Below are 46797 nucleotides of genomic sequence, written 5' to 3'. Positions count from 1 at the left end.
CATAGGCGAGGCTCCTTTCTTGTCCTTTTCAAACCAAGAAATCCTCGCCTTCTTTTTATCTCTAAGCAAAATTAAACTTTCCTTACTTTTTGCTCTTTTTTACCCCCAGTAATTAAATGCATCCAAACACAAAATTTCACACAACCTTTTCCGCAAACTGCCGATAAGCCTCTCGCATGGGAAATAACGTACGCACAAACATCACGAATTCACAGGGTTGGGGGGCAGGAGATAGACCCTACAACCGCACCATCCCGCATGTGCCCGAGGTGCCTGAAGTGGGTGACGCGGCGGATTTGCAGCGCCTGTTGCAGGAGCGCCCCCAGGATGCCTTGCGCCTGGCCCAGCGTCTGTTGCGGGAAGAAGGGCAGGGGAAGCAGCTCTCCTTTCGCTATCTGCAGCAGATGTTTGGGGAGTCTTTTGAATCTTACCGAAACGATCAGTTTGCCCTCAACCAGGAAAACCGCTTCGAACAAAGCCAATCGCGCATGGCCTTGCTGGGTGAGCTGTTGAATCGCCTTAAAGATCATCCGGTCTACGGACGGGAAGCCAGCGCTTTACTGGCGGAATATGAAAGGATTTCGGGATTCAATGAACTGGAGAGTACCTTCAGAAGTGGAACCGGAATTCTAGGTCGCAACTCCTTCGAACGCATGGGGGCCTTTATCAGCTTGGGCTCCAGCGTTGCCGGAAGCCTGGGTGGTTTGGCCTCCGCCTATTTTGGAATGCGGGGAAATTTGGGGATGAGCATTGCCTCGGGTGTGGCCAATGCCCTGTTTCAAAGCGGGCTGCAACTGCTGCATCAGTATGGCGAAGGAAGCGATTTAGGCAATAGGCAGATAGCCGGAGAATTGGGCGAAGCCGCTGCGGCCGCAGTGGCCTGCAGTTTTGTGGCCTATGGGGCCGGAAGATTAGAAGGCATGGGTCTAGTGACGAGAGAGTCTTCGCTGCTGATCCGAGGCGCCTGGGGCCTCAGCAAGTTTTGGCTGGATGTGGGGGCCGAATATCTGTGCAACGGGTGGAGTCCAGTGAAAAGGCTGCTAGGTCTTGAACCTCAAGGCTTTGCCAGCACCAGCCAAGGACTAGCCTATGGACTGGTCGCCAATGCCCTGGGAGAAATTTTAGGCGATGCCGCCGGACATTTGGCGCATCCCGTGACGCATCACATTGAACACAGAACTGAGGCCTTGGTGAATCGGGCCCTCGCGAGTGATCCACTTCTGAGGGAGTATTTGCGAAGTCAAAATCCGGCAAATGAGGATGAAAACCCCATTTGTCATCCCGGACTCGATCCGGGATCCTGTGGAGCACAGCGGGATTCCAGCCTGCGCTGGAATAACACACGCTCATATACATTTGGATCCATCGCTGCAGGGATGGCGACACTTCTTGGTGGAGAGTTGCTGGCAGGTTCCGATGTGTGGGCCAATACAGTTTCTACGCTGCATTCCAGCTCTTCGTCTGCTTCGTGGGGGCAGTGGATTCTGTCTGCCATTGTGACCTCTCTGGCGGTGGCTGGAAATTGGGTATTTGACTTCCAACTGACTGAAGAGACTGGAGATGATCCTCTTGTAGGATCTACAACTCCTTCTACTGAAAGCACATCAAGTGTTTTGGATCCCTTTGAAAAAGAGAATGAAGGCCTAAGAAATTTTGCCACTCGAATAAGAGATATCCAGGTTCGTCGAGGGGTTTTTAGGGGAGCAATGCATGGAGACAAACTCTGGGAGGCCTTTCATACGGCGGAATTAAGTGCCCGATGGAAAAATAATATACGTTACCTGATTCAATCCTATCACAGTACAGAATCTGAGGAAATTGCCAATGCGGACATTTTTTTTGACGTGATGAGGGCACTTCCTACGTTTTGTGAAGTTTTATATAGGTCTGGTCTTACGGGGGAACAAATAGAAGCAAACTTCCACACCCTTGTTTCGGTAGAGCGTTCACAGTTGGCAGAAGTGCTCTCGAATTTTGCATCCGCTTATGAAGCTTTGGGGGAAGTAGCCTGGACATCCAATGAAAAAAATGATTTTCTAACTCGTTTGGCTGTAGCTGCCCGTTCCCAGGCAGGTCTTGTTTTTTCTAATTTTTGTGTTGTTTTTAAGGAATATCGAGTTGCTGCTCCAAACAGCGAAATAGAAACGAGTGAAATACTAGAATATCTTGCCTTAAAAGAAATTTTCACTGTTATTATTATTGCTCAAAATCGAGAAGGTTCTCGAAGAGATATAGAAAGTACCCTCCCTGCACAAATTAAAAAAATAAAAACTGCACTTGGTTGTCACACTCCTTCATTGGCTCAATTATGCGAATTGACTCAGTCTCTTCCCAGTGCAGATTTGCCCAGTATTAATCGTTTGAGGTGGCTTGCCATTCAAATTCAAAACAAGATGAATAGTCCAGAAGGAGATTATTTTAGACAACAAATTCATAATTTCCCCAGCCCAAAAAATATCGAATTAATTAGAGGTGTTCTGTTTCTTGAAAGAGAAAAAAGTACAGCCAATTTACAGGGGATTGCCCATCTTGAAGAAGCTTTAACTCTTGCTCAACAAATTTATTTGGGAAATTTTAATTTGGCCTTATTTCGCCGAACCCTTGGGGGAAGTCTTCGGGAGGGAATTCAATTTCCAACGGCAGAGGAGGTGTCTCCAGAAAGATTGGCGCAGCTGGCCATTGCTACACGGAGATTTTGGGAAGATCAGCGCAAATTACTCACGCCCCAAGAATGCCTTTATTTAGCTCAATTGTCCGTAGCTCTCCAACGTTTTGCCTTTGCCCATGCCGCTTATCAAGAAGGAGAAGTTCCTTCTGCCTCTCAGGCTCAAAGAATGGCGCTGTTGATTGCAACACTTTATGGTAGTGGTTATGGCAATGAGGGGTGGCTGGCAGTGGCAAGAGAGTTGAATGCCTTGCAGGCTCAATGGAATGAGCTGAGCGCGTTTAAAAGAGAAGAAAGGCTGCGACGACAGGCCGTGCTCGCCCGAGAAATGGCTAGAAAAGTACGTTCTTCTTATCAAGATAATTTAGGTCCTTTGGTAGTGCGCTATGGAGAATCTTTAGGCCTCGCTGAACAGGATCAAGCCGATTATGTGGCTGCCCAATATCGTGCGATGGCGGTGTTTCAATTGGGACGGCACAGCGATGCTTTGGCAGGAATTGCAGCGGCGGGTGATCCCAAGGTCGCCCAACAAGTGTTGGAACTTTTGAGTAGCCCCTGGCCGGAAGTAGAGTATCGACCTTATTTTCCGGGGGATGAAGATTTCCCCAAAGACCGGCGAATCACGGGAGGCAAAGCCGCAGGCCTGGCTTGGTTAAGAAAACATCGTCCTCAAAATACTGCACCTTTTTTTGTGTTGCCTGCACAAAATAGAACGGCAGTCCCTCAGACAGAAGCCGCCTTGGCGCAAGCTCAGTCAAGGCTTAGCCAGGAAGCTGCCCGTGAATTAAAAATCCACCCGGGTGAACTTCGTTTTGCGGTACGTTCCGGGGCCTGCATCAGTATGCCCGGCATACTTTCTACGGAGTTAGATGTTTCTTCGGCAGAAATTGCTGAAGCCAGTGCCAAGGTGCATCAATCGTGGAGAACGGCAAACGCGCTTGAATATCGCCGTATGCAGGGAATCCCAGATTCGTGGGGGTCTGCGGTGGTGGTGGTTCCCATGTTGGATTATGCGCGAGATAGAAACAGCGGTTCGGGAGTGGTGGTCAGTTCGGGAGTAAATGAAATCGATGTCACTTATGGATGTCAGAAACCGGGTGAAGCGATTGTCGCTGCTTCTCTCAATCAAAAGAGCGATCCTTTACCGGGTGAGACGGAAAGACAACTTCGAGAAGATATTGCTTCTTTTGAACAAAAACGCGGTGAACCGGTAGAAGTAGAGTTTGTCGTTGTTTCGGGGCATATCTGGTACCTCCAAATTCGCCGAGCCAACCTCAACCATGAAGAGGCCATTCGATGGTATGCCCGAAAGCTACGCGAAAAAAGAATCTCGCAAGAGTTTGCCCTGGAACGCCTGGGCGGGAGACCTGCACTCGAAGAGGCACGCGTCATCCATGAGGTAGTTATCCCCACAGACCCTCGGGCACTTATTTATGAAGGACGACCGGGCATTGGAGCCCCTTACACAGGACGAATTGCCCAAAGCGCAAAAGAGATTGCTGAAATTCAGGCTTCGGGTGCAAGAGCGGTTTACTTAGCCTCTACTGGGGATTCTCACGATGAAGTCGTGAATGCCCTTCAAGCCGGCGCCGTTCTTTTAGCGGTCAATGCCGATCAGTCTCATTTAATGGCGCATGTGCATCGACAAAATCTTCCTTCTCTTCAGGGGACAAAATTTGAAATAAAAGGAAGACAAATAAATTTGGCTGCTCGTTCGCTTCAAACAGGAGCGACAGTGACTATAGATCCCGCGCACGGCCGACTTTATGAGGGGGCTCTTTCTACCCGTGAAGGGCCCAGCGCTGTTTTAAATGACATCGAATTTCTGCTGAATCCAGAAAGAGAAGCTTTATTGAGAGATTCCTCAGCCCCCGAGCTCCAAGCAATTCTCAAACGCTATCCCGAACGAGAGGCTCTTTTAAGACAAGCCGCAGAACAAGCACTAGCCCTGTATCGAGAGGCCTTTGTGCATTTTGTGTATTATCAAATCTTAAGCGAGGGAAGCCGCGCCACAGACATACATGCCCTTTATAAGGCTTTTGAAATGGAGAGAGAGTATTGGATAAAGTTGCATGAAGTTATGGGAAATATTGCCGACTATCTGACACAGACTCGTCCTGTCACCGAGCAAAGGTCTACCTTTTTTGCCTTTCAAAGTCGGTCTCAACTTTTGTTGTATTTAAATTATTATCTGGCAGCCATTGCTGCGTCTTCAGCGGAGGGAAAAGTACATGAATTGGCTCTTACCCGCTTGGCGAATGAAATGGGAGTGCAGGGAGATCAGCGCGACTGGAGCCGGATGAGGCAACAAAGAGAGTATGAATTGGAGTTTCTTTTTGATTTTGTTTGCAGGCAGTTGGCAAGTTCCCCTCAATTTTTTGAAAGGCATCCGTTGCGGATAGAAAGAGATTTTTCTGAAGCAAAATCTTATTTAAGAAATGATCACGTCGATCGGTCTTCTTTAGAAGAACTCAGGCGAAAAATTCTTCCTGTTTCTCCGGCGGGATCAAGACCCCGCCTGCTTTTGGTGGGCCTAGGGCGTGAATGGGCCCAGGTGGAACATGCCGTGGCTCAAGGTTATGATGTGGTGGTGGTAGAGCCCAGAGAAGAGTTGGCAGATTATTATGAAGGTTATCGTGAGAGAATAGAGGCCCTCGCAAGCCAAGGAGTTCAGGTAGAAACTATTTGCGCAGACATTTGTGATCCAACCTTATTTTCTCAACTGGGACGAGAAAGCTTTGAGAGCATTGAATATCAGTATGCCTCAGACACGCAAGAAATGGACACCCAGGTAATTAGTGGCTTGCTCAAACCCGGAGGAGTTTTTCTTCAATACCATCCTTTTAAAATTTGCCGGGAAGATTTAGTTCATCACTGCCGTTTTAGAAAAATTTTTGCTGCAGAAAATGTCAAAGCTCCTTTGGATACCCACTCCACGCGCTTGGCTTATCCCCTTGGAAACCATGTGTTGATGCTTCAAAAACCTTTAGCAAATAGGAGAGCAAGCCGAACTACAGAAACTGGTTTGAGCTTGGAGCAACTGGCAGAATTTTCGACTTCTCCGCTAGAAGATTTGCATTATCTTCCGACGCAATATGATGTTGCGACGCTGATTGAAGACGGCCTGCAACATCCGCTAGACCTGGTGCGCCAGGCTTATGAGACTTTAAAGAGGCAATTGTTCGCTGTTCTTCCGGGCTTAGGTAAAGTTACTGCAGTGCTCTTAAGCCTGGGTCTGGCGAGTTTTTTAAATTTGCCTTCGGCGCATGCTGCTGTTCTTTCCGGATCTCACATGAGTGCCTCTTCTTTTTCAGGCTGGCAGTGGGTTTTTTCTGCGGTGATGACGGTAGCTGCTGCTGCAATGCGTGTTGATAGCGCTGATATCCTCTCTGGTCATGTGCAAAACCAATTAGAGGACTTGGTTCTTGCCCAGGAAGCTGGGTTTGAAAAAGAGAGGTTAGTGTTAGGGAGGGATAGCTTACTTGATTTAACAAGAAAAAATCGGGCTGAAGCTTTAGAGCTCTTACTCGAAGTCGAAGAAAAAAGACATTTTGGAGTGCAACTCAAAGAGGTCGTCTACGCGATGGGAGATTTAGTTCATCAAGGAACTCCTCCGGAAAATGCATTTACTCAATTGTCTGTTCGCATTCGAGCTTCGCAAAAACCCTATTTTGTTTATCGCGGCTTAAGAGAGACTGAACTAAAGGTTTGGCAACTTGCTCATGCACTTTTGCAAAGAGTTCCCAATATTCAAAAACAAGGTGCCGTTCAGGAATTTATAGATTTTCATGTAAGACAAAGCTCTTCCCAAATAGCAGAAATGGGGAAGGCTATTTCACTGTCTTTGCAGCAAGAAGAAGCTTCTTCTATCCGCATTGGTCTTAAAACAAGAGTCTTGCTCTATGATTTATTTCGTAATTTATCGATGGTGGACATGTTTTTTAGTAGCACACCCGAAGCGGTAGGCGAAGGTTCTGCTCATACTTTTGCAAGAATGGGTGGCTACATGATACGCCTGGCATTGACTGTGGATGGTGTCTTAAGAATGAATCCAAATTTGGCCTGGCATGTGGCCATTCGAAAAAGTGATGGAAATTTGGAACAATTACTCAATGGGTTTGATCCGGCTCAGATTTATCAAAAACCCCATTTCCCGTCTGCACCAATTGCAGAGGCTGTTACTAATTTGACCTCAAGCAAAAGAAGCGATGCCAAGGTGCTTCCCATTTATTTACCCCCACAGCTCGCGGAGTTGCTACAAGCAGTTTTTAGATATTCCCCCAGTAAACATTTACTTCATTATCCGAATATTCGAAGAGGCGTTGATAGAATTATAGAATGTTGGAAATGCGGAGAACGTTCAGAGATTCAGGCTCGCTGTGAAGAAATAGGGACTAATATGGCGGCCGCTTTTTCGTGGATTAGTTCGCTGGGAATCAGAGGATGAGTCCCGAGGATAGCATTCTTTGGATAGGTATTTTAATCAGAGGGTCGGGGTGAGGTATGATCCCTCAAGCTCGTTTTTTCGCTGTATCCATTCCTCCCAAATATCTTTTCAAATATTGCCCCGTATACGAATGCTTCAGGGCCGCAAGCTCTTCTGGGGTCCCCTGACCAATAATTTCGCCACCACCACTACCACCTTCGGGGCCCAGGTCGATGATCCAATCGGCGGTTTTGATGACATCCAGATTGTGTTCGATCACCAGCACGCTGTTTCCGCCTTCTACAAAGCGATGCAACACTTCCAGCAATTTTTGGATGTCGGCAAAATGGAGCCCAGTCGTCGGTTCATCCAGAATATACAGGGTTTTGCCGGTGCTGCGTTTGGAGAGTTCCTTGGCCAGTTTGATGCGCTGGGCCTCTCCGCCCGATAGGGTGGTCGCTGCCTGTCCCAACTCGATGTAGGAAAGCCCTACCTCCACCAGTGTCTTTAATTTTGAGGCAACGCTGGGGATGGCGGCGAGTAGCTCCAAGGCCTTTTCCACACTCATTTTGAGAAGGTCGGCAATGGAATGCCCTTTGAATTTAATCTCCAGGGTTTCGCGATTGTAGCGCAGGCCTTTGCATTCTTCGCACTGCACATAAATATCGGGCAAAAAATGCATTTCAATTTTAATGAGGCCATCGCCCTCACAGGCCTCGCAGCGTCCCCCTTTTACGTTGAACGAAAAACGTCCCGCCTTGTAGCCTCTCACTTTTGCCTCGGGCAGGGCGGCAAACAAATCGCGAATAGGAGTAAAAAGCCCGGTGTAGGTAGCGGGGTTCGATCGGGGCGTGCGACCGATGGGAGATTGATCAATATTGATAATCTTATCCACCTGATCCAGCCCGATCATTTCATCGTGCTTTCCCGCCGTCTCGCGCGTGCCATGCAGTTGCTGGGCGAGCGCCTTGTAGAAGGTGTCGTTGATTAAAGTGGATTTTCCGGATCCTGAAACACCGGTGATGCAGGTGAAAACACCCAAAGGGAGATCCACAGTGATATTTTTCAGGTTATTCTCGCGACAGCCTTTCAGGGTAATTTTTCCTTTGGCCTTGCGGCGCACAGCAGGCAGCGCAATTTTTTCTTTTCCCGAAATAAAAAGCCCGGTGAGAGAATTTGGATTTTTACAAATATCTTCGGGCCTGCCTTGCGCGATAATCTCACCGCCATGCACCCCAGCACCCGGGCCCATGTCAATCACATGATCGGATTCCAAAATGGTTTCTTCATCATGTTCGACGACAAGCACCGTATTGCCGAGATCGCGTAGTCTCTTGAGGGTGGCCAGAAGTTTGGAATTGTCGCGCTGGTGAAGCCCAATCGAAGGTTCATCCAGGATATAAAGCACGCCCACCAGACTGGAGCCAATCTGCGTGGCCAGTCGAATGCGCTGGGCCTCGCCGCCGGAGAGTGTGCCACTGGTGCGATCCAGCGAGAGGTAGTCCAGTCCCACATTGGATAAAAAAGACAGGCGCTCGCGGATTTCCTTGAGGATGCGGGAGGCGATTTCAAACTCCTGAGTGCTTAGCAAATATTCAGACCTCACCCTAACCCTCTCCTTCCTAAGGAGAGGGGACGAAGATTTTTCCCCCTCCTTTGTAAGGAGGGGGTCAGGGGGCGGTAGAGAATTTGGAGAGTTATTCTGAAGCCCCTCAAAAAACTCCAAACACTCCTTCACTGACATCTGCGTCACTTCATAGATATTTTTTCCAGCCACCTTTACCGCCAGGGCCTCTTTTTTCAGACGACTTCCGGCGCAGAGGGGGCAGGCCTGAAAATTCATGTAGCGTTCCAATTCCTCGCGCATCCAATCGCTTTCGGTTTCTTTGTAACGACGCGAAAGGTTGTTGCAGACCCCTTCAAAGCTGGCCCTGTAATAACCCATCGAGATTTTTTCCTCAGATCCATTCAGCAAGATCTCCTGAATTTTTTTGGGCAGTTTATTCCAGGGGCTGTTGAGAGAAAATTTGTAATGTTTGGAGAGTGCCACCAGATAATTCTCATAATAATTGCCTTTGCCGGTTTTGGAATACCAAGGCGCAATCGCTCCTTCATTGATGGAAAGCTGAGGATTGGGAACCACGAGCTCCGGGTCAAAATACATCTTGTGCCCCAGGCCGGCACATTCCGAACAAGCCCCGTGCGGGCTGTTGAAAGAAAAAAGACGGGGTTCAATTTCAGAGTAACTGACGCCACATGCAATGCAGGCGAAGTTGGAGGAGAAAAGGAGTTCCAAGTTTCCACCCTCACCCTTACCCTCTCCCCTCGAGGGAGAGGGGATTCGATTTCCCCTCGCCCCTTGGGGGAGAGGGCTAGGGTGAGGGGACGAATCACCCACCACCTCCACCTTCACCAATCCCTCCCCATACTTCAAGGCCGTCTCCAACGAATCCGCCAGCCGCGTTTGAATGCCTTCTTTCATCACCAGGCGGTCAATGAATAAATCGATGCTGTGTTTTTTCTTTTTGTCCAGCTTGGGGAGTTCTTCAAAGCTATAAGTCTTGCCATCAATTTTCATGCGCACAAAACCTTCAGTCTTAAACTTTTGAAGTTCTTTGCTGTACTCGCCTTTGCGGTCGCGAATTACGGGGGCCAGGAGATGCAGTTTAGTGCCAGCGGGCTGTCTTAAGATTTGATCCACCATCTGCGAAACGGTTTGAGCCGCAATCAATTTTCCGCATTGGTAGCAGTGGGGATGCCCGACGCGAGCAAAGAGCAGGCGCAGATAGTCGTAAATTTCGGTCACCGTCCCCACGGTGGAGCGGGGATTACGGCTGGTGGATTTTTGTTCGATGGAAATCGCGGGCGATAAACCTTCGATGGTGTCGACATCCGGTTTGCCCATCTGCTCCAAAAATTGACGCGCATAAGACGAAAGCGATTCGACATAACGACGCTGGCCCTCGGCATAAATGGTGTCAAAGGCCAGAGAAGATTTTCCCGAGCCTGACAAGCCGGTAATCACCACGAGTTTATTGCGTGGGATGTGGACATCAATATTTTTTAGATTATGCTGGCGCGCACCTTTGACGATGATTTCCTGGGGTTCCATTTTTTTGAGATAAACATTCGATGGGAAAAAAACAAGAGGGTGTTTATATTGAGGAGTAATTAAGATAAAACGGCTGTCATCTCGAGTAAAGCGAGAGATCTAGTTGGTTTTCCAATTGCATCCACGGGATCTCTCACTGTGTTCGAGATGACAGCGTAGTGCAAACGTCACATTTCAATCATCCTCTTCGCCTCTTCAATCATCTTCTGTGCCTTTTCCAGAGTAGGGGCCTCGGCGTAGACCCTCAGCAAGGGCTCGGTTCCCGAGGGGCGGATCAGCAGCCAGGAATCATCCGCTAAAATAAATTTAAAACCATCTTTGAAATTATTTTTTACAATCTTTTCTCCGCATAAATTTTGGGGAGGGCCTTGATTCATCTTCTGCTTAATTGCCGTAATTTGTTCTTGGGGGACATGCAGGTCCTCCCGCACAAAGTGCAGCGGGCCTACTTCTTTTTGCAGGTCTTCAATAATCTGAGAGATGGGTTTTTGATGCCGGGCCAGTATGTCCAGCAAAAGCAGGCCAGATAAGATTCCATCCCGCTCGTACACGTGATGCGCCATGCCCAGGCCGCCGGATTCCTCTCCGCCCATGAGAGGCGTTTTCGACTCCAAAAATTTCTGACAGATGTATTTGAATCCAATGGGAGTTTCGTGAAGGGGAAGATTAAATTTTTTGCAAAGTCGGGCCACCATTTGGGTGGTAGAAACGGTGGTCACTACATCCCCGCGACGATTTTGTTCGAACACCAGATGGCGTAGGAGGAGCGAAAAAATCTTGTGCGAATCAATAAAATTTCCTTTTTCATCCACTGCGCCAATGCGGTCTGCATCGCCATCCGTCGCCAGGCCAATGTCACATTTTTGGGTGACGATGGTTTTGAGGAGGGCCTTTAAATTCTTTTCAATGGGTTCCGGATTCACGCCGCCAAAACCCGGATTGGCGTCACAACGGATTTCGGTGATTTCTTCTCCCAAGACTTCCGCGACAAAGCCAGAGCCTGCGCCATACAGAGAATCCACCGCAATTTTAAGTTTTGATTTTTTGATGCGAGGGATATCCACTAAAGTTCGTAGATGCTCGATGTAGCGCTGAGGGCTGAAGGTCTTCACCCAGACTTTTTTTTCCGCTTCTTCAAAAGACATAAAAAGAGCGCTGCGTTTTGCGGCGTCGTTTTTCACAATCTGCTCTTCAATTTTTTGACAATATTCCGGCGAGGCCGAACCGCCGTAGCTTTCTTTAAACTTTACGCCATTCCATTGGTAAGGATTATGCGAAGCGGTGATGACAATGCCCGCCAAGGCTTTTTCTTCTTTGGTCATCCAGGATACGCAAGGGGTAGGGCAGTAGGTTTCGGAGATCAAAGTGTGAAAACCATTGGCGGCTAAAACGCCTGCCACTTCTTGGGCAAAGAGGTCGGAGGAAAAACGGCGGTCGTAGCCCAGTACCACTTCCCACTTCCCTCTTCCCTCTTTCCTGCTCTGAATATCACACCAGGCCTGAATCACCTTGCGTACATTTTCATAGGTATAATCACGTCCAATGACAGCTCTCCAGCCGTCGGTGCCGAATTTAATGGGGGTCATGTTTGAGGTCCTTTTTTGATTTTCATGCCACACTTATTCTTGGTCGAAATACAAATCAATTATCTTATCGAACAAAAAAATGCCTCAAAAAAATATTTCCCTGGATGTCTTCGCTAAGGATGACGTGCAAGATGGTCTTTGCCTGTTTCTAAAGCAACAATCCCATCAAGCGATCTACTCCTATTATAAAAACACCAGGTTTCTTATGTTGAAAAACTTCCTTTTGGTTGACTACCTGGATAGCAGTCTCCACTTTTAATTTTTCTTGAAGATAAAGCAGGTTGGTATCGAGGGCAGTATCCGAATTTTTTGCTTCAATTAATAAATGAATTTTTTTTCGGTCGGCAATCGCGAAGTCAACCTCATGGCCATCTTTGGTTCGAACATAGTAGAGAAAGTAGGGTCCTAAACCCTGTTCATTCCACGCAGATATCGTTCGCATGAGAGAAACCGCAATAAAATTTTCAAATTTAGAACCCACGTTTTCATTAAAGCTCCAATCCCAAAAATACACTTTTTTTTCTTTCAAAATACTGCGGCTCAGTCGCTCGGACCAAGGGGGAATGGAGAAAGTAAGGTATACTTTTTCCAAGGCAAGCAACCAGTGGTTCAGCGTATCATGAGCGCATTCGAGTAATTGCCGGATGGAGTTTAAACTCAGAGGTGAACTCACCCTTTCTTCTAACAAATAAAGAAGCTGTTCCACTTTTTGAATGGAAGTAATTTTACTCAAGTCTCTCAGGTCTTCTTGAAGAATCATTGAGAGATGATTCTCTTTCCACAAATTGTAGAATTTGGATTGGCCCTTGAAAAAAGGTTCAGGAAATCCGGAACAAGCCAGGAGCTGCTGTACTGCTTCGTAAATACCCCCATGATTTTCGAAACGAGGGAGTAAATCTTTTTCCAAAGGTTGCCATTCGTTTTCAATGGTTAGGGTTTGTCCCAAAACCTCGCGAGGGCCCAAAGGAAAGAGTCGAAATAAAAAATATCTTCCCACCAGGCTGTCACCCGACTTTCGGAAAAGATCTAAACGCGCCGATCCAGTGATGACAAATTGAACTTGGTTTTTCCATTCATCGTAATAACCCTTTAAAATATTTTTCCATTTGGGATATTTGTGAATTTCATCCAAGGCTACCCATTCCCGTTCTTTCAAAGAGAGATCTTCTGTAAAAAAGCTGGGGTCTTTGGCATAGCGTTTTTTGACAAGAGGAGAATCCCAATTGTAGTAATGGCCTTGGATGCTTTTCTGCCTGAGGAAATTTTCAATCAGAGTTGTTTTTCCCGCCTGGCGTGGTCCTGCAATAAAAGACATGCGTCCATTAAGATGTCCGGGAGAGAGAGCCCAATTGCACACAAAACGATTTTTATTCATTCGACCATTTTAGGTGCACCTGGAAAATGGTCAAGACTATTTTCCAGGTGGGTGGAAATTGGTCGGGTTCGGATTGTTTATTTGTTCAGTGAAGCTTGGTTGTTTTTGAAAATTTTCTTAAAAAATCTCCAGGCTTCAAAATTTGTAAATGATGAAGTTTGTTTTCAAGTTTTTCGCCACTAATAGAAAGTAAATCTTTATCACTGCTTACTAAAAAATGTGCTCTCACTTCCAGGCAGCATTCCAGAAGCATATCATCGGCAGGATCACGACAAATTTTAAGAGTTTTTTTCGGGATAACGAAAATTGAGTTTTTGACAAAACTGGCTATGCCACGGACCAAGCTAGAAAGCTGTTCAAAATTTATTTTGTTTTTCTTGTACAACTCCAGAGGAACTTTTTTATATTCGTTCAAAAGTTTCGGGGAAACAATAATTTGAAAGTCGGAGAAAGCCAACTCAACTGCTTTGGCAGGGATTCCACCGTAGGCAAATCCAGAAATTAAAACACAAGTATCAACGACTACTTTTTGCATGCGAACTTCCACGAACTTTTTTAACAGCTTTCTCAATATCTTGAATGCTTAGTTTAGTTTTCTTGAATGTTTCTTGGGCAACTTTGAAGGCAGACTTTAGTCTTTCCTCATCATCTAAGGCAGAAAGGATAAATTCCTCTGGGCTTATTTTTTTTTGATTATAGCGCATAGGAGCCAATCTAAAGCATATTTGGGGTGAATTGAAAATAAAAAAGCCAGGCGTTTTAGGTGCAACTGGAAAATGGTCAAGACTATTTTCCAGGTGGGTGGAAATTGGTCAGCCTTTGTTTTCTACGTACCATTGAGATTTTATACCTTTAATTCTGCCAACCAATCCGCTGCTGAGTAAATCGATATCCCGTCTACTGTTTTATTTCTTCGAATCTGTCCTACCAATTGAAGCGTTTGTTTGGGTTTTAATTTATTTTGATAGTACTTTAATGAAGCACTCAGTTGATCATCCGCATATTTTGCCTCAATCAGATATTCGATTTGTTTTCCGGAACCAATCACAAAATCCACTTCGCGTTTTTCTTTATCCCTCAAAAAATAAAGTTTAAAACTTTTGCCTTCTACATCTTCCAAATAATCCACCCATTTTTTTAGATGTCCTGCTACCAAATTTTCAAAGCGAGCACCTACTTCATTTACAACCGCTCCGGTGTCATAGAAAAAAATCTTCGGTTCTTTAATAATCGCGCGCGCTAGATTTTGATGATAGGCGGGAAGCAAAAAAATCACATACATATTTTCTAGGGTTTGAATCCAGTGTTTGAGGGTGTGGGGAGAGATTTCCAAATCACGGGCAATATTTCCTATTGAAATGGAAGACCCTACTCTTTCTTTTAAGACATCTACCAATAACAATAATTTTTGAATATCGCGAACGGGTTCCAGATCTTGCACGTCTTCCCGAATAATCCTTTCTAAATGTTGCTTTTTCCAACGTGCGGCTTCTACTTCGGAGGCTTCTAAAAAAGGCTCGGGAAATCCCCCCAATTTCATGAGTTTTTCCAACAGATTTTGATTGCTGTCTTGCCCCCGAAGTTCGCCAATAGAAAAAGGATGCAGCCTGTGTAAAAAATAACGCCCTGCCAAAGAGTCGCCACCCCGGCGATAAACGTCCAGGCGTGCAGAGCCTGTCACTAAAATTCTGGGAGGAATTCCTTCACTGTCGTAAATCCCCTTGAGATGCGATTTCCATTTGGGTCGTTTATGGATTTCATCCAAGATAATGAGGGGAGCTTTTCGATCCCATTCTCTCTTAACAATGATTTTTCTTTCGTCTTCATTGTCGTAATTGAGATATTGAGTCGAAGGCCAGAGTTTGAAGAAAGATTTTGCTAAAGTGGTTTTTCCGACCTGCCGGGGGCCGGTGAGAAAAACCATTTTTTTTTCGAGGTCTTTTTGAATGAGTTTTTTATAAGGTCTTTCCATCAGACCATTTTGTAGCGAATTGCATTTTAGTCAAGACTATTTTGCAATGGAGTGCAATATGGTCATGCTTCTTTTGATGCTCTTTTCTCCACCATCTCCACCGCCAAGCGAATGGCTGCCTTCATGCTACTCGCATCGGCAATACCTTTGCCGGCAATATCAAAAGCCGTGCCGTGATCGGGGGAGGTGCGGATAATCGGTAAGCCTAACGTTACATTTACGCCTTCCTGAAAATAGAGCATCTTGAAAGGGATAAGACCTTGGTCGTGATACATGCAGACTACAGCGTCATATTTTCCCAGATAGGCATCGTGAAAAACGGCATCGGGCACGCAGGGACCCTCCACTTCGTAGCCTTCTTTTCTTAATCTTTCTAAGGTGGGGGCAATAATTTCAATTTCTTCTTTTCCCAGCAGGCCTTGCTCACCCGCGTGGGGATTGAGTCCGCAAACAGCGACTCGGGGATGGTCTAAGCCCCAATAGGTTTTGAGGGAATCAAAGGTGATGCGAACGGTGTCGCTGATTTTTTCTTGGGTGATTTTTAAGGGGACTTCTTTCAAGGGCGTGTGAATCGTCACCAAAGTGACTTTGAGTTTCGGTGCCGCCATCATCATGACGACTTTGTGGCCTCCCGATTTTTCCGCCAAAAACTCGGTGTGTCCGGGCCAAGGATAACCTGCGGCCTCCAGACTTTTTTTGGTGATGGGGGCGGTGACGATGGCGTCAATTTTTCCGCTCATCGCGTCTGCGACGGCGTGGTCGAGGTAAGAAATGACGGTGTGTCCTGCTTGAACGTCTGACTCCCTCGCCCCTTGCGGGAGAGGGTTGGGGAGAGGGGGATTTGAATACACCACAAACTCCGCCAGCGAGCGAATACTTTCATCTGCCAAGGCCTTCTCGATAATTTCTGCGCCGATGCCGCGGGGGTCACCGGGGGTGATTCCGATTTTCATGATTTTATCTGAATAAAAGCGTCTTTTTTCAGCTTTTCGATGTATTTTTTAATTTCTTCCTGCATCTTGAATTCATAAATCTTGTCTCTCAAGCTGGCCTTGAGTTCCTCCGAGCCTTGAAGCTGGGTGTCGGGTTTGTCTAACAGTTTCACAATCAAAAAGGCAGAGCTGGTTTTGATGGGTTCACTCACTTGGCCCTTGGCTAATTTTGAAACCGCATTCGAAAGTTCGCTGGAAAGACCGGAGTAAGGCAATTCTCCTAAATCTCCGCTGCCTGCGGCGCTATGTTCCTTCATGGCCTGATCAAAATTCTTTCCCGACTTCACTTTTTCGTAGAGAGACACGGCTTCTTTCTCGACCTTTTTCAGGTCTTCTTCCGAAGAAAAAGGCAGCACAATCTGAGCGAGCTTCACCTTTTGATCGCCCCCCATTTTTGCGGCACTTTGGCTATAATAGGCATTTACTTCTTCGTCGCTCACCTTGATTTTGCTGCCTATGGTTTGGCTAAAGAAACGCATGCGTTTCATCTGTTTTCGAATGTCTTCTTTGTATTGGTCGAGAGTAATCCCCTTGCTACTTAAATCTTTTTTCAAGGCCTCGTCGCTCATCTTGTTTCTTTTCATGATCGAGTCGATGGCCTGCTTCAATTCCGACTCGCTCACAAGAATTTGGGATTTTTCAATTTGTTGATTGAGTAAGGTTTCGTCAATCAAACGACTAAGGGCAAAATTTTTCAGCTCTTCCTCACTGGCAGGGCCTGATTTTTTATCCTCTTTCATTTGTTTGTTCAGATTGTCTTTGGCGCGTTGCAAATCCAGCTGGGTGATGGGCTCCTGGTTTACGGTGGCAATGATTTTGTCGATGATTTCGGCGTGAAGGGAGGGGAGGAGAGGTGTAAGGTGTAAGGTGTAAGGTGTAAGGAAGAAGAGAACGATGTATAAGACGTGATGTTTTATACGGAACAGGGAGCGCCTTACTTCTAACGCCTTACTCCTCACTTCTAAAAAACTTTTATTCTTTTGAGAGTCCATGAGTGCACCTTTATGACGTAATTCGGTTTTACTTGTTGATAGTAACTTTGCAGCCGCTGTTCAAGGGCTTCTTTTTTAAGCCAAGCCTCTATTTGATCTTTCACCTGCTCCAGTTTGAACGTTTCTTCCGGCCTTTTGGCAAGAAGTTTAAAGAGATGAAAGCCATAAAGGGAGGGAATGACCTCAGAAACCTGTCCTTCTTTTAAATCGAAACAGATCTCAAACTCCCTGGGGAAACTTCCTTTGCTCATCCAGGGTAATTCGCCCCCGTTCTCACGTTCTGGAGCCAGAGAAAGTTCTTTGGCAAGTTTGGCAAAGTTTTCGCCCTTCTGAATACGGGCCTGTATTTCTTTGGCGCTGCTTTCGTTGTCGCTCAGGATCTGTCGGACTTTCACCGCAGCCCCCTGGGTAAATTCCTTTAAATGGGTCTCGTAATAAGACTGGATTTGTTCTTCAGAAATTTTGATTTGGGGAGCCAGAAACGTTTCTACCCATTTGTTAATGAGTAAATTGCTGCGTTTCAATTCTTTCCAATCTTCATAATTGATATTGCGTTGCTCTAAAACTTTCAGAAATGCCTTTTCGGAATAGCGGGACTTGTACTGCTTGATTTCTTCTTCCAATTCAGCTTCGGAAATACTTATTCTTTTAAGCTCCGCTTCATTTTCCAAAATTTTTTTTTGGATGAGATCTTCCAGGATTTTTTTCTTCAGTTCGCCAAACTGTTTTTCTTGATGAACGATTTCAGGGTCTTGATTTTCTTTTTCGCGGCTCAGCGCGGCCTTGAACTCCCCTACGCTAATTTTTTTGTTGGCCACCTCCGCAAGGCTGCTCTGGTTTTGCGGTTCGCCACAATGACAGAAAGAAAAAAAAATAAAAATGAAAAATGTTTTCCAAAAATGGCGCTGCCACATGCGCGGCGTTTAGCAAATCAACTTAAAAGTGCAAGGTTAAAGGTAAGGGCCCTAAACAACTTGACAAAGTGAGGGAGGATTCAATAGCAATACAGCCCCTATGAGCAATCCCTATGTGCCCATTCTCCTGTTGTTTGCCATTGCCTTTATTTTTTCGGGTGCCTTTGTCGGACTTTCTGCCTTGTTCGGCCCCAAAAAACCCACGGTGTCTAAAAACGAGACCTACGAATGTGGTATGCCTATCGTAGGAAGCCCCCGCGAGCGCTTCTCCGTGAAATTCTATCTGGTGGCCATTATCTTTATCCTTTTTGATGTAGAAGCTGTTTTTCTTTTCCCCTGGGCGGTGCTCCTGAACACTTTTAAGGCTGCCGGAGCGGGCTTGTTTATTTTTTGGGAAATGCTAGCTTTTCTCGTTGTTCTCTTCCTGGGTCTTGTTTATGTCTGGAAGAGAGGGGCCCTGGATTGGGAAAGGTAGGGTTCTAATGGCGTAAATAAAATTTCTGTCATTAGACTTAAAGTGGAGTCTAAAAAAATGTCATCCGTTGTCGAAAACAATTTTTTAACTACCAAGCTCTCCGAGCTTGTTGCCTGGGGGCGCAAAAACTCCTTGTGGCCCTTGCCTTTTGGTACGGCTTGTTGTGCGATTGAATTTATGGGGGCGGTGGATTCGGTGTTTGATATCTCGCGTTTTGGGGCCGAACTCGTGAGGTTTTCTCCTCGTCAGGCCGATCTCTTGCTGGTCTTGGGGACCATTAATTATAAACAAGCCCCTGTCTTGAAAAAAGTTTATGAACAAATGACGGAACCCAAATGGGTGGTTGCGGTGGGTTCTTGTGCTACCTGTGGAGGTTTTTACGACAATTATAGTGTGTTGCAGGGAATTGACGAGGTGATTCCCGTGGATGTGTATGTTCCGGGTTGCCCTCCACGACCTGAATCCATCCTGCTTGCTATTGTCAGGTTACAGGAAAAAATCTGTAAAGAAGCAGTGGGTGAAAAACCCGAATTGTACATCTATAAACCTCATTCGGTTCGGAAATAAATGGTAAAACTCATCGACATTTTTAAGAAAAATTTCCAGGCTGACATTTTGGATTCTCATGAGCAGCAGGGAAACGAAACAATCGTGGTGAGCCCCGAGCGGCTTCATGACGTCCTCGGCTTTGCCAAAAACGATCCTGAAACTCTGCTGAATGCGTTGATGGATCTCTGCGCGGTCGACTATTTAGGGCAAGGCCCCCGTTTTGAAGTGGTGTATCATCTGTATTCCACCTCAAAAAATCATCGATTAAGAATAAAAACCCGTGTACCTGAAGAAAATCCAAAAGTGAAGACTTGCGTCGATTTATGGAAATCTGCCGATTGGTTTGAGCGAGAGGCCTGGGATATGTTGGGGATTGTTTTTGAAGGACATCCTAACCTGAAGCGCTTGCTGCTGTTCGATGGATTTGAAGGGCACCCTTTGAGAAAAGATTATAAAATCAATAGACGACAAAAAATTCCGGAACCCTTAGAAAGGCCCTGATTTATGTCAGAAGGCGATTTCAAAACTAAAAATATGTATCTCAACATAGGCCCTTCGCATCCAACCATGCATGGTACTTTGCGCATCTTTGCCGAGATGGATGGCGAGCGCATTGTCAGTTCCGTTGCCGAGATGGGCTATTTGCATCGGGGTTTTGAGAAACACAGTGAAGCGGGGACTTACACGCAGGTGATCCCTTATACCGACCGGCTCAACTATGTGAGCCCCCTCATGAACAATGTGGGCTATTGCATGGCGGTAGAAAAACTTATTGGTTGTGAAATCCCCGAACGCGCGCAAACGATTCGCGTCATCATCTGTGAACTTTCCCGCATTACTGACCATCTGGTGTGCATTGGAACCAATGTGGTGGATTTGGGAGCCCTCACCAATTTTTGGTATTACTTCAATGTGCGCGAAAAAATTTATGATTTTATCGAAAAAATCTGCGGTGCGCGTCTGACGACCAATTATACCCGTATCGGTGGAGTGAGCCGCGATTTGTATCCGGAGGCCGTTGCGGAATTGGCAGCCATTATTAAAGACGTACAGCTTGCTACCAAAGAAGTAAGGGGTTTGCTGGAACGAAACAAGATCTTCGTGGATAGAACGCTGGGTATTGCGCCCATCAGTCAGGAAGAGGCCATTAATTATGGTTTTACCGGGCCTTGTTTGAGGGCCACAGGTTGCGATTATGATGTGAGAAAAAGCGAGCCTTATTGCGGTTACGAGAATTACGATTTTGATATTCCTGTGGGCGAGGATGGAGACACCTACGATCGATTTCTGGTGCGTTTTGAAGAAATCAATCAATCCATTCGCATTATCGAACAAGCTATTTCCAAATTAAGACCTGGTCCTGTGATGACCTCAGACCGGCGCGTCGCTTTGCCTCCCAAGGCCGAGGTTTATACCAATATTGAAGCGCTCATGAATCATTTCAAACTGATCTACGAAGGGGTGCGTCCCCCGCCAGGTGAGGTCTATTCGGCCACGGAAGCGGCGAATGGGGAATTGGGTTTTTATATCGTGAGCGATGGATCCACTAACCCTTATCGGGTGAAATGTCGTCCTCCCTGCTTTCCTCTCTACGCGGCTTATCCACGTCTGGTGAATGGGGTGATGTTGGCAGATGCCATTGCGGTGATGGGTTCTATCAATATTATTGCGGGGGAATTAGATAGGTAGGGGATTTTTATGGGTAAAAAAATATTGTTTTTCATTTTGCTTGCTGTGTTCTCCCTGGATTTTGCGAAGACTGTTTTTGCAGATCCTCCCTACTGGGCACCCGCTTATGGATATCGTTACCGCCACTATCGTGATCATGATGACGGGGACAGAAGATATGAAGAGAGAAGACACCGAAGAGTGAGGACGTATCGGTATATTTATTATCCCGAGCAGGAAGTTTATTACTATCCGGTGACCCGACGTTATTATTGGAGAGAGCCCAGTGGCTGGAGGGTTGGACTTAGACTTCCAGGGGGTATCAGCATCGGGGCCTCTTCCTCATTTCCAATAGAATTGGATAGCGACAGGCCTTACATTTATCACGAAGAGACACGCATAAAATTTAGATAGGAATGAACGTGGAATTCAGTGCAGAAAATAAAAAAGAATTTGAAAAGATTGTGGCCAAGTATCCTTCCGAGCGCAGGCGCGCCGCGCTTCTCCCTACGCTTTGGTTGGCGCAAAGGCAGTGGGGATGGATTTCGAATGAAGTGATGGAGTATGTGGCCGGGCTTTTAGAGCTGTCTCCCATCAAGGTGCTGGAAGTGGTCACCTTCTACACGATGTTTAATCAAAAACCCGTGGGGAAATATCATCTCCAGGTCTGCCGAACTTTGTCCTGCGAAGTGTGTGGAAAAGAAAATATTGTTTCCCATCTAAAAAATAAATTGGGAATAAAACTCGGCGAAACCACGGCCGATGGGAAATTTACTCTGACTGAAGTGGAGTGTCTGGGCTCTTGCGGTACCGGCCCCATGATGCAGCTCAACGACGATTTTTACGAAAGTTTGACGCCTGAGAAGGTGGATGAGATTTTGGGACAATTGAAATAGAGGTAGGGATGTATGCCAAGTAAAATAGAGAAGATCGAAAATGAGGCCTTTAAATTACCCAGAAAAGACCGTGCAGACCTGGCCTCCCGACTTTTGAGTAGTTTAGAAGAGGGTTCCAAAAAAGAAATTGAAATGGCTTGGATGGAAGAAGCAGAAAGACGACTTCATCTCTATAAAGCTGGAAAGATGAAGGCTATTCCTGCTGAGAAAGTGTTTAAAGAAATTAGATCAAAATTAAAAAAGAAATTTGGATCTAAATGAGAACGATTAGATTTCTTGAAGCTGCGAAAATGGAAATGTTTCAAGTGGCCCATTATTATGCAGAACAAAAGTTACATCTGGGCGAGCAGTTTTTAGATGCTATTGATTCGGTTTTGGAATTTCTTGTTCGAAATCCAAAAATAGGTTCAAAAGAAAAATTAAATACGAGAAAATGGTCACTGAAACGTTTTCCCTATAAAGTGATTTATGCTTTTGATGATAAGGAACTCGTAGTGGCTGCGATTATGCACCAAAGCCGTAATCCAGATTATTGGCTAGGTCGATTAAAGTTTTAAATCATGGAAAAAATTCTCACACAAAATTGGAGCCTGAAAGATTCTCACACACTTGCTGTGTACGAATCGACAGGCGGCTATCAATCTCTCTCCAAACTTTTTACAATGAAGCCCGAAGAAGTGACCGAAGAAGTCAAAAAGTCTGGTCTTCGTGGCCGCGGAGGCGCTGGTTTTCCGACCGGGATGAAATGGAGTTTTATTCCCAAAGACGATTCCAAGCCCAAATATTTGTGCATCAATGCCGATGAATCGGAACCGGGTACTTTTAAAGATCGTTATATTTTGGAACTCAATCCCCATCAGCTGATTGAGGGGGCCATTGGCTGTGCTTATGCCATCGGCGCAAAAACGGTCTATTGCTATATCCGCGGGGAATTCATGTTTCCTTACGATAGACTGCAACAGGCAGTGGATGAGGCCTATGCGGGGGGATATCTAGGAAAAAATATCAAGGGCTCTGGGGTGGATGTGGATTTTTATCTGCACAAGGGTGCCGGGGCTTACATCTGTGGAGAGGAGACTGCCTTACTCGAATCTTTGGAAGGCAAACGCGGTTATCCTCGTATCAAGCCTCCCTTTCCCGCTGTCATGGGTTTGTTTGGCTGTCCTACGGTTATCAACAATGTGGAAACGATCGCGGCCGTGCCCTACATCGTGAACAAGGGTTCGGCGGCATATCGACAATATGGCACCGAAAAAAGTCCTGGTACCAAACTTTTCTGTGTATCGGGTCACGTGAAGAAACCAGGGAACTACGAAGTGCCCTTGGGCTATCCCTTAAAAAAGCTCATTGAGGAAGATTGCGGTGGAATGCGCAATGGAAAGGCCTTGAAGGCCGTGATTCCCGGAGGATCTTCCGTGCCTGTCTTGACGGCAGCGGAAGCGATGGAGGTGAACCTCGATTATGAGGCCCTTGCCGCAAAAGGAACCATGCTGGGTTCGGGCGGGGTGATCGTGATGGATGAATCGGTGTGCATGGTGAAGAGTCTGCTGAATCTCGCTCATTTTTATGCCCATGAATCTTGTGGACAATGTTCGCCTTGTCGGGAAGGAACCGGCTGGTCTTATAAAATCTTAAAACGTTTTCACGACGGAGAAGGCAGTGTGAAGGATTTGGATCTCCTCCTGGAAATTGCCGACAACATGGCGGGTAAGACAGTCTGTGTGCTCTCGGATGCTCTGGCGATGCCGATTGTGAGTCATATTAATAAATTCAGAGCGGAGTTTGAAGAGCATGTGAAACTGGGGAAGTGTCCTTTAGAGTAACTTATGCCTACACTTAAAATAGACGGAAAAGAGATTACAGTAGAACCTGGCACCCTGGTGATTGAAGCCGCATGTAGACTGGGCGTGAGTATTCCTCATTTTTGCTATCACCGCAAGCTCTCCATTGCCGGCAATTGTCGCATGTGTCTGGTAGAAGTCGAGAAGATGCCGAAGCCGCAGATTTCCTGCAATCTCCCTTGCACCGAAGGCATGGTGGTTCATACTCAGTCCGAAAATGCAAAAAAGTGGCGCAAGAATGTGCTGGAATTCATCCTCGTCAATCATCCCATTGATTGTCCGGTTTGCGATCAGGCGGGGGAATGCAAATTACACGATTATTACTTGTCCGAATCGGTCAAAGGATCTCGTTTTGAAGAGGAGAAGGTCCATAAATTAAAAAAATATGAATTAGGTCCCGAGGTGATGTTGGATGATGAGCGCTGCATCATGTGTTCGCGCTGTATTCGTTTTTGTAACGAGATCAGCAAAACCAATGAACTGGGTTTTATCCAGCGTGGAAATCATGTGGAATTGAGGCCCTTTCCCGGGAGAAAATTGGACAATGCCTATTCCGTGAATACGGTAGATATTTGTCCAGTGGGTGCCCTGACCAGCAGGGATTTTCGTTTTAAGCAGCGGGTCTGGTTTTTACAATCGGCTGATTCTATTTGTACGGGCTGTTCAACGGGCTGCAATATCAAGCTGCAACACAACAAGGGCATCGTGTATCGTTATCTTCCTCGCCAGAATGAAGCCGTCAACCAGGTGTGGCTGTGCGACAAGGGCCGCTTGAGCTATAAAGAAATCAACGACGAAAATCGTCTGCTCCTTCCTGAAAAAAAATCGGAAGGGACCTGGCAGATCATGGGTCCTGAAGGCACTCTTCTTGAACTTTCTCAAGTCTTGAAAGAAAAAGCGGCGGATTCTCTTTTGGCCATCGCCTCTGCACAGTCTTCTAACGAAAATATTTTTGCTTTTAAAAAGTTTGCACGGGCCCTCAATGCCAAGGCCGTTCTTGCGAGTTCCAGGCGTGAAGTAAAAGATCCGGACTCCGATGATTTTCTAATCAAGGCCGATAAAAATCCAAACAGTTTTGGCGTGGAAAAACTGGGTTTTAAAAAGAAGGCCAGCTTCTCGAAGGCAAAAGTCGTGTTGGTGTTGGGAGAGATGAATGAGGCAGATCAAAAGAAACTTACCGATTTGAATGCCGAATTAATTATTGTGTTTTCATCCCATAAAAATTCCTGTAGTGAACTGGCCCATTGGAAAATTCCTGTGACGCTATTTGCTGAAGAAGAAGGCAGTTTTTGCAACTTTGAAGGTCGGGTGCAAAAGTTTAACGCCGCTTTGAAGGCCAAAGGACAAATGAAACCGGCCTGGGTGTGGTTAAAAGATCTTGCCAAAAAAGTGGGAGTAGAGATGAAGTTTTCCTCGGCAGAAGAACTTTTGAAAGAAGGTTTTAAGCTGGATTATAAAGATTTGGGAGTTGAGGGAAAGGTAGTGTAACTTATGCCTGTAATCTCTATGTTTTATGGGATAGTGATTATGATGTACCCTTTCGATAATGATAAACATCATTTGCCACATGTTCATATTCGTTATCAAGAACAAGAGGCTGTGTTTTCAATTGAAACGGGTGATTTATTAGAAGGAAATCTTAGGTCTAATAAAAAAAAATTGGTTGAGGCGTGGATAGAGTTGCGCCGAGAAGATTTACTTACGGATTGGCAGCTAGCAGTGCAAGGGCATCCAATATTTAATATTGAGCCTTTGAAATAGAATTATGAAAAATCCCAGAATAAAAACCGTAAAAGCAGAATTAGGCTATGAATTGGAATTGGAATTTGATTCAGGTGAGAGAAAAAAATTTGATGTGAAGCCTTATTTGGAATTTGGTTTTTTTAAAGAGCTGAAAGACATTAATTATTTTTGTAAGGTTCGTCCTTTTATGGGAACAATACAATGGCCCCATGGGCAGGATTTTTGTCCAGATACGCTTTACGAGAAGAGTCACTAGAAATAAGAGATGGGGGAAATGCTCTTGTTACTCATTTTAGCTAAAATTATTATCCCTTTTTTCATCCTCCTCAACATGCTTCCCTTGTTGATCTGGTTGGAGAGAAAAGGCGCGGCCTATATTCAGGATCGCCGTGGACCTAACCGGGCTTCGCTGTTCGGGGTCATCCGCCTGGGTGGGCTCATTCATGCAATCACGGACGTCATCAAGTTGGTCAATAAAGAAGATATCACCCCCAGCAACGCGAATAAGTTTTTTTATTACCTGGCCCCATTTATCGCCATGAGTGTTGCCTGCGTCACCTTTGCTGTGCTTCCTTTTGCAGACTCCATTCGCTGGAATGGCGCCTGGATCACCTTTCAGGCGGCCGATTTAAATGCCGGCATTCTTTATGTGCTGTCTATTTCCTCCATCGGAATCTTTGGCATTATGCTGGGGGCCTGGAGTTCCAACAGTAAATATACCCTTCTGGGCGGCCTGCGCTCTTCCGCTCAAATGATCAGTTATGAAATTGTAATGTCGATGGCGATCATCAGTGTGTTGATGATGGCAGGTTCTCTGGAGTTGTCCAAGGTCGTTGAAAATCAGGGATCGATTCCCCTGCAGGTCTCTTTATTGGATCATTTCCCCTACCTCCATTTACAAGGTTGGAATTTTATTCGCCAACCCATTGCCTGTTTATTTTTTATTGTGGCGATGTTTGCAGAGGCCAACCGCTTACCCTTCGATTTGCCCGAGGGTGAATCCGAACTCGTGGCGGGTTATCATACCGAATACAGTTCCTTAAAATTTGCCCTCTTTTTTATGGCAGAATACGTCAATATGACCATTGCCTCGGGGGTGCTGGCGACGCTGTTTTTCGGTGGCTGGCAGATCCCTTTCATGAGCTCTGCCTACATTCGTGAAAATGCCTCAATGATACTAACCCTTGTCTTGGCGGTTTTGGCCATCACTCATGTGCTGGGAGGGGCCGTCTTGTTGAAGAAGGGAATAAAGAATATCCGAATCCGCAAATGGGGGAACGGTTGGGATTATGAACCTGCTGTGATTGGAACGGCGGCCTTGGGCTTGGGTCTGCTTTTGTCTGCGCTGCTTTATTTTTTATATCCTATTTCATTGACTGAGAATGGCGGATTGATTTTACAAGTAGTCCTTCAGGCCCTTACTTTTTTGGCAAAAATTTTATTCTTCTGCTGGGTCTTTATCTGGGTGCGCTGGACTTTACCCCGTTTTCGTTATGATCAACTGATGAACCTGGGCTGGAAGAAGATGTTGCCGATTTCTCTGCTTAATATTTTAGTGACGGGGGTTTGTCTTTTAGCGATCTAATTTATGGAACTTATACTTTTCTACATCTTTGGCGGTTTGGCCCTGGCCGGGGCTTTGGGGGTGATTCTTTTTAAGAATCCTATCAGCTCTGCTTTTTCATTGATTGCCTGTTTTTTTGGAATGGCTGCCTTGTATGCCATGATGCAGGCCCATTTCATGGCGGTGATCCAGATTCTGGTTTATACCGGCGCCATCATGGTGCTTTTTGTGTTCGTCATTATGTTGCTCAATTTGAATGTAGAGGAACTCAAGGAAAAGGTCCCTTCCCGATTTTTTTGGCTGTGCTCGATCTTTTCTTCGGTTGGAATTTTAGGGGCCCTGGCTTGTGTCTTTAAAGGTCATGAGTTGTCCATGCCTGAGGTCGATAACTTATATGGCACCATTGAGACAGCCGGTTCTTTAATGTTTCGGGAATATTGGTTCCCCTTTGAAATATTATCCGTGCTTCTCCTCGTCGCCATCATTGGCGGTGTGGTTTTAGCTAAGCGAGAGCTCTAAAATGGTAAGCTTGGAAAATTATTTATTCTTAAGTGCGGCGCTATTCTCCATAGGTCTTTTGGGCCTTATGGTTCGAAGGAACATCCTTGTGCTGTTTATGTCGGTAGAACTCCTTTTGAACGCCGCCAATTTGGCCTTCATCGCCTTTTCAAGATTCAGGGGAACTTTGGATGGCCACGTGGCCGGTTTTTTTGTCATCGCCGTCGCGGCAGCAGAAGCGGCTGTCGGATTAGCCATCGTGATTGCAATTTTTAGAAACAAAGGGACGGTACAAACCACTCATTTGAAAATGATGAAGGGATAGAATGAATTTCTCGTTTCCTCTCTATTTAATTCCATTGTTTCCATTACTGGGAGCCTTAGTGAACGGCCTTATAGCTGCTCATGTGGCCTATCGTCGTCAGAAGCCCTCCGAAAAGCTCATCAGCTTTATTGCGGTGCTTTTTCCTCTGGCTGCATTTTTTATCGCCTTGAGTGTCGCGTATCCCATACTTTCTGGTGCAGAGCATGAAACCCGAGAAACACTCTTTCAATGGATGGGTTCAGGTACCTTTCAACTCGATTTTGCCCTTCGTGTCGACAGGCTTTCTTCGATTATGGTGCTGATCGTCACCGGCATTGGAACCTTGATTCATCTCTATTCCACCTCTTATATGCACGGTGAACAAGGGTTTGCCCGTTATTTTTCCTATCTCAATCTTTTCTTGTTTGCCATGCTCATGCTCATTCTGGGTGACAATCTTCTCGTCCTCTTCCTGGGTTGGGAAGGCGTGGGGCTTTGCAGTTATCTGTTGATTGGATTCTGGTTTGACGATCCCGCCAAGGCCTCGGCCGGCAAAAAGGCCTTCGTGGTCAATCGTATCGGTGATTTTGGATTTATACTCGCGCTCTTTTTGATTTCCTCTGTGTTGCTGAAAAATCCAGAGGCGGCTTCTCAAGGGATTTTCAGTTTTCAGACCCTAGAAACCTATAAAGAATTATTGGCCCCTCTTGCGACGCTCATTTGTCTCTTTCTTTTTGTCGGCGCCTGCGGAAAATCGGCACAGATTCCCCTCTATGTCTGGTTGCCCGATGCCATGGCCGGCCCCACCCCCGTTTCAGCCCTTATCCATGCCGCAACCATGGTCACCGCCGGGGTCTACATGGTGGCGCGTCTGCACTTTTTGTTTGATCTGGCCCCTGTGGCCCGTGAAGTGATTGCCTATACCGGCGCGGCCACGGCCCTTTTTGCCGCCAGTATTGGGCTGGTGCAGCGCGATATCAAAAAGGTGCTTGCCTATTCCACGGTCTCTCAACTGGGTTATATGTTTATCGGGGTGGGCTTAGGGGCTTCTTCGGCAGGGATCTTCCATTTAGCCACTCACGCCTTCTTCAAAGCCTGTTTGTTTTTAGGATCCGGTTCAGTCATTCATGCCATGCACGGCGAACAAGATATCTTCAAAATGGGGGGTCTTAGAAAATGGATGCCGGTGACCTCGATTACCTTTTTAATTTCAACCATTGCCATTGCAGGGATTCCTCCCTTCTCGGGATTTTTCAGTAAAGATGAAATCTTGTGGCAGGCCTATTCAAGAGGCTATCCCATTATTTGGGCCATGGGGTTTGTGGCCGCTGGATTTACCGCCTTTTACATGTTTCGTCTTACCATTCTTACTTTCTTTGGAAACTGTCGGGCCGATCATCATACCCAGGAACATCTGCACGAATCCCCCTGGCAGATGACCTTTCCTTTAGTCATTCTTGCCCTGTTGGCGGCAGGAGGAGGTTTGATGGGGGTTCCCCATGTTATTTGGGGCGGCCACAATTGGATCCATCATTATTTGGAAATAGAAGGGGGATTGAACCGTGCTTTGCCTGTTTCAGAAGAAGAATTAGAGCATAGTGAAATGCTGTTTGCGATTGGCTCAGCCGTTTGGGCCCTGTTCTGGTCTTTTGTCGCAATTGCCCTTTATCGTCGTGGCCCTCAGGTCTTGGAATCCCTCGCCAACAGATTAAAGTGCCTCTACAACACCTTGATGAACAAGTACTACATCGATGAAATTTACGAGGCGCTCATTGTGACCCCCATTCATAAAATTTCTGAAACAGTACTCTGGAAGGGTTTCGATGCAGGCATTATCGACACTATTTTTGTCAATGGGACCGCAAGGGCCGCGCAATTATTGGGGCAATGTGCGGGATTATTACAAAATGGTTTGGTGAATGCCTATAGTTTGTATTTTGGTTTAGCAGTGCTGGGCTTGTTGTGGTGGGTGTTGGGGTAGAACTGATTATGAAAACAAAGAAATTTCATTTTTCAATCGATGTGATTCCTGAAGAAGATGGAAAGGGATATTACGTGGTTGTCCCTGCATTGCCAGGTTGCTTTAGCCAAGGAAATACGGTTGAAAATGCCCTAAAAAATGTTCAAGAAACAATTTCTTTACATCTTCAAGCGATGAAGAAAAATCGATTTTGAATCAAGCAGGGCTTGATTGGAAAGATATATTTTAGTGATGGAACACATACTCTCATACATTATTTTTACACCCCTCCTCTTTGCCCTGATCTTGCTGGTCGTTCCCAAAAACGCCACCAAGGTTTTAGTAGGTCTCAGCTTCTTTGCTTCACTGGTCACTCTTGCCTTGGCCCTCAAGCTTTATGTAGATTATGAACCTAGCGCGGGATTTGCTTTTGTAGAAAGCATTCGCTGGATTCGTGCCTGGAATGTCGATTACAAAGTGGGGATTGATGGAGTGAGTTTGCTGCTGGTCTTGCTCACCGCCTTTACGCTTCCCCTGGTCATTTTATTTTCGGCAGGTTCCATCCAGAAACAACACAAAGAATATTATTTTTGCCTGCTGCTTTTGCAGACGGCTATGTTGGGTACTTTTTGTGCGCTCGATCTCTTTGTGTTTTACGTGTTTTGGGAAACCATGCTCATTCCCATGTATTTGCTCATTGGGATCTGGGGAGGCGAACGACGTATTTATGCAGCACTGAAGCTCTTTCTTTATACCCTGCTGGGTTCTGTCCTCATGTTGGCGGCGATTATCTATCTTTATCTGCAGGCAGGACAAAGTTTTGATTACAGTCTTTGGCTGGAAAAAATTCATTTAGCTCCCCAGATACAAATTTGGGTATTTGCGGCCTTTGCCTTGGCCTTTGCAATCAAAGTCCCCATGTTTCCCTTACACACCTGGTTGCCCGATGCGCACGTCGAGGCGCCTACCGCGGGTTCTGTCATATTGGCGGGAATTTTACTCAAGATGGGAACCTACGGTTTTTACCGTTTTGCGATGCCTCTTTTTCCCCAGGCCTTGCATCAGGCGCAACCTTTGCTGATTACGCTTTCCGTCATTGGCATTGTCTATGGAGCGCTCGTGAGTATGGTTCAGCCGGATATCAAAAAGCTGATTGCCTACTCTTCCGTGTCGCACCTGGGTTTTGTGATGTTGGGTCTTTTGTCTCTCACGACGCAGGGGGTACAAGGCGCTGTTTATCAGATGCTCAATCACGGTATTTCTACCGGGGCGCTCTTCCTTTTGGTAGGAATGATTTATGACCGACGCCACACTCGCCTTGTTTCTGAATACGGTGGAATCGCCAAGGTCATGCCGCTTTACAGTATTTTCTTTTTAATTGTGACCTTCTCTTCCATTGGGTTACCGGGCACAAATGGCTTCGTCGGTGAGTTTTTAATTTTACTCGGCAGCTTTCAAACCCAGCCTTGGGCCGCAACGATTGCAGCCAGTGGTGTCATTTTAGCTGCCGTCTACATGTTATGGATGGTTCAGCGGGTGTTTTTTGGGCCTTTGAAGAATCCTAAAAATGAAGGCTTGAAAGACTTGGGTTTGAGGGAAACGGCAATTTTGCTGCCCCTGATCGTCCTTATCTTCTGGATGGGAGTTTATCCCAAGCCTATTTTTCAAAAGATGGAAGTTTCGGTAAATCAGTTTTTGTCTCAGGTGAAGAGGTAATTGAATGAATATAGATTGGATAATTTTTTTTTCAGGCAGTCTCCCCCTCTGGATCATCTTGGGAACGGCTTGCCTTGTGCTGATTTTAGGCCTTTTCCTTCCAAAAAAATCGACTGGGTTTTTACTGATTGCCAGTGTGGCAGGGATTTCTGGCGCTTTTTATTCTGCCATCCAATTGTGGAATGTCCATTCTTATAGCATAAGCGGGATGCTTACCGTAGATCCCTATGGCTACTTTCTTTACACCTTGCTGCTTTTTATAGCTTTACTCAGTCTTCTCGCTCTCTACGATTATTTCGAAAAGCAGAGGATTCACATTGCCGAAGTTTATTCGCTTTTTCTGTTTTGTCTCTTTGGTCTAATGTTGATGGTTTCTACCACGCATCTGCTCATATTTTTTATCGTGCTGGAGATCATGAGCCTGGCCCTTTATGTGTTGGTGGGGATTAAACGGAAAGATAGTTTTTCGAACGAAGCTGCCTTGAAATATTTTTTACTGGGTGCCATTGCCGCAGGGTTTCTGGTTTTTGGTACCGCACTCTTTTATGGAGCGACAGGGACCTTCGATTTAAAAAATGTAGAGGCGAGCCGAATTGCCGCTGCCGATTGGCCCCTTTTTAAAGTGGCCATTACCTTGATTTTTATCGCCTTCGCTTTTAAAGTCGCTGCCGTCCCCTTTCATTTCTGGACACCCGATGTCTACGAAGGAGCTCCCACGCCCATTACCGGTTTTATGTCCACTGCGGTTAAGACCGCGGCCTTTGGAGCCCTCATTCGCATACTGGCTCCTCTTTCCTACATTTCTGAACTTCCCATTTTGAAACTTTTGAGTTTCTTTACCCTTGCTACCTTGGTGGTCGCTAATTTGGTGGCGCTCAGTCAAACAAACATCAAAAGAATGCTCGCCTATTCTTCCATTGCCCATGCAGGATATATTTTGTTGGGTGTCTGTGCCGCTTATTTATCCCATTTTAGTGCGCCCTATGTAACGGCTCCCGTTTTTTATCTCTTTGCCTATTCTCTCATTACCTTGGGGGCCTTTTCCCTGGTTTCGGCCATGGCGGGGACCCGCGAAGATTTTTCGGAAATTAGTCATTACGCAGGTCTGTCTAAAAGATCTCCTCTTGCTGCGGCCCTGCTGGCCCTCTTTATGATTGCGCTGACGGGCATTCCTCCTACGGTAGGTTTCGTGGGAAAATATCTGCTCTTTAAACAGGCCTTTTCTCAAGGTTTAGTCACTTTGGTGATTACGGCTTTGGTGATGAGTGCTGTCTCTGCCTATTATTATTTGAGGGTGATTGTGGCCATGTATTTTGGTTCCAGCGAGGCAGACAATAATCAGCCTTTGAAAATTAATGGGACCCTACTGGGTGTAATTCTTTTCTGTGCCCTCTGCGTGTTTTTATTAGGCTTTGCCCCTTCGCGCTATTTGGAAAATATCGCCCTTTCGAATTTTTTGCCGTCCTTTCATTAAAGCAGGACATCCATGCTAAAAAACCTAGATGACTTTTTACTCGATAGTCTGGAGCGGAATGAAGTGGTGGGGGGCTGGGGCTTCAACTCGAACATGAATTTCACGAGCATGACCCCCGAAGAAACCAATGTCTGGTTTTTTGAGCAGGTGTTCAATTTTCTTCGCGCCTTTTTTGGCATTGTGGTGCCCGATCAACTGGAAGTCATCACCTATAATGCCACCAAACACATCAATAAGCAGAATTTGGAGCATCAAACCTTTCTAGACGAATTGATGCTGGTGATGAAGGGCTTGAATGAACCCATCTGGACTCTGAAAGTAAGTCTCAATATGGTGGGTTTTTTGCGCACCAAACACGATCCCGACAAAACCCTGCGCCTGCAAATTAAAGAACCTTGCACCTTTATTATCTGGGGCGGCCCGGACGAGACCGGTTTTCAATCGGTGACGATCAGCTACAAATTATTCTCGGCGACGGTCATCGACGACGAACCGCAGGCCTTGTGGTCCATGAATCAACCCATTTTAGAGAAGGCCCTCCGAAAATGGGAAGATCAAACCGGTCGCATCATCGACGTGGTGGATTCCAACGGGGACTTGCCCGTCTTCCGCCATGGTTTTGATAAACCTGCGCCAAGTTCCCTGACGGGAAATCTTTTTTCGGGCTTACCCAAAGTAGAAGTTTAAAAAGTCCCCTCTCCCTTGAGGGGAGAGGGTTAGGGAGAGGGTGAAATCCTGAGTGCACTGAAAGTTTCACCCTCTCCCCGACCCTCCCCCGTTCAGGGGGAGGGAGAAAGAAATATGCACATCCATCTTATCGCCATCTGCGGCACCGCCATGGGAACCCTAGCCGGCATGTTGAAGGCCAAGGGTTTTCAGGTCAGCGGCAGCGACGACAATGTTTATCCTCCCATGAGTACCCAACTTGAAAAGTGGGGTATTGCCATTCAAAAAGGTTTTTCAGCGAAAAATTTACAGCCTCAGCCCGATCTCGTCATTGTCGGCAACGCGGTTTCAAAAACGAATCCGGAAGTCGAAGCCTTGTTGCAATCCGACATCCGCTATCTCTCTCTTCCTCAGGCCTTGGGTGAATTCTTTCTGGCTGATAAAAAATCTCTCATCGCTGCGGGCACCCATGGGAAAAGTACCACCACCAGCTTACTGGCCTGGATGCTTTACGATCTGGGTTTTGATCCCAGTTTGCTCGTCGGTGCGATTCCCAAAAATTTCGATTCTTCTTTTCGCTTGGGGCAGGGCCCTTATTTTGTGATTGAAGGCGATGAATACGACACGGCCTTTTTTGATAAAGGCCCCAAGTTTTGGCATTACCGACCTTATCAGGTGATCCTCACGGGCATTGAGTTTGATCATGCCGATATTTATAAAGATTTGGAACACGTGATGAAATCCTTTGAAGGCCTGGTGGACCGCATTCCTCCCGAAGGATGCTTATATGTTTGCGGGGATAATGAGAACAATCTCAAGCTTTTGTCTCGAGCGAAGTGCAAGGTCGTCACCTATGGTCTGGGCGATAAAAATCAAATTCGTGCCACCAAGGTTCGCTTAAGTCCAAGGGGCGCTTCCTTCACGCTTGTGGAAAATGGAGTAGAACTGGGCGTGTTAGAATCCCCCATGGCGGGAAATCATAATTTGCAGAATCTGTTGGGGGTGTTGGCATTGCTGAGGAGATTACCACCCCCCAGCCCCCTCCTAATTCAGGAGGGGGAGTTACAGTCTTCCCCTCTCTTTACCAAGAATTTAAAAATAGATGCGCTCCCCCTCCTTAATAATAAGGAGGGGGTTGGGGGGTGGTCTATTCAATCCTCCCTCTCCCTCTTCCAAGGCGTCAAACGCCGCCAGGAAATCCGTGGCGTAGTGAACCACATCACCGTCATCGACGACTTTGCCCATCACCCCACGGCCATTGCCGAAACCCTGGATGCGATCCGGTCAAAATATCCCCATCAAAAAGTCTGGGCCATCTTCGAACCCCGCTCCAACACCAGTAAGCGCGCCATCTTTCAACAAGACTTCCCCAAGGCCTTGTCTCACGCGCAGGAGGTTTTACTCGCAAAAGTTTTCATGCCCGAAAAAGTGAAAGACAGCGCAGTGCTCGATGTCGAACAAGTGGCGGAAGATATTCGAAAAGCAAAAGTCCCCGCACGATCCGGCTTAGAAGTGGACGAAATAGTGAACATCGTTTCGAAAGAAGCCAAACCTGGCGATGTCTTGCTGGTGATGAGCAATGGCGGCTTTGGGGGGATACACCAGAAGTTGTTGGAGTCGTTGTAAGAACCCACGAAATCGTGGCTGCGTTTTGAAGTGAGGTCTGAACTTGCCAAGTCGTAACTTGACAAGTCTTGACTTGGCAACAGGAAGCGATTAACGTTGCGCCATGGATTTTTTTGGAAGAAACAAAGAACTCGCCTATCTGAAAGAAGCCTATCTTTCCAATAAAACAGAATTCATTCCTATTTATGGACGACGTCGTGTGGGTAAAAGTGAGCTGATTCGGCAATTTTGTTCGGACAAGCCTCATGTTTATCTCATGGGCAAGCAAGCTCTTGCCGAGTTACAGATTACTGAGTTTATGAATGAGGGCGCGCGTTGTTTCAAGCAGCCTTTACTTCGTGAAACCCAGACTCGAGATTGGAAAAAAGCCCTACAACTCTTGATTGATCACAAAAAAGAAGGGAAAAAATTGATAATAGTATTTGATGAGTTTCAATGGTTGGTAGCTGCCAGTCCAGAACTTCCTTCAATCTTACAGGAACTTCTGGATACGGAATGGAAAAAGCGGCGGGATATTTTTTTGATTCTCTGTGGGTCTTATTTAGGGTTCATGGAAAAAGAAGTCTTGGGCGAAAAAAGTCCACTTTTTGGAAGGCGAAGCGGACAGATTTTTCTTAAACCTTTTCCTTATTACGAAGCGGCCCTTTTTCATCCCCGATGGTCAGTGGTCGACAAGGCCAAGGCTTATTTCATTTGCGGTGGTGTTCCCTATTATCTTCTTTTCTTTAAAGATCACAGCTCCATCGAAAAAAATATTATCAACCACATCCTTTCAGAATTTGCTCCTTTGTTTAGGGAGCCAGACTTTTTATTGAGGGAAGAACTTCGCGAATTGCAGAAATATTATTCGATTTTGATGAGTTTGGCTTTGGGTTCCCAAACTCTTCCGCAGCTGGCTCAGCAAAGTGGAGTGGGAGATAAGAAGCTTTCCTACTATCTCCAAACCTTGCTTGAGATTGGTTATGTGCGACGAAAATTTCCGCTCAGTCATAAAAAAACAACTAAAAATGAAGTGCGTTTTATTTTGGAAGATCCCTTGCTGAGATTTTGGTTCTTTTTTGTCTATCCTCAACAAAGTTACCTGGCTCAAGTAAGTCCAGAACAGGCTTATCTGGCAGTCCTCAAACCCAGATTAGAAAGTTATTTTGGTGTTTGCTTTGAGAATCTATGTCGTGAAGCACTGACCTGTCTTTCTGCAAAATCCTCTTTGGGAAGTTTTCAGGTGGGGGAATATTGGGATAAGAATGTCCAGATTGATGTGGTGGGATTGTATGAAAAAGAAAAAATTATTTTGGGAGAATGCAAGTGGGGAAAGGTGAAATCTTCTACTGCCCTCAAAGCAGAGCTGGAAGCCAAAATAGCCTGTTTCCCAAATCCAAAAGGCCTGACTATTCGAAAAGCTTTATTTACCCAAAAGGAGATTACAAAGAAAGAGGGAGATGTTGAATACTACAGTTTGGAGAAAATCTACAATTTGATGCCCTCAAAATTTTGTTAGTCAATCCTTTGACCTTGGCCCTACATCCGTGGAGATCCTGGCCTGCGCCAGGAAGACATTATATTAATTTGCCATCCTTTCCTGACAATGTTTTGATGCCTTCCCATGGAAAAGGAAAAGTCCAAGCCCCAAAAAAAACGAAAATGGAGAAGGCGGGGAAAATTTTTTCTCTATACTTTTTTTGCTACTGTGATTTTTCTTTTTTGCAGTTTTCAATTTCCCAATTTTTTCCAAAAAACCTGGGGGCGTTTATTTTATCTGGTTCCGGGTCGATTGCAGGTCGAATATCTCCAGTTCAATTTCTTCAGCGGACATCTTCAGCTTCGAAACGCGCGTTATCAATTGCCCAACGGGGCCTCTCTCCTCCAGATAAATAATATCGATGCCCGTGGCAGTTGGTCTTCCCTCTGGAAATTTCGTTTAATCTTTCAGCATTTTAATCTGGAGGGTTTCACTCTGGATTTGAGCTCTTTCCCTCCCAGCAAAAAGAAGAGCAATGTCTCGGAGGTATTCAAAAATATCATGCAGCGTCTGGGAATTGAAGATTCTCATTTTTCAAATTTAAAGATCCTTTTGAAAAATATGAATTTTGAAATCCCAAGGGCAGAACTCCAGTATGTCCCTGCTCTTTTAAAGGGCGATCAACTCTTGCTCAGCCTTCACAACATCCAGGGAGAACTTTTTTCCAAACCTCTGTCGGTGAGTGAAATGAGTTATGACGGCAGTTTTTCCTTTTCCAGCACCCTAAAAAAGGTGCTGCTTTTTCAGGAGGCCAAAGGGCAACTGAAGATTCGTGGCGCCCAACTGGGCAAATGGCAGTTTTCCGATCTGGCGACGGAGGCCAAGTTGGAAGATGAAAAGATCAGCGTCGAGAATTTTGAGCTTAAAATCGGAGAGACTGCTTTTTTGCTCAATGTGGCCTTGGCCCCCATCGAACAACAGGCCAAGGGCAGTCTGAAGACTAAAGGCTGGATCAGCCCCAATGATATTCCTGGCCTGGGCAAGCGGGTGGCGGGCAGTTACGAGAAGCTTCAGGCCAAGCTCGATTTTGATCTCACGGGTTTTCTCCCCAAGGAAATGGAAGGCTACGTCGAACTGCAGCTGCAGGCGAAAGACAATCTTTATAATAAAGAAAATCCAAATCTGGATATTCTGGTCAAAGGACCTTTGGTCAAAGGGAAACTGGATCTTGCCCAATTAAAGGTGTCTACCGAAAAAACGAATATCTTTACCAACAAAGGCAGTATCGATTTTAGGAAGATGGAAATCTCTGTTCCTATTAGTGGCACGGGTTTCGATTTGCGTACTTTTATTGCCATGCTTTCTGATTTGGAAATCTATGGTTATGTCGATTTTAATGGAACGGTGACCGGTTCGCTCAAACGTCCCGACTTTGTGTTTAGCGCCAAGGCCAAAGAGACGGGCTATAAATTTTTAAGATTCGGGCAAAACGAGGGGAAATTTCAGATTGTAGACGGAACCCTGGGCTATGTGGGAAATTCGCCCGCTGAAGCTCTGTACAAGACTCAAGTCAACATCCAGGCGCCCTTTATTTTTGAGGAGAAACGCCACACGAATCTGAAAAGTAGTTTTGCCAATCTGGAGGCAAGGCAACTCCTCGAGAATCCGGAGATAAAGGGAAAAATTACCGGCATTTTTGATTTGGAGGTCGATCATCAAAAAAATCTGGGAAAAGCGAAGGCCAGTATCGATGATTTTTTCTTTTACCAGTTTCGTTTGGGCGCTACCGAAATGGAAGGCGATTTGAACAGCGGCGTGTTTTCCATCCCGACGATGAGTATCCATCCTCCCACCTATCAGAAGATGACCTTGGCAAAGGATACTGTTTTTAACTTCGATCCCAAGGGATTTCACTTCAAAACCAATCCCCTGCCAGGCATGCATGGAGAGGGTGAATATTTTTACGAACGCAAAAATATTTTTACGGCCAGGGTAGACTGTAAAAAGTGCGACCTGGCACCGCTGGTTTCAGCGCTCGATTTCAATCCCCTGGAAGGAGACTTAAGCGGATCGCTGGAGATGAACCTGGTGATTGGAAACTTTCTGGCCTCCAAAATGCAATCCAAAGTAGATCGATTCAGCCTTAAACTCGGAGATGAGAGTTTGGAACAGACTCGGCCTATAAAAATCAGCTATTCCCAATCTGCCTTTCATTTTGACGATGCCGTGCTTAATTTTAAACAGGGCAATCTTGTGCTAGGCGGATCTTTTAAGAGCGATGGGCCTCTGGATCTCTCGCTCAAGGGGAGTGTAGATCTGGCCATTCTTTCGCAATTTAAAACCCTGGTGAGAGAGGCTGCTGGCCTTGCCCAAGTCGATTTGAAAATCACCGGGAACAAGAAGCAGCCCGCTGTGTTAGGCAGTCTGCAGTTTCAAAATGCACTGCTTGCTCCGCGTGTTTTAGGGAACCCGATTGAAAATTTAGAAGGAAAAGTGATCTTTGAAAAAGATTTGCTGCGCTTTGAAAAGCTCAAAGGGTCGGTGTTAGAAGGCGATCTTCTGGTTTCGGGACAGGTCTGGCACCAGGATTTTAAAATCCAAAAATCGGATGTAAACATTGAGGCCCGGGAAATTGCAGTCAGTGAGCCGGGGGTCTATAAAATTATTTTATCCGGAAAACTGGGTCTGACAGGAAACCAGGACAATCTGCTTTTGGCCGGAAATCTGGATATTACTGAAGGTCGTTATATCAAAAATTTCGACATCAAAGACTATATTTTAAAACCCAGCACGGTCAGTGAACCTTCCAAGCCTTCCCCGATTTCCAACTTGAAATTGGATCTCAAAATAAAATCGCCCGGCGAGCTGGCCATCAAAAATAATATTGCGGAACTTTATCTCAAAAGCGATTTGCATGTCACCGGCACTCCGATGAATCCTGCCTATCAAGGGGCCCTTGAAATTCTGGATGGGAGCTTCCATTATTTTAAGCTCAATTTTGAGAATGCCAAAGGGGTGATTGATTTTCGGGACGTGCGCAAAAGTGATCCTTATGTCGAGATTGTCGCCGAAAAATTATTCGAACGGCCCAGTCAAGATATTCGGGTGAATGCCCGCATTACAGGATATACCGATAATCTTCAGCTTTCCTTCACCTCGGATCCTCCTTTGGAAAAACGAGAAATCCTGGCCTTGATTTTTACCGGGAATTTGCCCGAAGACAAACGCAGCATTTCAGGGGCAAACTTGGCAAGCTCGGTGCTCGCCAACCAGCTGACCTCGGTTCTGGAGGGCCCGGTGGGTTCTTATACCAGCCTGGATGTATTCCGGCTGGAGGCCTCGGATCCCGAAGCCCAAAGTTTAACTTCGCTAGTGGTAGGCAAAAGAGTCACCGATAGACTTTCCCTGGAATTTAAAACCGATCTTTCTTTGGAAGAATCGGTGAAAAGTGTACAAGCAGAATATCTTTTGTTTGATAACCTTCTTTTAAAGGGTTCTCGAAGCACGAATGGGCGTTATCGACTGGAATTGACTTTGCGTTTTAAGAGTTATTAATGAAGCTCCGACATTTTTTCATTCTATCCACCCTGCTCCTTTCCTTCTCTCCCCGAGCCCTTCCTGGAGGAGAGTTGGAGCGCATCCGTTCCATTGAAATCCAAAACAGTCTGCCCCAGAGAAGAAAGGATATCTTGTCGATTATTCGCCTTAAGGTAGGGGACACGTTTGACCGTGAAAAAATGGACAATTCCATTTTTGATTTACGCAAATGGGGGGTCTTTAAAAATGTCGAGGTTTTAGTCCGTCATGAAGGCAACGAAGTCGAGCTGACTTACCAGTTGGAAGACGCCTACATTATTAAAGAGGTGGCCATCGCCGGAAATTATCCCCTGCTTGAAAAACGGGTGCGGCGCGCTGTTTTCATGTCTCCGGGCGATGTGTTTGAAGAGGAAAAAATTCCGGAACAAATCGATCGTCTGATCGGTTTCTACGAAAAAGAGGGCTTTCAAAACACCATCGTTTATATTCAGCAATACCCCAACGACAATGACCGTTCCATCACGCTTAAAGTGGTGATCGAAAAAGGACGGGGTTTTCGCGTCAGGGAAGTAAATCTGGAAGGAAATACGGTCTTTCATCCGGGAAGAATCAAAAATAAAATCAGCCGATTTTTTGACTTTAAACCCCGAAAAATTAAAAGCGACATCGATTCTATCGTAAAACTTTACAAAGATGCGGGCTATCCCCGAGTGCGAGTCAAACTTTCCAAGACCGAGTTTGATAAAGAGCGCCGCACCGTCGATTTGACCCTGCAAATCAAGGAAGGAAAAAGGGTAGAGGTTTTATTCGAAGGCAATGCGCATCAGCAAAGTAGAAAACTGCAAAAAATTGTCTCGGTGACTCAAAGTGGAGACACAGACGAATTTGAACTCGAACATTCCAAGGCCCTGCTTTTGGCCCATTATCGAAGTCTGGGCTACGATGAGACCCAGGTGACATACACAAAAAAGGAACTCAGCCCTCTCCATAGCCTCCTCGTTTTTAAAATCGAGGAAGGCCCCAAGCATCTCATTAAAAAAATTGATTTTGAAGGCAACGAGCATTTTTCCGATAAGACACTCAAAAAACAAATGCTCACGAAAGAAGAATCCCTGGGCGACTCGGGGGTTTTTCTGGAGGAATTATTCAAGCAGGACCTGGAAAATATCGAGAAGTTTTATGAGACCCAGGGTTATTTGGAAACGAAGGTGGAAGATTGGAAAAAGGAGCTGAATGCCACCCAGGATAAATTTCTTTTAAATGTAGAGCTGAAGGAAAGAAAAATTTATCCCGTAGAATCTTTGGAATTTGAGGGCCTGAAAAGTCTGAAGCTGGAAAAAGTGAAAGGCTTTTTGCGGGTTCAGGAAAATAAACCTTTTTCTCCCACCTTGTTGGAAGAAGATGTGCGCGCCCTCCTCGTGCACTATGCGGATCAAGGCTATCCTTACGCCGAGGTGAAGACTGAATTTGATAAGCTGGATTCCGGCAAGGTCAAAATCCGATATAAAATCAACGAGGGGAAAAAAGCTGAAATGGGTCAAATTTTGCTCGTTGGAAATAATCGAACAAAATCCAAAAGCATCCTTCAAGCCTTGAAATTAAAAGAAGGAGATCCTTTCAGGCCCCAGCAGATCCTGGATAGCCAGATTCGACTTCGCCGACTGGGTATTTTTGATTCCCTCAGTCTGGAAACCCTGGGCCTAAAAGGAAAAGAGGAAAAAGTTCATCTGGTGGTGAGGGTCGAAGAGAGAAAAAATAAAATTCTGGATTTGGGTTTTACCTACGATACCGACACCAGCTTCAAGGCCAAATTGGTTTATAGCGAACTCAATTTATTGGGGCGTGCCAAACACCTCGATTTTAAATTGACGGGCGGGCTGCTTTTTAACCGTGGCGAGATTGCCTATACCGACCCCCGTTTTTTAGGATCGGATTGGCAACAGTTTGCTAATGTTTTTGCGCAATATGAAAATCGGGCCTCACTGGAAGACCGTCAGGTAGGGACCTCTCTGGCTTTTTTGAGGGATCTTACCCGCAAACTCAGCTTAATTTTTAAATATGAATTTGCCTTAACGGAATTCAATGAAGCCAAAACCGATTTTTCCCTGCTTCCCCCTGGAAGTGGGACCAACACAACGGGAAAATTAGGTGTCTCGGTGAGTTACGACAAGCGGGATAATTTTGGAGATCCCCATTCGGGTTTCTATACGGTGGGCAAATTCGACTATGGAACCCAATTGAATGATGGCGTCACCCATTTTTTAAAGTGGGGCAGCCGCTTTGGTTATTGGTGGTCTCCCTTTGCAAAATTAACTTTTGCCAATGTGTTGCGTGTGGATAATATCATCCCCCTCAGCTCCTCAGGCCGGGTTCCCGCCCAGGAATTATTCTTTCTGGGGGGAGACGACACAATCCGAGGCTTTGGCCAGGATCAGATCAACCCCGGAGGCGGAAAATTGGCCCTGGTGCATAATCTTGAACTGCAGTTCCGTCTTTATAAAGGTTTTCAAGTGGTGGGTTTTGCCGATTCGGGCTTTGATATCAATTCCTGGGGGGAGTTGGGTCTGGATACTTTAAGACATAGCGCTGGAGCGGGGCTCCGTTACGTCACCCCGGTGGGTCCTATACGCCTCGATTATGGCTTTATTTTGGATAGAAGACCGGAAGAAAGTAAGGGGAGGCTGCACTTTACCTTTGGCTATTTCTTTTAAACACGATAAAATTTTAGGATTATGTCTATGCAAGAAATTCTTAAAAAATCGATGCAGGGGATGGGCAAGGTGGTGGAGGGAATTGCCAGGCCTTTTCTGAAAAAGACGGGGGCTTCCCCTGCGTCTGCCCATAAAAATGGCCGCAGTACGAGTGAATCCTTTTCAATTCCGGACTATAAACTCAAGAAAGTCCTTTCTCTTTGTGAATTAAAAGACCTGTCTTCCCTGCTTCCGGCCTTGTCCTCCAAAAAAATAATCTATTATCAATGGGGCGAAGAGAAGGTCTTCGATTTGCTGTCCCAAAAAGGAGCCACCGAGATCCTTGAACTCGAAAACGAGTTTTCCGCCTCAGAGGCCAAGGTCCCTAAAAATCTTCAGATCGATAAATTGAGAGTGAATCTCTGCAAGCTTCCCTTCAAAAATGAAAATATCGATTTTGTGCTCTTCCTCAGCTCGGGGCTTAAAAAGAACGATTTTATCCCCTGGTGTTCGGAGATTTCAAGACTGCTGAAAGACAATGGGCGTGCGGTGATTTCCTTCATGCATCCCTTTTGGGAATATCTCTCCAATCCCAGCGTTCGTTTTGCCCATCGCTTTGACCGTTATTTTATGGAGCTCAAAAAGAATCAGCTTTACGTGGAGGAGATTCGCGAAGTGCTGGTGGAAGATTCCCTCAAAGTGAAGCTGCGTGCTCTTTCAGAAGAGGAATTTAAATCCATCAAAGGCCTTCCCGCACTGCTATTTTTTAAAGTAGCCCGCTTAAAGCGGCAAAAAAAGTAATTATGGATCTTCAAAAAAAAACATCCCCCGAAGAAAAACTGAAACTCCTCAAGGTTTCTTTGTTTGAACCCACTCCTTCGGAGGGGAACTATGTCCCCTGTGTTCGAACAGGCAATCTGCTGTTCATTAGTGGTCAACTCCCAAAGGTGGGCCCGCAACTGGCCTTCAAAGGGCGCCTGGGCAAAGAAGTGAATCTCGACAACGGCAAGCGTGCAGCGAAACAGGCCTTGGCGAATGCGCTGGCGGTGGCGAAATGGGAAATGGGCTCTTTAGATAAAATTACACGCGTCGTCCGTTTGACCGGTTATGTAAACAGTTTCCCGGGTTTTAGTGATCAAGCCAAGGTGATGGATGGCGCCAGTGACTTGTTGGGAGAAATTTTTGGAGACCTGGGCAAGCATAGCCGAGTCAGCGTGGGTGTCACCGACCTGCCTCTGGGAGCCACGGTAGAAGTGGATTTGATTTTGGAAGTGAAATGATTGAGTCCTGTCTTTCTGTTGTCCTCAATTCAACGCAAACCCCTTCTTCCCAATCATATATTCAATTTTCCGGGCCAGCGAATCGATGTGAAAAGGTTTCACTAAAAAATCATCTGCTCCACTTTCGAAACAACGTCTTCTGTCTATTTGTCCATCTTTTGCCGTTAAAACTAAAATCATGATTTCCTTGGACCCAGGGCTGCCCTTTATTTTTTGGCAGACTTCTATCCCACTCATCCCGGGCATCATTAAATCGAGTAACAATAATACGGGTTTATATTTGCTGATTTTTTTAAGGGCTTCCTCGCCATCCTGCGCCTTTTCTACCTCGTAGCGATTGGGATTAAGAATTCGTGAAACAATCTTGAAAATCTGCGGATCATCATCCACCACCAGGACGGAGTGTTTTGCGTTTTTTTCCATTTATTTTATCCCTCGATAAAAAAATACGAAATTAAGGTAGGCAAAAATTATAACGATTAAATTTAAAAAGGCCAAGGAACAGTTTCGAACCCTTGCATATTTTTTCCAAGGCTAACGCGGCGCATTATCTGCTTGACAGGTCGGACAAGCTTAGCGATAAACGGTAGCCAGTTGGTTTCGTGTGGGTAAGTAACGTAGCGAGTAAAATCGCATAACGGAACGAGTGAAATTTAACAGAGATTAATTTCTTGACACATCTTTTATAATCTCTTAACTATTTTGCACTTAGCATTCCGTTAATGGGGTTATTTCTTTATTAATAAAAAATTTTAATTTTATAGAACTGGTGAGAGCCAGTGTTTGTAAAACTGTTCTAAAAATAGAAACTAAAATAAAAAGGAGAGGAAGCCATGAAAAAAATAGGCTTATTAGCCGTGGCAGCCGCTGTTGCTCTGACAGCTGGTTCATTACAGGCTAAAGATAAAAGTTCCGCTGGGGGCTTAGAGCTCAGTGGAAATGTCGATGTGGTTATGGGTTGGCAGCATGACTCTGCAAATATTGGTGGTGGTGGTGCATTTGGCATGATCAATACCGTTAATGATGCAGACACCTCCGGTGGAGTTGGTGGGGGACAATTAGGTGATTTTAGAGGTGCAGATACCCCTAAGAGAGACACCTTCAATTTCTACCTCGATCAAGTTGAACTCGATCTGAACAAGACCTTCGGTGAAAACATCCGTGCCCGTGCCGATTTGGACTTCGGTCGTGCTGCTTCAGGTTCCTATCACAGTGTGATAGAGCAGGCCTATGTGACCGCGAATATTCCCCTAGGGAATGGCGTGGAATTCCTGGTGGGACGTTTCAATACCCCCATCGGAACTGAATCGGTGGATCGTAACGACAATACCGCACTTTCTTACAGTAACATCTTCAATTTCATTCGTCCCCACAATACAACCGGTGCTAAAATTTATTACGCATTCAATGATAATATCGATTGGCATTTGTATGTGGTGAACAATCTGTTTGATACCATTGCCATGGATACCACCATTCCTTCTTTTGGTACCCGTATTGGTTTTACCTGGGGTGAAAAAGGGAAAGAAAGCACCTTTGGTCTTTCTTATGCAGCAGGTCCTGAAGGTGCGGCGGCTCATCTTGTGACCGGTGCAGCAGTTCCTGTAAGTCTAAAGAAGCATTTCACGCATATCGCTGATTTGGATTTCTCGGTTCACGTGACCGATGCCTTCTTGATTGCTGGTGAAGCTATCTATAGACAGGATAACTTGGGTGGTGCTTATTTGGGTGCCGCGGGTCTTCCCCTAATCGGTGTCCCTGGAAATCCTAATGCGAAGGCCTTTGGTGGTAACTTACTGTTAGGTTACAGTTTCAACGAAACCTGGAATGCCTACCTTCGTTACGATTTCTTGAACGACAGACAAGGCCTCTATACCACAAACGTTCATTCTACCTATCATGATTTTGCCTTAGGTGCAGGCTACCAAATCACCGATGGTGCAAAGATGAAATTGGAATATCGTTTAGATTTGCAACGCTATACAGGTGGCGCTCCTAAAGGATATAACAATGGTTTCGCCGCTGAATTTGCCTATAACTTCTAATTGAGAAGTTTAAGCGTGGCTTTTGAAAACCCCCCGATTTATCGGGGGGTTTTTTTTTCGTAAAGAAGGATTGTTTATTACGGTGTTAAAAAAGTAGGCATATGATTAAAAATGAAATTCATTCAAAACAAGAATGCAAATCCAAAATTATTAACTCCTTATAAAGTCTAAAGAAAATTAATTGTTGTTTTTGGCATCAAGCATGCATTAACAAGCAACGGCAAGATTAACAACTTCTGGAAAAGGAGCATGAAATGAAAAAAACTTTATCTCTATTAACCGCATTCTTGGCCTTTGCACCGTTCTCCTCAAAGGCAGAATCCAAAGCGGGTGGTCTGCAGCTTTCTGGAAATATTGATGTGGTTACGGGCTGGCAACACGACGATAGCAATGCCTTGGGAACTCCGGTGGGGGGCCAATTGGGATGGTTTCGCGGCGCAACGGCTCCCAAGCACGACACCTTTAATTTTTACCTCGATCAAGTCGAACTGGATCTCAATAAAACTTACGGTGAAAATATTCGAATGAGAGCGGATATCGATTTGGGTCGCGAGCTTTCCGGAACAGGAAGAAATACGGAAGGTTTTAATATGTCCCTCGAGCAGGCCTATGTCACTGTAGGCGTGGGTGGGGCGGAGTTACTCGTGGGTCGTTTCAATGTCCCCATCGGTTATTATGTGGTCGATCGTGCCGATAACCCCACTATTTCTTTCTCAAATATTTTTAATTACGTTACGCCCGCCAATGCAACAGGCGCAAAGCTGTATTATTC

General features: G+C 45.7%; 39 protein-coding genes (1 of these 39 cut by a window edge). 29 read left to right on the top strand and 10 right to left on the bottom strand.

Annotated features, from left to right (window positions below):
* Positions 1–176: 176 nt before the first annotated feature.
* Entirely contained in the window at positions 177–7112 is a 6936-nt protein-coding gene (locus HQM15_00780; GenBank protein MBF0491301.1) for a hypothetical protein, read from the top strand.
* Between the two features lie 64 nt (positions 7113–7176).
* On the opposite strand, the gene uvrA is transcribed toward HQM15_00780, so the two are convergent.
* From uvrA to HQM15_00735, 9 genes are all read right to left on the bottom strand, one after another.
* Positions 7177–10203, bottom strand: a complete 3027-nt coding sequence (uvrA, locus tag HQM15_00775) for an excinuclease ABC subunit UvrA (protein MBF0491300.1) — start codon at positions 10201–10203, stop codon at positions 7177–7179.
* A gap of 167 nt (positions 10204–10370) precedes the next feature.
* On the bottom strand, positions 10371–11789 hold the full coding sequence (locus tag HQM15_00770; GenBank protein MBF0491299.1) for a phosphoglucomutase/phosphomannomutase family protein: 1419 nt from the start codon (positions 11787–11789) through the stop codon (positions 10371–10373).
* A 148-nt stretch (positions 11790–11937) separates the two neighbouring features.
* Positions 11938–13164 carry an ATP-binding protein gene (locus tag HQM15_00765; GenBank protein ID MBF0491298.1) on the bottom strand — a complete coding sequence of 409 codons (1227 nt, stop codon included), beginning with the start codon at positions 13162–13164 and terminating at the stop codon, positions 11938–11940.
* Positions 13165–13249: 85 nt separating this feature from the next.
* Complete coding sequence (locus tag HQM15_00760) at positions 13250–13699, bottom strand: putative toxin-antitoxin system toxin component, PIN family (GenBank protein ID MBF0491297.1); 450 nt, start codon at positions 13697–13699, stop codon at positions 13250–13252.
* Complete coding sequence (locus HQM15_00755; GenBank protein MBF0491296.1) at positions 13680–13868, bottom strand: hypothetical protein; 189 nt, start codon at positions 13866–13868, stop codon at positions 13680–13682. The genes HQM15_00760 and HQM15_00755 overlap by 20 nt, the downstream gene beginning before the upstream one ends.
* 140 nt (positions 13869–14008) lie before the next feature.
* The gene (locus tag HQM15_00750; GenBank protein ID MBF0491295.1) at positions 14009–15136 is read right to left on the bottom strand and encodes an ATP-binding protein; all 1128 of its coding nucleotides are present in this window, start codon (positions 15134–15136) and stop codon (positions 14009–14011) included.
* 62 nt (positions 15137–15198) lie between these two features.
* Positions 15199–16089, bottom strand: coding sequence for a 4-hydroxythreonine-4-phosphate dehydrogenase PdxA (gene pdxA / locus HQM15_00745; protein MBF0491294.1), 891 nt, complete (start codon positions 16087–16089; stop codon positions 15199–15201).
* A complete protein-coding gene (locus HQM15_00740; GenBank protein MBF0491293.1) occupies positions 16086–17120 on the bottom strand; it encodes a SurA N-terminal domain-containing protein in 1035 nt (344 codons plus the stop codon). Before HQM15_00740 ends, pdxA begins: the two co-directional genes overlap by 4 nt.
* Positions 17090–18034 (bottom strand): peptidyl-prolyl cis-trans isomerase, encoded by a 945-nt coding sequence (locus tag HQM15_00735; GenBank protein MBF0491292.1) that lies wholly within the window; start codon positions 18032–18034, stop codon positions 17090–17092. The genes HQM15_00740 and HQM15_00735 overlap by 31 nt, the downstream gene beginning before the upstream one ends.
* Before the next feature lie 100 nt (positions 18035–18134).
* On the opposite strand from HQM15_00735, the gene HQM15_00730 reads away from it, so the two are divergent.
* From HQM15_00730 to HQM15_00605, 26 genes are all read left to right on the top strand, one after another.
* Entirely contained in the window at positions 18135–18509 is a 375-nt protein-coding gene (locus tag HQM15_00730; GenBank protein MBF0491291.1) for an NADH-quinone oxidoreductase subunit A, read from the top strand.
* A 30-nt stretch (positions 18510–18539) separates the two neighbouring features.
* The gene (gene nuoB, locus HQM15_00725) at positions 18540–19076 is read left to right on the top strand and encodes an NADH-quinone oxidoreductase subunit NuoB (GenBank protein MBF0491290.1); all 537 of its coding nucleotides are present in this window, start codon (positions 18540–18542) and stop codon (positions 19074–19076) included.
* Complete coding sequence (locus HQM15_00720; protein MBF0491289.1) at positions 19077–19559, top strand: NADH-quinone oxidoreductase subunit C; 483 nt, start codon at positions 19077–19079, stop codon at positions 19557–19559.
* 3 nt (positions 19560–19562) lie between these two features.
* Positions 19563–20747 (top strand): NADH dehydrogenase (quinone) subunit D, encoded by a 1185-nt coding sequence (gene nuoD, locus HQM15_00715; GenBank protein ID MBF0491288.1) that lies wholly within the window; start codon positions 19563–19565, stop codon positions 20745–20747.
* Between the two features lie 9 nt (positions 20748–20756).
* Positions 20757–21140: a hypothetical protein gene (locus HQM15_00710; GenBank protein MBF0491287.1), complete on the top strand. Its 384-nt coding sequence runs from the start codon at positions 20757–20759 to the stop codon at positions 21138–21140.
* 2 nt (positions 21141–21142) lie between these two features.
* The gene (nuoE, locus tag HQM15_00705; GenBank protein ID MBF0491286.1) at positions 21143–21622 is read left to right on the top strand and encodes an NADH-quinone oxidoreductase subunit NuoE; all 480 of its coding nucleotides are present in this window, start codon (positions 21143–21145) and stop codon (positions 21620–21622) included.
* 12 nt (positions 21623–21634) lie between these two features.
* Positions 21635–21883 (top strand): addiction module protein, encoded by a 249-nt coding sequence (locus HQM15_00700; GenBank protein MBF0491285.1) that lies wholly within the window; start codon positions 21635–21637, stop codon positions 21881–21883.
* 35 nt (positions 21884–21918) lie between these two features.
* The gene (locus HQM15_00695) at positions 21919–22179 is read left to right on the top strand and encodes a type II toxin-antitoxin system RelE/ParE family toxin (protein MBF0491284.1); all 261 of its coding nucleotides are present in this window, start codon (positions 21919–21921) and stop codon (positions 22177–22179) included.
* A gap of 3 nt (positions 22180–22182) precedes the next feature.
* Entirely contained in the window at positions 22183–23445 is a 1263-nt protein-coding gene (gene nuoF, locus HQM15_00690) for an NADH-quinone oxidoreductase subunit NuoF (GenBank protein MBF0491283.1), read from the top strand.
* 3 nt (positions 23446–23448) lie between these two features.
* The gene (locus HQM15_00685) at positions 23449–24951 is read left to right on the top strand and encodes a (2Fe-2S)-binding protein (protein MBF0491282.1); all 1503 of its coding nucleotides are present in this window, start codon (positions 23449–23451) and stop codon (positions 24949–24951) included.
* Between the two features lie 3 nt (positions 24952–24954).
* Entirely contained in the window at positions 24955–25224 is a 270-nt protein-coding gene (locus HQM15_00680) for a DUF4160 domain-containing protein (GenBank protein ID MBF0491281.1), read from the top strand.
* Between the two features lie 4 nt (positions 25225–25228).
* On the top strand, positions 25229–25462 hold the full coding sequence (locus HQM15_00675) for a DUF2442 domain-containing protein (protein ID MBF0491280.1): 234 nt from the start codon (positions 25229–25231) through the stop codon (positions 25460–25462).
* A gap of 18 nt (positions 25463–25480) precedes the next feature.
* Positions 25481–26791, top strand: a complete 1311-nt coding sequence (locus HQM15_00670; GenBank protein ID MBF0491279.1) for an NADH-quinone oxidoreductase subunit H — start codon at positions 25481–25483, stop codon at positions 26789–26791.
* 3 nt (positions 26792–26794) lie between these two features.
* On the top strand, positions 26795–27289 hold the full coding sequence (locus tag HQM15_00665; protein ID MBF0491278.1) for an NADH-quinone oxidoreductase subunit J: 495 nt from the start codon (positions 26795–26797) through the stop codon (positions 27287–27289).
* Position 27290: 1 nt separating this feature from the next.
* Positions 27291–27593, top strand: a complete 303-nt coding sequence (nuoK, locus tag HQM15_00660; GenBank protein MBF0491277.1) for an NADH-quinone oxidoreductase subunit NuoK — start codon at positions 27291–27293, stop codon at positions 27591–27593.
* A 1-nt stretch (position 27594) separates the two neighbouring features.
* A complete protein-coding gene (gene nuoL, locus HQM15_00655) occupies positions 27595–29553 on the top strand; it encodes an NADH-quinone oxidoreductase subunit L (GenBank protein ID MBF0491276.1) in 1959 nt (652 codons plus the stop codon).
* An 8-nt stretch (positions 29554–29561) separates the two neighbouring features.
* Positions 29562–29747 carry a type II toxin-antitoxin system HicB family antitoxin gene (locus HQM15_00650; protein MBF0491275.1) on the top strand — a complete coding sequence of 62 codons (186 nt, stop codon included), beginning with the start codon at positions 29562–29564 and terminating at the stop codon, positions 29745–29747.
* Between the two features lie 37 nt (positions 29748–29784).
* The gene (locus tag HQM15_00645) at positions 29785–31248 is read left to right on the top strand and encodes an NADH-quinone oxidoreductase subunit M (protein ID MBF0491274.1); all 1464 of its coding nucleotides are present in this window, start codon (positions 29785–29787) and stop codon (positions 31246–31248) included.
* A gap of 4 nt (positions 31249–31252) precedes the next feature.
* Positions 31253–32722, top strand: coding sequence for an NADH-quinone oxidoreductase subunit N (locus HQM15_00640; protein ID MBF0491273.1), 1470 nt, complete (start codon positions 31253–31255; stop codon positions 32720–32722).
* Between the two features lie 12 nt (positions 32723–32734).
* Positions 32735–33409 carry a hypothetical protein gene (locus tag HQM15_00635; protein MBF0491272.1) on the top strand — a complete coding sequence of 225 codons (675 nt, stop codon included), beginning with the start codon at positions 32735–32737 and terminating at the stop codon, positions 33407–33409.
* Between the two features lie 114 nt (positions 33410–33523).
* The gene (locus HQM15_00630) at positions 33524–35014 is read left to right on the top strand and encodes a UDP-N-acetylmuramate--L-alanine ligase (protein MBF0491271.1); all 1491 of its coding nucleotides are present in this window, start codon (positions 33524–33526) and stop codon (positions 35012–35014) included.
* Positions 35015–35117: 103 nt separating this feature from the next.
* A complete protein-coding gene (locus HQM15_00625; protein ID MBF0491270.1) occupies positions 35118–36512 on the top strand; it encodes an ATP-binding protein in 1395 nt (464 codons plus the stop codon).
* Between the two features lie 105 nt (positions 36513–36617).
* Positions 36618–40028, top strand: a complete 3411-nt coding sequence (locus tag HQM15_00620) for a translocation/assembly module TamB domain-containing protein (GenBank protein ID MBF0491269.1) — start codon at positions 36618–36620, stop codon at positions 40026–40028.
* Positions 40028–42721 carry an outer membrane protein assembly factor BamA gene (gene bamA, locus HQM15_00615; protein ID MBF0491268.1) on the top strand — a complete coding sequence of 898 codons (2694 nt, stop codon included), beginning with the start codon at positions 40028–40030 and terminating at the stop codon, positions 42719–42721. Before HQM15_00620 ends, bamA begins: the two co-directional genes overlap by 1 nt.
* 27 nt (positions 42722–42748) lie before the next feature.
* The gene (locus tag HQM15_00610; protein ID MBF0491267.1) at positions 42749–43501 is read left to right on the top strand and encodes a hypothetical protein; all 753 of its coding nucleotides are present in this window, start codon (positions 42749–42751) and stop codon (positions 43499–43501) included.
* Positions 43502–43503: 2 nt separating this feature from the next.
* Complete coding sequence (locus HQM15_00605) at positions 43504–43980, top strand: RidA family protein (protein ID MBF0491266.1); 477 nt, start codon at positions 43504–43506, stop codon at positions 43978–43980.
* A 24-nt stretch (positions 43981–44004) separates the two neighbouring features.
* Here HQM15_00605 and HQM15_00600 read toward each other — a convergent pair whose 3' ends face one another.
* Positions 44005–44403, bottom strand: coding sequence for a response regulator (locus HQM15_00600; protein MBF0491265.1), 399 nt, complete (start codon positions 44401–44403; stop codon positions 44005–44007).
* A gap of 581 nt (positions 44404–44984) precedes the next feature.
* Here HQM15_00600 and HQM15_00595 point away from each other — a divergent pair.
* Together HQM15_00595 and HQM15_00590 are read left to right on the top strand one after the other, a co-directional pair.
* A complete protein-coding gene (locus tag HQM15_00595; protein MBF0491264.1) occupies positions 44985–46025 on the top strand; it encodes an outer membrane beta-barrel protein in 1041 nt (346 codons plus the stop codon).
* 254 nt (positions 46026–46279) lie between these two features.
* A protein-coding gene (locus HQM15_00590; GenBank protein ID MBF0491263.1) for an outer membrane beta-barrel protein crosses the window boundary here: on the top strand, positions 46280–46797 show its beginning. 640 nt of this gene lie beyond the right edge of the window; 518 of the gene's 1158 nt are visible here — the first part of the coding sequence; the start codon lies at positions 46280–46282; its stop codon lies off the right edge, out of view.

Source organism: Deltaproteobacteria bacterium (assembly GCA_015233135.1).
Classification (GTDB): domain Bacteria; phylum UBA10199; class UBA10199; order JADFYH01; family JADFYH01; genus JADFYH01.
This window is presented reverse-complemented; position numbering and strand designations above follow the sequence as displayed.

Excerpts from the sequence above, each read along its gene's own strand:
- HQM15_00695 (MBF0491284.1), top strand. The coding sequence starts at position 21,919 with ATGTTTCAAGTGGCCCATTATTATGCAGAACAAAAGTTACATCTGGGC.
- HQM15_00720 (MBF0491289.1), top strand. The coding sequence starts at position 19,077 with ATGGTAAAACTCATCGACATTTTTAAGAAAAATTTCCAGGCTGACATT.
- HQM15_00730 (MBF0491291.1), top strand. The coding sequence starts at position 18,135 with ATGAGCAATCCCTATGTGCCCATTCTCCTGTTGTTTGCCATTGCCTTT.
- HQM15_00595 (MBF0491264.1), top strand. The coding sequence starts at position 44,985 with ATGATCAATACCGTTAATGATGCAGACACCTCCGGTGGAGTTGGTGGG.
- HQM15_00645 (MBF0491274.1), top strand. The coding sequence starts at position 29,785 with ATGGAACACATACTCTCATACATTATTTTTACACCCCTCCTCTTTGCC.
- HQM15_00675 (MBF0491280.1), top strand. The coding sequence starts at position 25,229 with ATGAAAAATCCCAGAATAAAAACCGTAAAAGCAGAATTAGGCTATGAA.
- HQM15_00670 (MBF0491279.1), top strand. The coding sequence starts at position 25,481 with ATGCTCTTGTTACTCATTTTAGCTAAAATTATTATCCCTTTTTTCATC.
- HQM15_00680 (MBF0491281.1), top strand. The coding sequence starts at position 24,955 with ATGCCTGTAATCTCTATGTTTTATGGGATAGTGATTATGATGTACCCT.
- HQM15_00700 (MBF0491285.1), top strand. The coding sequence starts at position 21,635 with ATGCCAAGTAAAATAGAGAAGATCGAAAATGAGGCCTTTAAATTACCC.
- HQM15_00605 (MBF0491266.1), top strand. The coding sequence starts at position 43,504 with ATGGATCTTCAAAAAAAAACATCCCCCGAAGAAAAACTGAAACTCCTC.
- HQM15_00750 (MBF0491295.1), bottom strand. The coding sequence starts at position 15,136 with ATGGAAAGACCTTATAAAAAACTCATTCAAAAAGACCTCGAAAAAAAA.
- HQM15_00740 (MBF0491293.1), bottom strand. The coding sequence starts at position 17,120 with ATGGACTCTCAAAAGAATAAAAGTTTTTTAGAAGTGAGGAGTAAGGCG.
- HQM15_00650 (MBF0491275.1), top strand. The coding sequence starts at position 29,562 with ATGAAAACAAAGAAATTTCATTTTTCAATCGATGTGATTCCTGAAGAA.
- HQM15_00735 (MBF0491292.1), bottom strand. The coding sequence starts at position 18,034 with ATGTGGCAGCGCCATTTTTGGAAAACATTTTTCATTTTTATTTTTTTT.
- HQM15_00770 (MBF0491299.1), bottom strand. The coding sequence starts at position 11,789 with ATGACCCCCATTAAATTCGGCACCGACGGCTGGAGAGCTGTCATTGGA.
- HQM15_00600 (MBF0491265.1), bottom strand. The coding sequence starts at position 44,403 with ATGGAAAAAAACGCAAAACACTCCGTCCTGGTGGTGGATGATGATCCG.
- uvrA (MBF0491300.1), bottom strand. The coding sequence starts at position 10,203 with ATGGAACCCCAGGAAATCATCGTCAAAGGTGCGCGCCAGCATAATCTA.
- HQM15_00765 (MBF0491298.1), bottom strand. The coding sequence starts at position 13,164 with ATGAATAAAAATCGTTTTGTGTGCAATTGGGCTCTCTCTCCCGGACAT.
- nuoE (MBF0491286.1), top strand. The coding sequence starts at position 21,143 with ATGAACGTGGAATTCAGTGCAGAAAATAAAAAAGAATTTGAAAAGATT.
- HQM15_00635 (MBF0491272.1), top strand. The coding sequence starts at position 32,735 with ATGCTAAAAAACCTAGATGACTTTTTACTCGATAGTCTGGAGCGGAAT.
- HQM15_00755 (MBF0491296.1), bottom strand. The coding sequence starts at position 13,868 with ATGCGCTATAATCAAAAAAAAATAAGCCCAGAGGAATTTATCCTTTCT.
- pdxA (MBF0491294.1), bottom strand. The coding sequence starts at position 16,089 with ATGAAAATCGGAATCACCCCCGGTGACCCCCGCGGCATCGGCGCAGAA.
- HQM15_00760 (MBF0491297.1), bottom strand. The coding sequence starts at position 13,699 with ATGCAAAAAGTAGTCGTTGATACTTGTGTTTTAATTTCTGGATTTGCC.
- HQM15_00685 (MBF0491282.1), top strand. The coding sequence starts at position 23,449 with ATGCCTACACTTAAAATAGACGGAAAAGAGATTACAGTAGAACCTGGC.
- HQM15_00625 (MBF0491270.1), top strand. The coding sequence starts at position 35,118 with ATGGATTTTTTTGGAAGAAACAAAGAACTCGCCTATCTGAAAGAAGCC.
- nuoL (MBF0491276.1), top strand. The coding sequence starts at position 27,595 with ATGAATTTCTCGTTTCCTCTCTATTTAATTCCATTGTTTCCATTACTG.
- HQM15_00620 (MBF0491269.1), top strand. The coding sequence starts at position 36,618 with ATGGAAAAGGAAAAGTCCAAGCCCCAAAAAAAACGAAAATGGAGAAGG.
- nuoF (MBF0491283.1), top strand. The coding sequence starts at position 22,183 with ATGGAAAAAATTCTCACACAAAATTGGAGCCTGAAAGATTCTCACACA.
- HQM15_00630 (MBF0491271.1), top strand. The coding sequence starts at position 33,524 with ATGCACATCCATCTTATCGCCATCTGCGGCACCGCCATGGGAACCCTA.
- HQM15_00780 (MBF0491301.1), top strand. The coding sequence starts at position 177 with ATGGGAAATAACGTACGCACAAACATCACGAATTCACAGGGTTGGGGG.
- nuoD (MBF0491288.1), top strand. The coding sequence starts at position 19,563 with ATGTCAGAAGGCGATTTCAAAACTAAAAATATGTATCTCAACATAGGC.
- HQM15_00710 (MBF0491287.1), top strand. The coding sequence starts at position 20,757 with ATGGGTAAAAAAATATTGTTTTTCATTTTGCTTGCTGTGTTCTCCCTG.
- HQM15_00665 (MBF0491278.1), top strand. The coding sequence starts at position 26,795 with ATGGAACTTATACTTTTCTACATCTTTGGCGGTTTGGCCCTGGCCGGG.
- HQM15_00610 (MBF0491267.1), top strand. The coding sequence starts at position 42,749 with ATGCAAGAAATTCTTAAAAAATCGATGCAGGGGATGGGCAAGGTGGTG.
- HQM15_00640 (MBF0491273.1), top strand. The coding sequence starts at position 31,253 with ATGAATATAGATTGGATAATTTTTTTTTCAGGCAGTCTCCCCCTCTGG.
- bamA (MBF0491268.1), top strand. The coding sequence starts at position 40,028 with ATGAAGCTCCGACATTTTTTCATTCTATCCACCCTGCTCCTTTCCTTC.
- nuoK (MBF0491277.1), top strand. The coding sequence starts at position 27,291 with ATGGTAAGCTTGGAAAATTATTTATTCTTAAGTGCGGCGCTATTCTCC.